Origin of the sequence: Methanofollis sp., from assembly GCF_028702905.1 — an archaeon.
Taxonomy (GTDB): domain Archaea; phylum Halobacteriota; class Methanomicrobia; order Methanomicrobiales; family Methanofollaceae; genus Methanofollis.
The window spans coordinates 1-55,419 of the sequence record NZ_JAQVNX010000002.1 but is presented as its reverse complement, the minus strand read 5'-3'; the positions used below and the strand labels follow the sequence as shown (position 1 = coordinate 55,419).

The window sequence follows — 55,419 nt, the reverse complement described above, 5'->3', positions numbered from 1 at the left end:
ACGACCTCGATCCTCTTGCCGAAGGCGTCGGAGGCCTTCTTGATCGTCGTCCCCTTCTTCCCGATCGCGAGCCCCATGTCGCCAGGATTGATGACGAAGATGATGCGGTCATTCCTCTCGTCGATGATGCAGTCCCGACTTGCCGCGCCGGTCATGTTCTCGAACTTCGAGATCAACTGCATGCAGTCTTCAGTGAGTTTTATTTCCGCCATCTAGGCCCTCTTGATGCTGAGGATGTCTGAGTCGCCCGGTTCGACAACCGCAAGCGCACTGACAACGAACGGCTTGCCGCAGGCCTTTCCGAGTTCGACGCCGGAATCATTGTACACGTAACTTACAACACCCTCTCTGGCCAGCATGGCCTCTTTGAATGCTGCGGGGCAGTTTTTGGCGATGACGACAAGCTGGGCCTTACCGGCCTTGGCACATTCTTCAGTTGCATTCTGTCCAAGGAAGACCTTGCCGGTTTTGATGGCTCTTCTCAAAGACTCGTTAAAGTCCATAATTAATTCTCCTGGTTTAAGGGTTTTGCAATCAATCTGATATCCCCGGTTCCGAGCTGGATCGGCTGACCGACGATGACGTTTTCGGTCACACCGTTGAGAATATCAGATTCTCTTGCGACCGCGGCGTCGAGGAGGTGGTTGACCGTCACTTCAAAGGCGGCACGGGAGAGAACACTCTCCTTCTCGCCTGCGATACCGTGACGGCCGATCTGCTTGACCTCTCCGTCCATGCACATCATGTCCGCGATGAGCATGATATGCCGCACGTCAACCGAGATACCCTGCTCCCCGAGCGTGTTCTTCATTTCGTCGATGATCGCATTTCTTGCGGCCTCGATCCCGAGGATCTGGGAGATCTCGTTGATATTGTTGGTGCGGGTACGGGAGGTTTCAACGCCCTCGACCTCGAACACATCCTTTAGGTTGGAGCCTTCAGTATAAAGTATATACTCTCCTCCTTCCTTCCGGACAACCACCCGCTCGATGTCATCGATCCCCTGCACGATCACGTTCCTGACATGGTCGGCAAGCTGGAAGAGGTTCTGGTAACTCTCGTTCTTCGGGGTGAAGGTGATCACTCCGTCTGCGGCGTTCCCTTCTGACTCGAAGTCACGGTAGTGGCGGCGCTCCCGGATCTTCTGCGGCGCCCTCTCCATGATCTCGGCCAGGGAGATCTTCCTCTTGTCGCAGACCTCCTTTTTGACGTGCATCTCCACCCGCATGTTCGCCATATCGGTGACGATGTCACCGAACTCGTGGAGAGGTGCCGCTTCGATCTGCCAGGAGACTTCACGGGCCTTGTCACGGTCGGCCGAGTAATCGGACTCCAGGTGGATTGTCATCGTCGGGGTCGACGGTTCCTTCCTGGCGTCCATGATCTCGATAAGACGGGGCAGACCGAGGGTAACGTTAATCTCAGCCACACCGGCGTAGTGGAAAGTACGCATCGTCATCTGGGTGCCGGGCTCGCCCAGGGACTGGGCGGCGATGACCCCGCAGGCCTCGCAGGGCTCGATCCTTGTCCGCCTGTACTCGCGCTCCACGCTCACCATGATAGTGTCGAACTGTTCGGCGGTGATCTCCTTCCCATCGAGATCCTTGATCAGTTCTTCCTTTGTCCTTTCCGGGAGATCGGCCGCGTGGATCGCGGCCAGCATCGACTCGTCCATCAGACCTCCTCCTTGAGCACGTTCTCGATCGCGCCTTTCACGTCCACAGGTTCGCCATAACTGCTCTTTGTCGGGTCGGTGCCGTCCTCGCCGTACTTGAACTGGAGGATCCGTCCGCCGGTCGTCCTGACAGACCGGTCGTATTCGACCTTCAGGTCCTGCAGCGCGTTGATCATCCGCCTCTGCAGGTACCCGCTCTGCGACGTTCTGACTGCGGTATCGACGAGACCTTCACGGCCACCGATGGCGTGGAAGAAGAACTCGGTCGGGTTGAGTCCCTTCTTGTACGACGACCTGACAAAACCGTGGGCCGGTGCACCGCGGTCGTCCCGCTTGAAGTGCGGGAGGGTACGCCTGTCGTACCCACGGACAATACGCTCACCACGGACAGACTGCTGTCCGACACATCCTGCCATCTGGGTCAGGTTCAGGATCGAACCACGGGCACCGGAGACTGCCATCACCACGGCCGAGTTGGAGAGGCCGAGGTGACGGGATGCAATCTCACCGGTGCTGTCACGGGCCTTGCCGAGCACCTGCATGATCTGCATTTCCAGGGTCTCTTCCTCGGTACGGCCTGGCATCGGTTCGAGCTGGCCTTCCTCGTAGATCTGGATGCGCCTGCGGACGTCACGCTCGGCGTTGTCGAGCACTTCTTCGATCTGGCCGTAATCGGTCTTGGACAGGTCTTCGTCGTCGATGGCGAAGGAGAAGCCGTCGAACATGATGGCCCGGATCGAGAGGCGGGTCATGTCGTTGATGAACTGTGCCGCCCGCTTCTGTGAGTACTGGCGGATGATCCTGTTCACGATCTCGCCGTCGAATGCACCGATCGCCTTCTTGTCGATGGTGCCGGTGACAAGCTCGCCGTCTTTGATCTTTACGTAGGTATCGCGGTCGCAGAGCTCTTTCTTGCAGGTATCGCAGTGTTGACAGGACGACGCCTTGAAGATCATGTTGATGTCGTCAGGGATGATCACTGAGAAGACCTGCTTGTTGCTCCAGTAGGGCACGCCATTCTCGACCCTGCCGGGCTCGGGCATGTGCTCGACGCCCGTGTGCTTGAGAAGGTAGAGGGCCTCGGACTTGGTGAACCAGCGCACTTCGTGGGTCAGCAGGAAGATCCCTGAGATGTGGTCGTGGATACCGCCGATGATCGGGCCGCCGAAACGGGGCGAGAGAATGTTTTCCTGCACATTGACCAGGATCTCGACCTCGGCCATTGCCTCCTCGGTCTGCGGCACGTGCAGGTTCATTTCGTCGCCATCGAAGTCAGCGTTGTATGGTGGGCAGACGGCCGGATTCAGCCTGAAGGTCTTCCCGTCCATGATCTTGACATGGTGGCCCATGATCGACATCCGGTGCAGGGACGGCTGTCTGTTGAAGAGCACGATATCCCCGTCCCGCATCTGCCTCTCCACCGTCCAGCCCAATTCAAGCTGGTCGGCGACGTCGTCCTTGTTCTCATCGGAGATACGGATACGCCGTTCGTCCGACCGGATCACGTAGTTCGCGCCGGGCGGGTCGGTGAGGGCCTTCCGGCCGGTCCCGTTTCGCACGTACACGCGGGCGACGTCGATGTTCTGCGTGGTCACCCGCACCGGGATGGTCATCTCGTTGGCGATCGCCATGGGAATCCCGACCTCGTTCACGCTGAGGAATGGGCTTGGCGAGATGACGGTACGGGCCGAGAAGTTCACGCGCTTGCCGGAGAGAGAGCCACGGAACCGGCCGTCCTTACCCTTTAGTCTCTGCGAGAGGGTCTTTAACGGTCGGCCCGAGCGGTGGCGAGCCGGCGGGCAGCCTGCCACCTCGTTGTCCATGTAGGTGGTGACATGGTACTGGAGAAGTTCCCAGAGGTCCTCGATGATCAGCTGCGGTGCGCCGGCGTCCTGGTTTTCCTTGAAGCGCTGGTTGATCCTGATGATGTCCACGAGCTTGTGGGTCAGGTCGTCCTCAGAACGCTGGCCGTTTTCCAGGATGATCGACGGGCGCATCGTCACCGGGGGCACGGGGAGCACGGTGAGGATCGTCCACTCGGGCCTCGCGACCTCGGGGTCGATGCCGAGGAGTTTGAGATCCTCGTTCGGGATCCGCTCGAGCCGGGCGCGGATGTCGGCTGGCGTCAGCTTGTGCTCCTCTTTCTTCTCCTTCCCCTGGTCGTCGGGGGTGACGACGACCTCGGAGAAGGTCGTCGGTTTCTCGAAGTTGATCTTCAACTGCTGTTCGCCGCAGTACGGGCAAACCCGTTCCTTCTTGATGTCTTTCTCGGTGACCAGGTCGCCGCTCTCCTCTTCTTCGGTCCCGACGATCTTCGTGATCTCGTCAGGGGAGAGGAGGAGCCTGCCGCAGCTGCTGCAGGTCACACGGAGGAGTTTCCTGATCAGTCGGGTGTAGCCGACATGGATCACCGGCTTTGCGAGTTCGATGTGGCCGAAGTGACCCGGACAGTCGCTCGCCTTCTGTGTACAGGTCTTGCACCGCATCCCCGGGTCGATGACGCCGAGGTGGAGGTCCATTAACCCCTGCGAGTACGGGTAGCCGTCGTCGTCATAGGTGTCGGCCCAGATGATCTTCCTCACACTCATCTGGCGGATCTCCTTGGGCGAGAGGATACCGAACTCGATCCTTCCAATTCTCTTCGGGCTTGTCATATCTGTCCCCCCTTATACCATATCCTCAAGCCGCAGGCGCGGCGCGATGCCCATGCTCTTCATCTCGTCGAGGAGGAGCTTGAACGCGTAACTCATCTCGACCGAGTAGATGTCGGTCTCGCTGCCGCAGTTCAGGCACCGGGTGACGTTTCTCTTCTTGTCGAGCATCGCTACCATGCCGCAGTGGGCGCAGACGTACTGGTTCACCTTGTCGGACTCGTCGAGCAGACGTTCCTTGAGGGCCATCGCAGCGCCGTGGCCGATCATCACATCGCGCTCCATCTCACCGAACCGGAGACCGCCCTCGCGGGCACGCCCTTCGGTCGGCTGACGGGTGAGCACCTGGATCGGGCCGCGGGACCGTGCATGCATCTTCGAGGAGACCATGTGGTAGAGCTTCTGGTAGTAGATCACGCCGACATAGATATCCGCGTGGAATTGCTTGCCTGTGTAACCGTCGTACAGGATCTCGCGGCCTGTGTGTGCGAAGCCGTACTGCTTCAGGGCCTGGCGGAGGTTTTCCTCTGTCTCGCCCTTGAATGCGGTGGAGTCGATCCGCCGCCCATCGAGGGCGCCCACCTTGCCGCCGAGCATCTCAAGCATGTGCCCGATGGTCATACGGCTCGGGACCGCGTGGGGATTGATGACGAGGTCGGGGGCAATGCCCATCTCACCGAAGGGCATGTCCTCCTGCGGGACGATCCAGCCGACGACACCCTTCTGACCGTGCCTGGACGCGAACTTGTCGCCGACCTCTGGCACACGGAGGTCGCGGGTCCTGACTTTCACCAGGCGCGAGGAGTTCTCGCCCTCGGTGATGATCACGGTGTCCACGATGCCGTGCTCGTTGCTCCGCATCGTCACCGAGGTGTCGCGCCTCTTCTCGACGGCGATCAGTTCGCCGCTCGGCTCTTCAAGGAAACGTGGCGGAGAAGTCTTCCCGATAAGGACGTCCTTCTCCTTGACGACTGTCTCGGGGTTGATGACCCCGTCGTCGTCCAGGTTCTGGTAGTACTCCGCGCCATGGGCGCCCGAGACTTCTTCGTCCGGGATCTCGATCCTGTCGACCTGGCCGCCTGGATAGCGCCTTTCTTCGCCTTCGTAGGTCCTGAAGAAGTGGGAGCGCCCGAGGCCGCGGTCAATCGAGGCCTTGTTGAAGATGAGCGCATCTTCGATGTTGTAACCTTCGTACGAAAGGATGCCGACGACGAAGTTCTGGCCGGCCGGCCGGTCATCAGATCCGATCAGGTCGGAGGCCTGTGTATAGACCATCGGCTTCTGGCAGTAGTGGAGCTGGTTGCTCCTCGTGTCGGGCCGCAGTTTTGTGTTGGCTGTGGCAAAACCAAGGGCCTGCTTGACCATGCCTGCGCCCATGGTGACACGCGGTGATGCGTTGTGCTCGGGGAACGGCACATGGGCCGCGCCGATACCCAGGATCAGGGAGGGGTCGATCTCGAGGTGGGTGTGCTCGGGGGTCAGGTCAGCCTCTTTGATCGCAATATAGAGGTTCTCCTCCTCCTCCGCGTCGACGAACTCTATGAGGCCTCTCTTGATGAGGTCTTCGAACGCGATCTCGTTCGCGGCGAGCAGGGCGATCTCGGCGTTCGTGATCACGGGCTTACCGTCCTTGACGACGATCAGGGGCCTTCTGGCCCGGCCGCGGTCGGTGTTGATGACCACGTCGCCGTTGAACTCCGCGAAGGCGATGTTCACCTCGGAGGAGATTGCCCCATGGCGTCGCATGGCCCGCGCCTTTTCTACGACCTCTTGCGGGTTTTCGACGAGTCCGATGAGGGAACCGTCAAGGAATACGCGTGACTTCTTCATTCCTTCTTCCCCCCGATGATCAGCGGCTCCACGCCGAGGTTGTAGAAGATATTCTTGACATCGTCAGTTTTGTCATAACCTTTCGAGATCTCTACCATTTGTGCGAAGTTCTTCACCAGACCACAATTTGGACCTTCTGGGGTCTCTGACGGGCAGATCCGACCCCACTGGGTCGGGTGCAGGTCACGGGCCTCGAAGTGTGGCTGGGACCGGGACAGCGGCGAGATGACGCGCCGCAGGTGCGAGAGCACGCTCATCCGGTCTGTCCGGTCGAGGAGCTGAGAGACACCTGTCCGTCCGCCGACCCAGTTGCCGGTGGCAAGGGGGTGGAGGAGGCGCTCGGTCAGGACATCGGCCCGCACGGCCGTGCTGATCGAGAGGTCGCGGTGGCGCATGCTGGCGCGCTCGAGCTGGTACTTGATATCGCGGGTCAGCCTGTTGAGGGAGATCCTGAAGAGGTCTTCCATCAGGTCGCCTGCAAGCTTCAGCCGCTTGTTCGAGTAGTGGTCCTTATCGTCGATCTTCCGGCGGCCGAGCACGAGGTCGAAGCATGCCTCTGCCATGCGGCCGAGGAAGTGCGCTTTTGCAAGCCGCACGCCGATAGCCGTCTGTTCATAGCCCTCGTCGCCCTCCTTGAGGTTCTCGGGCATGAGATAATTGAGGTGGGGCAACAGGTAGTTGTCGATGACGAACTCGGCCCGTCTCCTCTGGTACTCCCGGGTCTGGTTCGGAGCGAGTTTTTTGCCCACGTACATGACGCCGCTCTCGACAGAGTCGCACTCGCTCTCTTCGAGGTTCTGCATCATGTAGGTGAGGATCTCCTCGTCTGTCGAGACCGCTTCTACGATTTCCCTGTCGCTCCCGAGGCCCAGAGCCCGCATCAGGTCGGAGAATTTCAGGTGGCCGGCGACCGACGGGAAAGAAACCTCAAGCAGGTTTTTCTTGTTCTTCTCGACGACGACGAGCGCACGGTACCCCCGGAACTGGGAGAAGACCTTTGCCACATAGATCCGCTCGTTGTACCTTTCGGTAAACTCGGTCATGATCTTGTTCGAGGCAAGGTCTTCAAGAGTCATGAGGACGCGCTCCGAGCCGTTCACGACAAAATAACCGCCCGGATCCCTGGGGTCCTCGCCGTGGGCGACCCGCTCGTTGTCGGAAAGCCCTGCGAGGTTGCAGGCGACAGAACCGATCATGACGGGCAGTTGCCCGATCTCGGTCGTGATCGGATCGCCCCGCATGTCCCCCTGCACGAGGGCCATGTCGAGTTCGATGGGTGCGGCATAGGTGAGGTTACGCAGGCGCGCCTCTGTCGGGTAGAGAATACTCTTCGAACCGTCGGCCTCGCGGACGATCGGTTTCAGGATCCGGATCGTGCCGAGTTCGACCCAGACCGCTTCGCTGTTTTTGCCCCGGTTTTCGATGTCGGTTTCGATGATCCGCTGTTCGTCCACCACTTTCTGGAGGTTGTGCTCCAGAAAGTGATTGTACGAATCCAGCTGGTGGCGGGCGACGTGCTCTTCTGAGAAGTATGCCCTCGATATAACGCTTCTATCTAACAGATCCATCCGCCCCCGGTTACTTCTTTGGCCTCTTTACTACAGAACGATACGAATCGGCGAGGCCAGCCGTCTGGCTCTTCCGGACAATCTTGATGACATCTCCGATCTTTGCCCCGGTGGCCTTGACGGCCGGGTCATCGCTGTAGATACGCGGAAGCTGGTCGAGTGTGATCTGATAGCGGGAAAGGAGCTCTGCAATCTCGCTATCGGTCATCTTCTGATGATCCGGCACCATTTCATGATCTAAAACATTAAATCTGGTGCTCATCTTCAATCCCCTGGACAAGAAAGAGTTAAATTCAGATGTATCACCACATAAAAACCACAGACTGCGCCATGGCAGCGGGCCTAGAGGGATTTGAACCCCCGACCATCTGGTTAAAAGCCAGACGCTCTACCTAACTGAGCTATGGGCCCCGTACGCAGACGGCATTATTACAATGATGTTAGAGTTAATATAATTTTCGTCCCCTCGGGACCGTCCGGTCGCTGAAGATTGTCCGGGATGCATCCCTATGAGTTATGATAAGATTTAACTGCTCCGATTCAGACGAATGTGTAATGGTCCTTACTCTGGATGAGAATCCGCAGATGCAGTGGGCGATTGCTGCGATCATGCGTGTCAACCATGTGATATACCTCTTTATTGCCATCGTACTCGCCCTCCTTGCGGCGGTCTCGTTCTATGATGTGGCGCTCCTGTTCATGGATAGTCTGAGGATCGGTGTGCCGATGACCGACAGCATCCTCACGGTGCTCCATGCCCTCCTGGTCACCATCATCATCATCGAGATCCTGGAGACGGTGACCGCGTATTTCCGGACCAACCGTTTGCAGGTGCGGCCGATCCTTATTGCGGGCCTCACCGCGATGGTGCGGAAGGTGCTCGTCTACGGCCTGGGACCGACCGACATTGTTGATGTGGCAGGGACGGTGGCGGTCATTGCGGTGCTCACCCTCGCGATAGTCCTGATTGGAAAAGAGGAGTAATGCCCCTGGTGGACCGGGCATCGAAGAAACGGATCTATTTTTTCTGCTGAAGAGTGTCGATCTCTTCCTTGATCTGGGCAAGGCGTTCCTGCTGGAACCGTATACTGTTTTCCATGGTCTTGATCGCAAGGGAGACTTTCTCGCTCGCCTTGCTGTCATTGATATTGTAGGTCGTCTCAAGGATGCGGAGGAGGCGGTTGTTCACGTCGACCCCTTTTGCGAGCCGCGCGTATTCGTCGACAAGGCGCTGGTCGAGTCCGACCTCCTTCGCCCTGTCGACATCGTCCCTGATCATCTCACGGCGCTTGAGCACGCGCTCGATCGCGTCATAGAGTTCCCGATGGGTGATGGGCTTTAAGATGTAGTCTTCGATATATGAGCCGTACCCTTCGGCCTCGTCTGGTGTGAGTTGTTTTGCGGTCAGCATCAATACCGGGATGTCGCGCGTCTTCGGGTTGATCTTGATATTTTCAAGAGTCTCCCAGCCGTCCATCGGCTCCATCATGATGTCCAGAAGGATGAGGTCGGGTGTGACGGTGGTGAGGATCTCAAGGGCCTCCTCGCCGCCGTATGCCGCGATTGACTGGTACCCCCCCCTCTCCAGCATGGTGACGAAGACGTCCACGATGAATGGGCTATCGTCCACCACCAGAACCGTGTACATTATAGTACCTCCGCTATCTCAGCCGCGATCTTGGTGAATAACTTGTAGGCTGCCTCTGTGTCTGCCGTGGGATCGAGGACGACCGCAAGAAGCGTCCGGTCTCCGGCACCCATGACAAGCATCGAGGCGCCGTCTGAGGTGACCAGCACCTTCCCTGGTGGCTGGATATGTGATATGCTCGCCGCGGCCTCGGCCGCCGCCAGCATGGTCGCGCTCATGGCAGCGAAAGAGGGTACGGATACCCCTGCTACGAACGATTTGCCCATCAGGATCCCGTCGCGAGAGGCGAGCACGCAGGCTGAAACGCCCCTGACCTCCATGATCTCCCTGATGAACGAATTTATTCTCTCTTTTAATCCCTGATGTTCTGTCATGCCCACCGTGTATCTTACTTCATCTTATATATCATATTTTGGTTTCTCTTGCGCCTGATATCAGGTAATCTCACCAATATGGGCATGTTATGGGGTTCTTGTCGACGGGTTCCGAACATTTTGATTTTTTTTCTCGTGCATCTGTCCGGGACGAATGTTCTGCTCGGTGCATGTGCGGTCTGTTAAAATTCGTCGAATGTGCCGGTTTTTCAGAATCGGGGGTGACGTCTCCTGCAGGCAAGATCGATATATTTTAATGGCGATCTTGATGCTGTCTTGTGATGTAATATTATCTTTTCTATTTCTCACCATTAACATAGGGTTATAATATTCCTAAACACTACACCATATTAATGGATATTCCGAGAGGTACCTTCTCTACAATCAGACGAGATACCGCCATATCTGCTGTTCTTGCAGAGATCCGGGATACATCATTCAGCGGATATGCGATGGTGAGCCACGGAGGCGGCCTGATCTCACTTGTCTTCTCCGAAGGTGCCTGCATACTCGCAGAGTACCAGGGCCTGCTTGGCGCCGCAGCCTTGCAGGCAGTCCAGTCGATGGGGGAAGAGACGGCAGAGATCGGGCTCTATCTCCTCACACGTCAGCAGCTTCGGCTGGCAGACGAATTCAACAGAAATGCCCGGGTCGCTTCTGGTGAACCCCCTGCACGGAGTGAGGGGGCGCAGGCGGCACGGGGCGCTGTGAAAGCACAGCAGACCGCGCAGGCATCTCCGGGAAAAGAGCGCCTTGTCGTTCCCAGAGGGGAGCTTTGCGAGGTAAAAAAGGATGTGGCGACTGCAGAGATCCTTGAACGCCTGAAGGAGCGCGCATTCACCGGCTATGGTCTCTTTACGCTGGCTTCGGTCGGTTTTACCCTTGTCTTTTCCGGGGGATCCTGTATCCTTGCCGCGTATGGCAGGGAGCGCGGCGCTGCCGCTCTGGAAAAAGCGAAGGCATCGGGTGCGCCGGGTGATGTCGGTCTCTATACTCTCACTCTCCAGCAGATCGCTCTCTCTCTTGAGTTCAATGGCGGGTACCGCGTCGAAGGTCCGCCCCGGACAGAGGTCCGCTCTATGGCTGGCGGCCCGCCCCTCTCTCAGAAAGGAGCGGAAGCACCTGCCATGAAGAGCCGCCCCGCGCTGCCCCCGAGAGGGGGTGCGGCAGGGCCTGCTGTCCCCTCCCAGGCACCGGTACGGGAGGATCCGAAGGGAACCGACCCGGACTCCTCGATGGTGACCGCTGCCGTCATGAGAGACCTCGACGCCCTTGATGCGATCGATCCCGTGCAGATGGCGGCAAACCTGAAGAACGGTTATGTCTCGATACTGGGCCGCCTCCAGCTCGGGCATCTGGTCGATGAAAAGAAGAAAAAGGAAGTGTGATAGTCACATGGATGATGGAACAACGTTCATTGCACTGGGACAGATCATCGTTGTACTCCTTGCATTGATAGGTCTCGGTGTTGCCGGCTGTGTCCTCTATCTGGTGAGAGTCCAGGACCAGCTGGCAGCGATACGAAAGGATTCGCAGGAAAGGCAGCAGTATGCCCAGCTGCGGAACATCATCGGCGGGACAGCACAGGCGCCGGTGGACATGTTCACGCTCTTCAAGCATATCCAGCGGTCCCGTGAGGTCGAATGGGAGAAGCCGCCCCGTGCTCTCAGCCTCTTTGAAGGGCGCCCCGATATTGCGGGGAGCATGCAGGCGATGTGTGAGAAGTACTATCTGGATGCATTCACGATCGCCACCGACGACGGTCTTGTGGTCGCCTCCTCGGAGGACGACGCATCTGCCGATGCGGCAAAGTACAGTTACCTCTTTACCGAGGGGAAACTTCCCGACGATCCGAAGGTGATGCTCTTTGGCATCCAGCATAAGGGCTCGAACCTTGTTGGTATCCTCAGGACTGAGCACAACATCCCTGACGCCTGGGTCAAAGACATGGAAAGCGACGCGGTGTCCGTTCTGAGGAACTGGCTGTGAGGATAGTGTGGAGGTCGGACAGGGAGAGTCGAACCGAAGCATGGTGCGAGGAATGAGATGATACGAGCATACACAATAGCATCTGGTAAGGGTGGAACGGGAAAAACGACCTTCACGGTCAATCTCGGCACTGCACTTGCCCAGCTTGGCAAAGAGACCTATATTCTTGATGCTGACGTCGGGATGGCGAATATCGGGATCCTGCTTGGCCTGGAGAATGTGCCGGTGACTCTCCATGAGGTACTTGCCGGAAAAGCAACTATTGATGAGGCGATCTATGACGGCCCTGCCGGTCTGAAGGTGGTCCCGAGCGGCATCTCCCTCCAGGGGTTTCAGGATGCAAATCCTGACCGTTTGAGGGAAGTCATGCATGACCTTGTCGATCGGTGCGATTACCTGCTGATCGATGCCCCGGCAGGCATCAGCAGGGACGGTGTGGTTCCGCTTGCGGTTGCCGATGAGGTGATCCTGGTGGTCAACCCGGAACTCTCCTCCATTGTCGACGCGCTGAAGACCAAGATCCTCACCGAACTGGTCGGGGGCCATGTCCAGCATGCGGTCATCAACCGGGCTGGCAGGGATAACCTTGATTTCGTCGAGCACAAGATTGAAAAGTCTCTGGGTGTCACCTCACTGGGCGTCATCCCCGAAGACACCTATGTGAGGGAATCGGCGGCGTACAAGATGCCGGTCGTGATCAAGCACCCGACCTCGGGCGCTGCACGGGCGATCAAGAAGATCGCCGCGGAGATCGCCGGCTGCGAGTACCACGACGATGTCACTGTAACGCGTGAAGGATTCATTGATCGTCTGGCAAGAACACTCTTCAGGGGGAATCGGTAAAATGGAACCATTCGACATGGGAGGCATCCTCCTCATCATTCTGGGCTGCGTGATTGTCATCCAGCTCTTCATCATGTATATTATGTACGTCAGAATTCAGCAACTGCTGACAGAAGTCGACGCCATCGGCAGCAAGATGAAGATCACGGACACCGAACTTGAAGCGCTCACCAAGAACGTGGAAAAGTTCAAGCAGCTGCGGATCTGAATTTATTTTACTTTTTTTAATCTCTGATGAATCGCTCATGAAACGAAGTTTCAGGCGGTTCTTTGAAACCATCTCAGGGGTTTTCATGGTAAATCTTTTACCGGTCTTCTCATGCTCCCTTCGGTCGCAGCCCCCGGACCCTCGATGTAAGATAGGAAGGGGAAGACAGAACAGGAAATCCGAGGAAGAGATTGCCATCCACTCCTATCCTAATGTTTGGGGTTTTGGGGTGAAAACCCCGGTGAATTACGCCCGTACACTACCTTCCCCGTACTGCTGCGTTCTCCGGGGGCGGTGACATACTTCTTCTCCTCCAACCCCTCCCGCTCCAGTCCCCTGCTCGCGAGTCATCCCTGTCACCGCCCTCTGGCCCGTATTCGGGTGCTCCTGACGAAGAGTACATATAGCGTGAAGTCCCAACATATAGAGTCGGTTGGGGTCATAGGGTAGCTTGGCCATCCTAGGAGACTGGGGGTCTTCTGACCCGCGTTCAAATCGCGGTGACCCCACCACCTTATTCTTGGTGCTTTTATGAAATTTCAGCCACGGTGTACTGAATGTCTTCTCTCCCGCGTGGGATATGAGGCCGGGCTTGTGCTCGACGATCCCGCAGCGATCGAGGAGGTGCGGCGTGCGGCGGCGGCAGTGCTCGCCGCGGGACAGGATGACCCGGCGGTGCCGGCGCCGGTGCTTGCAGGTGCCGTCCATCGGTGCGCGTATAGTCTGATCGGTGTCGATGACCCGTACCTGGCCCTCAAGAAGCAGAACAACAGGGACGCCCTCCTTGCCGCCGATAGGGTCGCGCCCGCCCTCCTGACTTTCAGGGATTATGTCACTGCCGCGGTGCTCGGCAACACCTTTGACTACGGTGTCCAGTCCCACCAGGTGACCGGCGATTTTCTCTCGTTCTTTGCGACAGAGTTCCCGAAAGGCCTTGCAATCGACGACACCGACAGGATCCTCCCGCTCTGCCGCGACGTAGTCTATTTCACTGACAATTGCGGGGAGATTGTCTTCGACCGCCTCCTTCTCAGGTACCTGAAGGCACAGGGCGCGACGGTGACCGTCGTCGTGCGCGGCGCTCCCATTCTCAATGACGCTACCATGGAAGACGCCCTCACCCTCGGCCTTGACGCCATTGCCGACCACATGACCACGACGACCTGCGGCGAGCGTGAACTCGGGGTGAACCTCTCTCTCATCCCTGACGACCTTGCGAAAGCCCTCGAAGGCTGTAGCCTTGTCATTGCAAAGGGGATGGCAAACTACGAGGCTCTCACCGAATATGACGATTTCCCGCCGACCGCCTTCCTGATGGCCGTCAAGTGCGAGACGATCGCCGGTATGGTGGGCGTCCCGAAGGGGTCGAAGGTGGCGCTGCTCAGGGACTGATCCCGTCCTTCTCCCGGATCATCCCTTCCATGCACCGCCTGATGAGGTCTTCTGTCTTCAGATTGCCCGGACACCGGGCCCCGGCGCGTGTGCAGAAGGCGGCGGCCTCCTCATAATGGCCGAGTGCGATGAGGCGTTCGGCCATCTCATGGAGGAGGTCGACGTTGGTCGGGTCAAGGCGGCACCCGCGGGCCAGAAACTCCAGTGCTTCCCTCTCGTTTCTGGCCGTCTTTGTAAGATAATACATTAACTCTGGCTGGTTCGGCTTTTTTCTCAGGGCCTGCCAGAAGGCCTCTCGGGCCTCTTCTTTCCTGCCGAGGTTGTAGAGCGCCGCCCCGTGGCCGAACCAGGCCTCGCCGTCGTACCTGTTGAGGGTGAGGGCTGCAAGGAAGGCCTCGTCGGCGGGCCCGGGCATGTCGAGTTTGATAAGTGAACTCCCCAGGAGAACAAGGGCCTTCAGGTTCTCGGGCTCACGGGTGGCGGCCGCAAGGAAGTGCTGGTATGCCTCCCTGTACTGGCCTGTCGCCATAAGCACCTCCCCCTTGCCGACCAGGAAGTCGGGGTGGTCGGGCACCACCCTGAGTGCACGCTCGAAGAAAGAGAGAGCTTCCTCGTATTCGTGCATGGAGAGGTGTGTGATGCCCTCGTTGTACCATCCGAGAGCATATCTCTTCTGTCGGGGTATTTCATGCATGGCGATCACGGGCGGTGCGACGAGAGATCAAATCCTCTTTGTCATATTTATTTATTTTCCTGGATCTCGTGGATCGATAATACACAATTCATAATATAATGAAAAATTTGTGTACTATATGAGAAAATAATGGTTATCTGGGAGTAGGTCGGTCCCGCCTTTCTCGCTCCTGAATCCATCGGGCGAGGGCGGCCATAAAAAAGGGTGAGGGGCACGGCATGGAAGAATGTTCGTTGCTGGAAAAAAGGCTTCAAATAGGCATTCGACGTGATCAAAACTCTGTAAGTCTCCAGACAGGTTTATATGCCCGCTCTCCATACTCTTCGCATGGATGCTGTACTGGGCATCTCCCTTGGCTGGGTTCTGATCGTGCTCGGGGCCGTCCTTCTCGTTATCGAGGCCACGAATCCCGGCTTCTTCGTCGCCGTCCCCGGGACTGTGATGATCATCCTGGGTGTCCTCTTTGTGCTGGGCGTCGATGTCTTCGGTTCGACCCTCGGCGTCGTAGTCGGGGTGGTGACTGCCCTTGCGGCGGCCGCGGTCACGGTCTGGCTCTACTCCCGGATCACTCCCCAGGAAAAGCCGACGACAATCAGCCGCGACTCCGTCGTCGGCCAGGAGGGGCATGTTGTCAGGGACGTGGACCCTGACTCCATCGCGGGGAAGGTCAGGATCGGTGGCGTCGAGTGGAGCGCCAGCTCGGCCTCCGCCCCTCTCAGGGTGGGGACGAGGGTTGTCGTCGTCCGTTCTGAGGGCGTGCATGTCGTTGTCGATGAGGTGAAATGAATGGTAGTTGAAGAAATACTCAACAATCTGATCACGATCTTCCTGATCCTCGTGGTCATCTATATCATGTCGCGGGGGGTCGTGATCATCCAGCCCTATGAACAGGGGCTGCAGATCAGGCTTGGAAAGTATATCGGGAGGCTCAACCCGGGTTTCCAGTGGGTCATCCCCCTGATCACGTTCGTCCAGAAGATCGATCTGCGGACCCAGGTGATGGACGTCCCGTCGCAGGAGGTGATCACGAAGGACAACTCGCCGACCAATGTCGACGCCATCGTGTACACCCGCGTGGTCGACCCGGAGAAGGCCTTCTTCGAGGTGGCGAACTACCGGATGGCGACGGTTGCCCTTGCCCAGACAAGCCTTCGCGGCATCATCGGCGACATGGAGCTTGATGAGGTGCTCTACAACCGCGACCTGATCAACACGAAGCTGCGTGACATCCTGGACAGGGAGACCGACCAGTGGGGCGTGAAGGTCGAGCGCGTGGAGATCAAGGAAGTCGACCCTGTCGGTGCGGTGAAGCAGGCGATGACCGAGCAGACTGCTGCGGAGCGTGAGAGGCGTGCGGCAATCCTCCGCGCCGAGGGTGACAAGCGCTCGGCGATCCTCCGTGCCGAGGGCGAGAGGCAGTCCGTGATCCTCCAGGCCGAGGGCGAGCGGCAGAGCAAGGTCCTCCGTGCCGAGGGCGAACGGCTCTCCAGGATCCTCCAGGCGCAGGGCGAGGCCCAGGGGCTCCGCATCCTCTCCCTTGGCTCCCGGCCGCTGGACAAGAAGACGATCACCGTCCTCTCCCTCGACGCCCTGAAACAGATGGCAGACGGGCAGGCGACGAAGATCATCTTCCCCTTCGAGGTGTCGAGCCTCATCAAGCAGAGTGCGCGCTTCCTCGGTGCGACCGACGAGATGCCCGAGGTCGAGGGCGTTACAGAGGCAGGGGAGATCGACGCCTCGATCCTCGGCGAGGTCCCGAAGCCCGAGGAGATTGCAAAACTCCTCGAACGCCTCGAAGAGAAACTGGAAAATGAGGCGGAGTCGATCGAGGAACTGAAGACCGGAAAGAAAGAGTCAATATAATCTTCTTTTTTTGTTCAGGAGAACTCCTGTTCTGGATTTCTGTGCCCCGGGGCATCACTCTCTCATGTCATAACCATTAAGAACGCTCACCCCCATTCATCACTTAAAGGCACTCCCGATCGAACAGAAGGATCGCGCTGACGATTGCGGTGATACGTGACATAAGAGCCTGTGATCAAACCTGCGACATTAAGTCCCTCAACATGGATGTGCTGTCATCAGGTGCTGGCAGGACTGTGCAGGAATTGGCTCTGTTGAAACCACGTTCCAGCGTGTAGGTGGCGGGGGGTATCACCTCCCGAAACCCCCACCGCGATTATGTCCCTGGTTGGCTTTCTGGAGTGCTCATGAAAGGCCGGTTGTGATGTATAATACCATAGATGCGCGTTTACATCATATTTCGGATGATTCAGTTCACGCCAGAATCCACAGAGTTGAACAATTCATACCAGCCCCTTGTCACTAGCGAGGGGATACGGGAAGGGCATAACCCCCTCCCGATAGAGAATTTCAACGGAACTCAGAAATTATACGAGCATGCCCCAGGAACGTGCTTGAATGGTGTGTAATTATGAGAAAGGCCAGAGGAAAAACCAGCCCGGATACTACGATTATCCGGAAGAAAAAATCCCTTCCAAAAAAAGAGACCCGGAATAAACCCCGCAAAGTAAACTTCCCCATCATCGGGATAGGCGCCTCAGCGGGTGGGCTCGAAGCATTTGAACTCTTCTTCAAAACGATGCCAGCCGACTGTGGCATGGCATTTGTGCTCATCCCCCACCTTGACCCTGGCCATGCAAGCATGCTCTCCGAGATCCTCCAGCGCAACACCACGATGCCTGTCCACGAGGCGCAGGACCAGACAATAATCCAGCCCAACCACGTCTATATCATCCCACCCAACAAGGACATGGCGATCTTCCATGGCGCACTCAACCTGAGTGTCCCTGAACAGGCACGGGGACAGCGGTTGCCCATCGACTCCTTCTTCCGCTCACTTGCCGAGGACCAGGGGGAACGTTCGATCTGCGTGATCCTCTCGGGAAGCGGTTCGGACGGCACGCTCGGGCTCCGTGCTATCCACGGAGCCGGGGGGGTCTCCTTTGTGCAGGAACCCTCCACTGCAAAATATGACGGTATGCCAACAAGCGCGATCAAGAGCGGGCTTGCCACCTATGTGCTGCCGGTCGATAAGATCGCCATGCAAATGGTCGTCTATATAAAAATCATCGCCGATACCGGCGTTCCCCCGGTTCCCCCTGTTCCCGCGGCAGTAAGTGCCATGAGAAGGATCATGATACTCCTGCGGTCGAAGACAGGCAACGATTTTTCCCAGTACAAGCAGACCACAATAAAACGCCGGGTTGAACGGCGGATGGCAGCCCATAACCTTGAGAATATCGAAGCATATTCCCGGTATCTCCATGAGAACCCTGCCGAGGTTCAGATCCTGTTTAAGGAACTGCTCATCAACGTGACCAGTTTCTTCCGGGACAAGGAAGTGTTTGAAGCCCTTGCAAAAGAGATCCTGCCCCGGTTGTTTGAGAGAAAACCGGAAGACTATATCTTCAGGATCTGGGTGCCGGGATGCGCCAGCGGAGAGGAGGCATACTCGATTGCCATGCTTTTCCGCGAGTACATGGACGAGATCAAAAAGGAGTACAGGATCCAGATCTATGCGACCGATATCGATGAGGACGCGATCGCCACGGCACGGGCAGGCACCTACCCGGCAAACATCGCTATCGATGTCTCACCTGGCCGGCTGCAGCGGTTCTTTGTAAAAGAGGAGACCGGGTTCCGGATTAAAAAAGAGATCAGGGAGATGGTCGTCTTTGCCATCCAGAACGTGATCAAGGACCCGCCTTTTACGAAGATGGACATGATCAGCTGTCGGAACCTGCTGATCTATCTCGAGCCCGAACTCCAGACCCGGGTCATCCCGGCGTTCCATTACGCCCTCAGGCCGGGCGGTGTGCTCATGCTAAGCCCATCCGAGAGCATCGGGAATTTCACTGATCTCTTTACCCCGCTGGACAAGAAATGGAAGATTTACGGCACAAAACCCTCTCTGGCATCCACACGGGCGCTGGTGGCGCAGCGCTTCCCGTGGGCAGGCGATCTGCCCGTAAAGGAGCCGGAGGAGACTCCGGGCAGGAGGGATAAGGTGAACCTTGCCGAACTCACGAAACGTGCGCTCCTCCGGTCCTTTGCTCCCCCATCCGTCATCACTGATGAGAATGGGGACATCGCCTACGTGCACGGCGATACCGGGAATTATCTCAGGCCTGCTGAAGGCAATGCCCGGATGAACGTCATCGATATGGCACGCGAAGGGTTGCAGCTGGAGATCCGGGCGGCAATTGCCAATGCCGTCGCCCTGCATTCGCCGGCGGTCTGCCGGGACGTGCAGGTCCGGACGAACGGGGGCATCCACACTATTGACCTCACGGTACTGCCGCTTGTCGACCCGGAGACAACCGGGGAACTGCTGCTCGTCAGTTTCCGTGACGTCGAACCGCACCCGCCGGAGAAACGCACACGGGAGAAGCGGGTTTCTGCAAAAGGGGTGTCAAAGCGTGTTGAGGAACTCGAACAGGAACTTGCGTACACCAAAGAGAACCTGAAGGCAACCATCGAGGAGATGCAGGCGGCAAACGAGGAGCTCAAGTCCACCAACGAGGAACTGCAATCAACGAACGAAGAACTCCAGTCCACCAACGAGGAACTCGAGACATCAAAAGAGGAACTTCAGTCGGTCAATGAAGAGATCTTGACCGTGAATGCGGAACTGCAGGCAAAGATCGAGCAGCTCACGGGTATCCAGAACGATATGAAGAACCTGCTGGAGAACGTCAATGTCGGGACGATATTTCTGGATGAGCACCTTGCCATCAAACGGTTCACCCGCGATGCCACACGGGTGTTCCGGCTTGCCGCATCGGATACAGGACGCTCGCTCGCCGACATCAGGTCACTGATCCCGGATGTGGACCTGATCCCCGATGCACAGGAGGTTCTTGATTCTCTCATACCTCAGGAGAAACAGGTGTACACGACCAGTAATGAGTGGTTCCTTGTCCGGATCATGCCATATCGCACTCTGGAGAACGTGATCGAGGGTGTGGTGCTGACGTTCTCCGATATCACCGCACTAAAAGCGGTAGAAACTGAAGCCCATCGTGCCCGCAACTATGCGGAGAACATCGTGGACACGATCCGGGAGCCGCTGGTCGTCCTGAATGGTAATTTCGAGGTGGTTTCGGCCAGCCGGTCGTTCTACAGGACCTTCGGCGTGACACCGGAAACAACACTGGGACGCACGCTCTTTGAGCTGGGTAACGGCCAGTGGGACATTCCCCGGCTGCATGAACTACTGGAGTCCGTGCTGCCGAAAGACACATATTTTGATAATTACGAAGTCGAGCACGACTTCCCGGGCATCGGGCTCAAAAAGATGCTCCTGAACGCTCACCGGATTCCCGATGAAGCGGGCATCACGCAGCTCATTCTCCTTGCTATAGAAGATCAAACGCCTCCCGGCACGCCGGGGGAGACAGGCACAACCGGTGGCAAGAGTCGGAAGAGGGCCTAACATGGAACCCGCGGAAAAGGTGAAACAGAAGAAAGGACCTGAGGAACCCGTGGGCGCTTCAGGGGGCGCCCGTTTGATACGGGCAGAAGCTGAAGAGCGGCTCTCACGCGTTCCCTCGGTTTCCTCGGATCTCAAAGGGCAGACCCCGGAAGAAATCATTCACGAACTCCAGGTGCACCAGATCGAACTCGAGATGCAAAACGATGAACTCCGGAGGATCCAGCACGAACTGGAAATTTCCCGGTATAAATATCTCGATCTCTACGACTTCGCTCCGGTCGGTTATCTTACCCTGACAGATAAGGCCCTGATTTCCGAGGCGAACCTTAATGGCGCGGGACTCCTCGGGGTTGAACGCAGAAAACTGGATGGGGCACGATTCAGGAAATTTATCGCCCAGGGGGATGCTGATGCATGGGACCGGTATTTCGTGAATGTGCTCAAGCACGATGAAAAACTCACCACGTCCCTCACGCTCAAACACAGTGACGGATCGACATTCCCCGCCCGGCTGGAAAGCATCCGGCTCAAAGGGACGGACGGGGCTGCAACAACGGTCAGGGTGGCAATCAGCGATATTACGGATATCAAAGATGCCGAGCAGGCACTCCACGATAGCGAAGAGCGTTATCGGCTTCTTTTACAAAACGCACACGACATGGTCTTTTTCTACGAACTCACACCAGACGGGTCCGGGAAATTTTTAGAAGTGAACGATAAGATCTGCACAACACTCGGATATACCCGCGAGGAACTGCTGGCAATGAATGTCAGCGATATCAATGTCCCCGAACAGAACGAGCGAACTCCCGCAATACTCAAGGACCTCTTCACCCATCATCACGTCACCTTTGAGACCGAATACGTTGCAAAGGACGGGCACAGGGGGACGGTTGAAATTAGTGCCACTCTTTTCAATCTGCGGGGGAGACAAACCGTCCTTGAAATTGTCCGGGACATAACCGAGCACAAACGCCTGGAAGGAGCGCTGCGCGAGACCAATAAAAAACTCAACCTCCTCTCCAACATCACCTCGCACGACATCAATAACCAGCTATTGGTGGTCAATGGTTTCCTCGAATTATTGCACATGAAGGTTCCTGATCCCGAACTTGAGGATTATTTTAAAAAGATTACAAGCGCGAGCGCCCGGATCACCGCCATGATCCAGTTCACCAGAACCTACGAGAATATCGGGGTGAACGTTCCCGTCTGGCAGAATATCCGCTCTGTGATAACGTCTGTGACAACGGAAGTTACCCCCGGATCAGTCGTGGTGGCAAACGATCTCCCTGCCGGAACGGAAATCTTTGCCGATCCCCTGATTTTCAGGGTCTTTTACAACCTGATACAGAACGCAGTGCAGTATGGTGAGACGATCACGTCCATCCGTTTCTCTGGAGAGGAACGGAATGGAGATTATCTCATTGTCGGTGAAGATGACGGTATCGGCGTCCCTGCCGGGGAGAAAGAAAAGATCTTCAAGCGGGGCTTTGGAAAAAATACCGGCCTTGGGCTCTTCCTTTCCCGTGAGATCCTATCGATCACCGGCATCACGATCACCGAGACAGGAGAACCGGGGAAGGGTGCCCGGTTCGAGATCATCGTGCCGAAGGGAGCGTACCGGTTCACGGGCAAAACCTGAAAAAATCCGACTGAATAAAAGAACGAGTGTGAGGTCTCCCCGCTCAACACTCATACCCCCCATACCCGTAATAATACTGACCACCTTCTGAGCGGTCACCGGGTTCACACCCGGGCCAGCACCAGACCGGCCAATCACAATGAACAGGTTCAGGAATGTTTTTTTTATAGAGGACGCATCCAAGAAGGGCGACGCCGCGACTGCTTCGCACCCCGGGGGACAAGCGCTCGGCGATCCTCCGTGCCGAGGGCGAGCTGCTCTCCAGGATCCTCCAGGCGCAGGGCGAGGCCCGGGGGCTCCGCATCCTTTCCCTTGGCTCCCGGCCGCTGGACAAGAAGACGATCACCGTCCTCTCCCTCGACGCCCTGAAACAGATGGCAGACGGGCAGGCGACGAAGATCATCTTCCCCTTCGAGGTCCCGAAGCCCGAGGAGATTGCAAAACTCCTCGAACGCCTCGAAGAAAAACTGGAAAATGAGGCGGAGTCGATCGAGGAACTGAAGGTAGGAAAGAAAGAGTCAATCTAATTTTCTTTTTTTCGTGAGAATTTATGTTCTGGAGTGCCTGTGCCGGGGCTCTATCGAAGATCTGTTGGTTTTTTTATAATGCAGGGAAATTCCTGCGATCTATCTATATTTCTCCTCTCGCAGCATCGCCGTCAGCACGATCATTCCGATAATAAAGAATATCCCGACCAGAAACGCGTGGTCGAACGCGATCTCCAGTTCGGCGATCGAGTGGAAGAGGTGGATTGCTCCGGTCACGCCTTCAGGTTCGTCGCCCCTGATCCGGCGGTCGAGTGCCGTCTCGAAGACCACGATGCCGATCGCCGAGGCAAGGTAGCGGGAAAAATACCACAACGCCGATGCGGACCCCTTCTGATCCGCCGGCGTCGAGGTGAGGATGAGCCTGAAGTTCGGCGGCGAAAAGAGCCCCATGGAGATGCCGCGCAGGGCGAGGGCGAGGATGATGAGGATCAGAACGATCGTATGGTCGAAGAGTACGAAAATAAGCACCGCAAAAAAGAGGAATGCCCCCGCGAGCGTGCAGAGCCAGCGCGAACCGATGCGGTCGGAGAGTGTGCCGGAGACCGGGGCGGCGATCATGATGAGGAGAGACGGGACAAGGAGCAAGAGCCCGGTAAAACCTGGAGAATATCCTTTCATAAGTTCAAGATAATTCGGGATCAGGTATGCCGTCCCTGACAGCACGAGCCTGTTGAGCATCGCGGCACCGATGCCGAGAGAGATCCCCGGGCTCTTCAAAAGTCTTAACTGAAGCAGAGGTACCGGTGTCCGCAGTTCCAGGATGACGAAGATTGTAGAAAATATGACCGAGAGGGCGAATGTGAAGAGGATCCTGAGAGATGTCCAGCCCAGTTCCTCCCCGAACGAGAGCGCGTAGATAAACAGCCCCGCGGCGAGGAGGACGAGCAGCGCTCCCGGAAGATCAAATGTCCCCTGCGTTTTTTGCTGCCCTGCATCATGAGGGATGAAGAAATAGGCGATGATGACCGCGCATAGTCCCACCGGGACATTGATGAAGAAGATCCATTGCCACGAGAGAAGACTGATGATGAGACCCCCGAGGCCGAAACCAGCGGCAAGCCCGAGAGCGCTTGAAGCGGAGAGGTAGCCGAGCGCCCGGCCCCGGACGCACTCAGGGAGCGAAACCGAGAGAAGCGCCGGGCCCGTTGCCGTGATCATCGCTCCGCCAATCCCCTGCAGGGCACGGAAGAGGATCAATTCGGGAAGACTTGTCGCAGCCCCGCAAAAGAACGAACTTGCGGTGAAGAGGGCGAATCCTGCGATGAAGATCTTTTTCCTCCCTTTCACGTCGCCGAGGCGTCCGAACGGGATCAAAAAACCGGTTATGGCGAGCAGGTACGCTATCATAACCCAGGACACCTCGCTGGTGCTCGCGTTGAAATAACGGGAGATGGTGGTGAGGGAGATGATGACGATGCTGGAGTCGGTGGCTCCCATAAATGAGCCGAGCACGACGGTGGCAATAATGAGATGTCGTACGGTCGTTTCGTTGAATCTGCTCACGCGTTATCAATACATTTCTCTTGCAATCGTTTTTCTGAGTATTGGATTGATCCGAACATCCCGAGGTAACGAAGGAGTAAAAGAAATAGTATCATCCCAGGAATTATCTGCCTGCACGTTTCTTGTGGCGATTGCAGGTCTGGTAGCACAGACAGACCGGGAAGGGTGACAGGTGGGCAGTCCTATGGTCTGGAGATCGCCGGTTCCTGCCCGGCATCCCTACTCCGGGCGACCGGCGAGGTCCTGAGGCCCGAGGAGGTCGAGCGTCTTCTAGACAAGCAACTCGAAAAAAAGGTGGAGAGCGGCGAGACGATCGAGGAACTGAAGGCCGGGTCTGTCCCCGGGGCCCGGTAATTTTTTTCGGCACGGAAAATATCTTTTTTCTGGTTCTGGAAAATTTTCTGCCTCTTACCGGATCTTTCTGAAGTGATACCACTCTTTGATGTGTTCGTTGAAGTATGTCCCATGGGAGGAGGCCGCCATCAATTCCCGATAGACCGACGCAGGGACGTCCGAAAACTGATAGAGAGAACCGTGTGTGAACTCAATTTCCAGGGTACCGGACAGAGAACTGTATCCGACCGACTGTATAGTGGTGGAAGTGACCGTTTGCCGCAACATGGATCTGCCATGGTGCGTGTCTATTGATATACCGTTCTATTCGGGGTGTCGAGCCTCGTCAAGCAGAGCGCACGCTTCCTCATGGCGACCGACGAGACGATCGAGGGCGAGGGCGCCTCGAAGAAAAACTGGAGGAAGAGGAGTCGATCGAGGAGTTGAAGAGCGGGAAGAAAGAGTCGATATTATCTTCTTTTTTTGGTTCGGGAAAATTTCTGTTTTTGGTGTTGGTCGGGCTTCCTTCGTCATCATGCCCCTCTCCATCCAGGAGCCCGATACACACGTGTCGCAAGACCGACATTCAATGCCATCACGCAGGCATAGATCACGCCGTTGGAGAGAGGGGTGTGCCAGTAGATGGCCGGCACCATCGAGAGGCCGGAAGAGACGAGGAGAAACGGGAAGAAGATCCCGACAGCCGAGACCAGAATGTCGCAGAAGAGAATGCGTTTGAAGCCGGGCATCTCACCGGACCGACCGGAGACGACGAAGGGCGGGACGAGCACCGCCACGGGTACCCCGAATGCCAGTGCCCCGATAAGAAGCGTTGGGGCGTCGGTCTGCATGAGCAGGGCAAAACCGAGCACGGCGAGGAGGATGAGTATCCCGAGGTGGTGAAGGCGATCGCCTGTCTTCGCGAGAATTGTATAGAAACAACCGAGCAGCACGAGCCCTATGAGGCAGGCGGCGACCTCGAAGAGTATCACGAGGAAAAGAAAGCCTTCGACGACATCCATTCAGGATCCTCGTGCAGATGATTGGTGGGCTCCCCCTTGTATCTTTGTATTCGCCCTTCCCTCTCAAGGGGTGGGCTTCGTGCCTGTTTTTCAAAAAAAAGGGATCCTCAGATATGGAGGAGATAGGGCAACGCGATCAGCCCGAGCATCATCGAGAGGAGGACCCAGGAGACGAAGGTGACGATCGCCTGCCCGTACCGGCCCCATCCCCGCGGTTCGAGGACGCGGTCGACCCCCTCCTTGAGGATGTAGCCGCCGTCGAGGGGTACCATCGGGATGGCATTGAAGATCCCGACATTGATGTTGATCCATGCCGACCAGAAGAGGAAGTGGACGACTCCCCAGAAGAAGGGGAAGGGCTCCTCATAGTAGGTGGCAGCCGGGGTCTCGAAGGCGAGCACCTTCAACTGCTGGCCGCCCACAGACATGTCGAAGGGGATGGTGACGAAGCGCAGCCAGCCGATCGGGGAGAACATCTGCCCGACCACGCCCTGCACGCTTGCGGCGTCGTAGTAGTAGATCCCCATGTAGCCCGAACTTCTCGGCCCCACCTGTGCGGTGATCGTCTCGGGCCATGCTGTCAGGTTGAGGGTACGGTCTGTCAGGACGCCGTCCTTCTCGACGGTGAGGGAGAGGCGGTCGCCGGGATTCGTAGTGTCGAGGACTGCCGTCACCTCGTCCCGCGTCGCGACCGGGACGCCGTTGACCTCTGTTATGACGCTCGGCGTCGGCACGCCCGCGTCATATGCCGGACCCCCTTCGTAGACCCCGTAGACTGCCGGGGAACTGAGGGGCGTCGCCATCCCCACGACCAGGATGAAGAGCACGAAACATATGCCGCCGATGACGATGTTGTTCGTGATCCCTGCGCCAAGCATCCTCGCCTTCGGCCAGCCGCGGACCCTCTCCGCGTCCTCTTCGTCGGGCTCGACAAAGGCACCGATCGGGATGACCGCATAGAGCAGGCCGGCGCTCTTCACCCTGATGCCCTCGATCCTGCAGAGGATTCCGTGGCCTGCCTCGTGGATCACGAGGGTGAGGAAGAACGCGAACCAGACGGCGAGGGTCGAGGGGACGTACTCGTTGATGCCGGGGAGGAGGAGGATATTCTGGGGCTTGTAGATCCCTGTCGGCTCGGGCTGGGTGACGAGGGTGACGTTGAAAGCGAAGACGAGCATCAGGGTCATCAGCACGGCCGAGATGATCACCATGACGACCCCGACAGTCCCGTAGGCGCGGAGCACCCGTGAGTACGGCCTGAACCAGTCGAAGATCCCGACGTTTTCCGTCTTGATCATCATGATCGGGCCGTAGAACCCGATATGATCGGCAAACTTCCCGGTCGCCTTCACGTATGCGGCCGCCAGGATGTAGATGCCGAGAAGAAGTATGAGGATCGTTACCCAGTCCATCTGAGAATAGTGGTGGTTGCCGCACCCAGATAAGGGTTCTCGCCCGGGGAGGCGGCACCGTCGCTCTCCGCGGTTTTATTCGGATCTTGTGCGGTAATCCCGGTCATCAGAGTATAATAAAGGTATAATATAAAAATCGACGGAATGGCAGATACTGTCCAGCCCAAAATGTATTATATCAACGCTTTTTTCGGCAGGATCAGAAATCGCCGAGCGTCGCCTGGCGCCGTCTGTCCATCAACCGCGTCACCGTCTCCCAGCTCTGCCTGGCACAGGCGGGCGGCATGCCGTGGCCGGCGATGTAGTCCTTCAGGTACGTGATGGTGGTCTGGTCGGAGGGATAACCGCTCCCGATATCCCCCGCTTCGGCGTGCAGCGCCTCGATCGCGCGGTCACGCGTCACCTTGGCGACGATGGAGGCGGCCGAGACGACAGGGAAGAGGGCGTCGCCGTGGTTGCGGGAGACGACCGTGCAGGCCCCGCCGAGGAGAGCGGCGACCGTCGAGCCGTACCTCTCCTCGTTCACGTCGCAGGCGTCGACATAGGCTGTCAGCGGGGTCGGTATGAGGGTCCGGACCGCGTCGGCGTGCCCCCTGGCGACAAGAGTGTTCATCGTCATCTCCTGCCGCAGGCGGTCGATCTCGGCCGCCGGTATCTTGACCACTCCCCAGGGGAAGGAGCCCGTGATCTCGGCATAGAGCCTCTCCCGCTTCCGCGGGGTGAGGACCTTTGAGTCCCGCACGCCGGCCGGCAGGTCTGTCTCTCTCTCGCATCCCACCGCCCCTATCACCATCGGGCCGAGGACTGCGCCTTTCCCGGCCTCGTCGACGCCGCATATCATGGGAAGAGGGTACGATGCACAAGATATTTCAAGGCAGGGGCGGCAAACTGGTGTAGATGTACCTCATCATCGTGGGCCTCGGGGGAATTGGGCGAAACCTGACGGCGATATCCGCAGAACACGGCGATTCTGTCGTCGTCATCGACCAGGACGAGTCGAAGTGCAACGATATCCTCGACCACTATGATGTGCTTGCGATCACCGGCGACTCCACAGACAGTTCTGTCTTGGACGACGCCGGGATCGACCGGGCGCAGAGCCTTGTCGCCACCACGAGCGACGATGCCGTCAACCTGATGACCTGCTGGCTGGCAAAACGCTACAATGTCCCCAACGTCGTCTCCATCGTGAACCAGAAGGCGCACTCTGCCCTCTTCAAGGAGGTCGGCGTGAAGATCAGCGAGAACCCGGACGAACTCGTGGCGAACCGCCTGTATTACTGGGCCGAGAACCCGAACATGCAGCAGCTTGCCTCCATCCCGGGAGGGACCATCTTCGAGATCGTCGCCGAGGACGGTGCGCCGATCATCGATCACGAGATCAAGGAACTCGAAGTGAAGAACTTCGTCTTCATCGCCATCCGCCGTGCAGGCGGCGAACTGATCATCCCGAGCGGGCAGGTGAAGATCCGGCCGGGCGACAATATCACCGTCTTTACCAAGAAGGAAGCCGAGTCAGAGTGCCTCGCCATCCTCAACAGGCAGCTGAAAAAGGCCGGGGAATAAAAAAAAGTATGCGGCAGGCCTGTCAGGACCGGGCCTCATTTTAACTTTTATTCAGACGAGGGCGTGCGTCAGCCCCTTGAGCTCGAGGAGCATCTTCGGGTTTCTCTTGATGATCTCGGTGAGGAGGGCCATTACCGTGATCTCGCTGAAGTTGATGCCTTCGATGGATTGGGCAAGGGTGTTCATCTTCTCGTCGGAGAGGGTGATGAAGTACTCCTTCACCTTATAGTTCCGCTCAAGGTTTTTCCCCATCTTTGAACTGCGCCATTCCTCTTCATAGGGCATCAGGGCCGCCTTCGAGGTGTCGCCCTGTGCGATTGCCCGGGCAGCCACCTCAGCGGCAAGCCTGCCGGTGTACATCGCGTTGCCGATACCGCCGCCGGTGATGGGGTCGACGACACGTGCGGCGTCGCCCACGATCATCAGGCCGTCTGCAACCGTGCAGGGGAGGGGCCTGGAGACGGGGTCACCGCCGACGACGCACTCGATGATCTTGCCGTTCGGGAAGTTCTCACGCATGAACCTGTCAAGATAGTCCCGTGCCCGCATGTCGGGCTTGTTCTTCGACGCCGGGATGCCGACACCGACATTGGCGCTCCTCTCGCCCTTGGCAAAGACCCACAGGTAGCCCTGCGGGGCGACGTCGTTGCCGAGGTAGAAGTCGTTCGAGTTCGGGTCGATATCGATATCGGTGACGAGGTACTGGACGCAACTCATCATCTCGGTCAGCGGGATGGTGGTGTCGATGCCGCACCAGCGTGCGAATTTCGACTCCACGCCGTCGGCGGCGATGGTGACCTTCGCTCTCACGTCCTGCCTCTTTCCGCAGCACTCGACGACGGCACCGCGGACGTGGCGCCCTTCCATGATCGGGGCAACGGCGCGGGTCTTCACAAAGACGTCAGACCCTGCCTTGGACGCCTGCCAGACGAGTTCGCGGTCGAAGAACTTCCTGTCGAGGACATAGCCGACCTCTGCGCCGGCCTTGTTCTCGTCGAGGGCGATGGTCGTGCCGTCGGGGGCGACGATCCGCGCCCTCTTGATATCGGCGGAGACCCAGCGGGGGTCGGGCTCGATGAAACTCTTCAGGAGTTCTTTGCCGATCCCTTCGGCACACCGGACCGGTGCTCCGATCGCCGGCCGCTTCTCGATCAGGCAGACCGAGAGGCCCAATCTGGCAGCGGTCCATGCTGCAATGGCCCCTCCGGGTCCGCCGCCGACGACAAGAATGTCGTACTCACTCTTCATCGGTCACCTCCAGAGCACCGAGCGGGCAGGCCTTCGTGCAGATGCCGCAACAGCGGCAGGTGTCGCTCTCGACTGTCAGGTACGCATCGACGAGTTCGAGAGCCCCTTCAGGGCAGACCGAAACACATGCGCCGCAGTAGCCACATATTTCCCGGTGAATTTGAAGCATTGTACTCACTATTATACCGCCTTTCCATTAATCTTATCTTCCCTTTTCTGCCGTCGGTCTTTCCGGAAATATGGGTGATTGCAGGGATTATCTCGGGGATATGGATATTCGGCCGGTTTTTTCCCTGTGGTGCCGGCATCCGTATCCCTCCGATGGGTTGGTCTGGCGACGACCCGCGGGGGCCTGATATCATGGGAAATGCCGCCGCGAAACCGGTGTTCTTTGTCCTTCTCTCAGACCTGCCTGACTGCGATCTCCCTGCCGCTCGTCCGGGCGTACTTGTCTATCCTCTCGACAGTATGGACGACCATACCGCCTGAGGTCAGGATCAGGGAGTCTTCGCCGTTCACGGCGCGTAACAGGCACTTGTCGATGACGCCGTAGGTGAAGTCGAGGTCTATCCCCTCCTCCTGCGCCACCTTCTTTGCCTTCGTCCCCATGGCGCCGACCCACACCGGTGCGCTCCCCGCGAGGAGGTGGGCGAGTGCGGCGGTGCCGTCAGGGCTGGCGACGTCCCTGAGATAGATGGTGCCGTGGCCGTCGCGGCTCACGCCGCCGCGGAGACGGCACTCGATAAGGTCGGTGAACGCTAGTGCGCTCTTCGGCGGTGCGGTGTCGGCCAGCACGCGCCGGTCCCTCAGCTCCTGAAAGAGGTCCAGCACGGTCGGGGGTTTGAGGCGCGCCCGGGCGAGGTGGGTGCTGTCGGCAAAGATCTCTTCTGGTGCGCCCATCCTGAGCACCGACCCGGCCTCCATGAGCACGACCTCGTCGGCCCAGCGATAGGCGAGTTCGACGTCGTGCGTCGAGAGGAGGATCGTTCGGCCCCCGTGGTTCATCTCATCGAGAAGGTCCATCACCTCCTCGGAGGTCGCGGGGTCGAGGGAACTTGTCGGTTCGTCGAAGACGAGCACCTCGGGGTCCATCGCGAGCACCCCCGCGATGGCGACCCTCTTCTTCTCCCCGCCGGAGAGGTGGTGGGGCGGGCGTTTCTCGTAGCCGGAGAGGCCGACATAGTGGAGGGCGTCGGCGACAACTTTTTTCACGACATCTGCCGGCATGCCGAGGTTCGCCGGCCCGAAGGCGACGTCCTGCCAGACTGTCGGGGCGAAGATCTGGGCGTCGGAGTTCTGGAAGACAAGCCCGACCAACCTCCTCACCTCGTGGAGGGAGCGGGCGTCGTACGCCACAGGTCTGCCGCCGACGAGGACTCTTCCTTTCGTCGGCCGCAGCATCCCGTTGCACATCAAGAGGAGGGTCGTCTTGCCTGCGCCGTTCGGGCCGACGAGGGCGACCTTGCTCCCTCTGCTGACGGTGATGTCGATCCCTTTCAGGGACTCGGGGCGGTCTGGATAGGCGAAGTGCACGTCCTGGAATTCGATTGCTGCTGTCATGGTCGTTCTCAGAAGATCTGTGTCCCGCCGGTCAGGAGGGCGAGCGCACCGCACAGGATGAGGTAGGCGGCGACGGCCGCGGCACCCCTGCGGGAGAGCGTCGTCTCTCCGCCGCAGGCCGGGAATATGCCGTCATAGCACCGGGCGTCCATGGCCAGGATGAGTTCCTCGCCCTTCTCCCATGCCCGCACGAAGAGCGTCCCCGCGAGCATCGAGAAGGACCGCACCGAGTTCCCGAAGCCGGCATAGCCCTGCCTGATCTCCTGCGCATTCCGGGTGGCTACCGCCTCGCCGATGAGGACGAAGATGAAGTGGTAGATGAGCATGGCAAGGTCGACGAACTCGGGCGGCAGCCTGAGGGAGCGCATCACCGTGAAGATCTCGACCATTGGGGTGGTGAGGGCGATGAAGAAGAGGGCGCACATCCCGGCGAAGGTCCGGGCGAGGACGAGAGCGGCCTGGTTGGCGCTCCCTGTCGTGACGGCGAGGTTGATCCCGCCGACAGGCATGCTCCAGACGGTCTCCCCGCCGCCTGAGAGGAAGAGGATCACGCCCGCCGAGAGGACGGCGAAGGAGAGGGGGATGGTGAGGAGTGCGGCGTAGAACCGCGCCGGGATGCGGGCGATCCCGACGGTGATCGCCGCCATGGATGCGGCGATGAAGGCCGGGGCGAGGGGGCCTGCGGAGATGAGGGCGGCGGCGATCGCCCCGCCGCCGAGGAGGAGTTTTGCCCGCGTGTCGGTCTCCCGCAACGCGTTCTGCTGGGCATAATCGTCCAGTATATTCTCCATCATCCTCTTCAGCCCTCAACTGCACCCGGAAAAACCGGGTGTTTCAGGTAGTGATCTGTCGTCCGCGGTAATAATACCCGAAGAAAAACCCGATGACGAGAGCCCCGATCGCCGCCTGAAGGGAGAAGAAGAGGGACTCGATCTCGCCGCTCGGCGGTTCGTAGACAGGTGTCGTCCAGGGTTCGTACTCCGAGCCCGTCATCTCCTTGATGACGTCTTCAGCCTGGTCGTCGGCCCCGGCCCATTCGTGGTCGCCGGTGGAGAGGACGACGAGGATGGACGCGGCAAAGACGAGGACGATCGCAAGGACGGCGATCTCCATGGCGTACTTCATGCCCCTGCCCCCCTGAGGCGGCTGACTGTCGCGTCGGTGAGCACGCCGAGCCTCACCAGGATCTCGGCGCGGACGTCGATGATGTACTTGAAGGTCAGGGCGATGACTGCGCCCTCGATGATGGAGAGGGGCAACTGCGTGACCGTGAAGACGGCGGCAAAGGCGGCGAAAGAGGTGGCGAAACCGCCGACTTCGGCCGGGAAGGCGAGGGCAAGCTGGACCGAGGTCACCACGTAGGTGAAGAGGTCGGCGATGGCGGCGGCGAAAAAGACGGTCAGGTAAGTGTTGAGCCCTGTCTTCTGGCCTCCCTTATAGATCGCCCAGGCAAGGACGGGCCCTGCGATCCCCATGGAGAAGACGTTCGCGCCGAGGGTGGAGAGGCCGCCGTGGGCGAGGAAGATCGCCTGGTACAGGAGGACGATCAGTCCGAGGATGGAGGTGATACAGGGGCCGAAGAGGATCGCCCCGAGGCCCGTGCCTGTGGGGTGGGAGCAGCTCCCGCTCACCGAGGGGAGTTTGAGGGAGGAGAGGACGAAGACGAACGCCCCCGCAACGGCAAGGAGGGGGAGGGTCTCTCTCTTCTCTCGCATCAGTATTCGCAACTGGTACATCCCGTAGATGATGAACGGTGCCGAGACCAGGAACCAGAAGAGGCACCAGGCCGGTGGGAGGAATCCTTCCATGATGTGCATGTCATATCACCATATCAAATTTATTTGTATTAATGTAATAATAATTTGGTTTGTGCCGACCGTATTTATCTCTGTCTTTTTCAGGGTGCGGCCAGTGCCTCCCTGTCGAGGAGGAGCCTGAGGGATCTGGAGTCTTTCCGGCGAAAAAAAAGAGTGAGGAACATCTCTCCACGACCGCCCGGGATAAAACTCAGACCGCGGCGAGAGAGAGTGACGGCGCATCAGGGGAGGGTGAAGGTGCCGTACTTCCCGCCGCCGCCCGGGACCAGGTGCACCTTCCCCTCCCTGAAGGCCTCGACCGCCGCGCCGACCGCCGGGTCGGCCTCCCTGATCTCGGCGACCGGCACCTCGGCGAGGACGGCGATCTCTGTCCCGAATATTTCTATCAGGCGGTAATATCTCGCTTCCACCTTCTTTGTCGTGGCCGAGGAGACGCCGAGCACGACCCTGATGATCTCGCCGAGGGGGATGACATGGTAATACGGCGGCCTCTCCGAGGGGTCGCCGCCGCCCAGTTCCCGCGCCCGGTCAAAGACTCCTTTCTTGATCTTGCCGCCGTCTTCAGGACAGGTCCAGCCGAGATGCACGGCCTCCTCCAGGGAGTACGGGGTATAGCACCGGGTGCAGGCGGTCCTGTTGTACTTTCCCTCCTCCGGGAAAAATCCGGTATTGAGAGTGATCTTCCCGCGGCGCACCGCGTCGAAGGCGGCCTCCGGCGTCACGCGGTCGAGGTCGAGACCGTTGAACTCACGCCCGAGTTTTGCGGGGTGGGTGGAGTGGGCGTCTGAGTTCGAGAGGAAGGGGACGCCGTCGAGTTCCCGTATCCCGGCGCCGTATGAGGTGTCGGCCGAGAGGCCGAGTTCCAGGAAGTCGATCTTCTCCCCGCCATAGCACGACGTCACCGAGTCGTGCGCCGCATACAGCGATGTCCAGGGGGTGAAGGCATGGGCCGGCCCGACGAGGCCGCCGAGATCGTGGACGGCCGCGGCGATCGCCTCACCGGTGAGGTGGACGTGCGGCCGTCCCCCTGTGGCGATGTCCTTGCTGTGGGGGGCGAAGACCGTGGCCAGGTCCTCGAAGGCGGAGAAGTCCTCCATGAGGATGAGGTGGTGGACCCTCCCCTTCCCCTCCACCTCGGCCGTCGGCAGGACGGCGATGCCGGTGCCGTTCTCGTGCTCTTCCCATGCCTTCCGCCATGCTGGGTGGAGGGCGTCCCCGCTCCCGAGGATGCCAATCCCTTTCGTGGCCGCGCCGGCAAGGAGACTCTCCGGCGTCATCGAGGGTGAGGTCGCCATGGAATACGGTGAATGAATGTGAAAATCGGCGTAGACTGACATGGTTCTGACAGATTATTCTGCCGTCTATCGGGATTAGTTTATGCCGGAGGGTCGGGGTGGTCAATTAACCGAAGGTTTCGCTGTCCGGGAGCAACGAGCGATAGCGAGTTCGAGAAAATCTTTCATTTTTTGCGTCTGTCCCCCGTAGACTGTATGGGGAAAGGCAGTGGATCTGCGTCCTCCTCAGGGGGGCAAAGCCCCCCGGTCCCCCCACCATTAGGATAGGGGGTGGATGGCAGTCTTCTTCGATATGCAGGGTTTATCCTTCCCCGTCCTATCCTGTTTTCGGGGGACGACCGGAGGAAGTCGAGAAAATCTTTGATATTCGAGGTCCGGGGGCGTAAGTCCCCCGCTCAGAGTGTGAGGAAGGCAGTAGATCAGCGGCTCGTCCCGTGGGAATACACTCCGGGGCAGCGAAGACCTATCGGTCTTCTTGAGCTCACTTCGTTTGCACAGCGAATATCTGTGGTTCTTGATTTCAGATCGAAGAAACGTGAAACCCAACGACTCGCTCGAAAAAAAAGAAAAAAATTATCCGATATAGGTCAGGTTCTCTTCTTCTCGCCCCTTTTCCATCTCTTCGTACTTCGCCAGGATCTTCTCCACCTCGGCGGCATGCTCGGCAAGCCGGGTGGCGTCGACCGTGATCCCGAGGAGACGGCAGAGGACGGCAAGGACGGCGGTGGCGCTCTTCGGGTCGACGACATACCCTGGCGTCTCGCCCATCAGGCAGATCCCCTCGATCTCCCGCATGGCGGCAAGGCCGAGGAGCAGACCCGAGGCACCGACGATCCCGCCGGGCTCCTCGCCGGTCATGACGCCCCCGGCGACGACGATCCCTGCGGCAAGACTCTCGTCGTTGGCCGCCCCGAGGACTCTCGACTCCTCGGTGAGGTGGCCGACACCGTAACCGCCGAGGGTGTAGATCCTCTTCACCCCGAGTTCCTCGGCGATGTCAAGGTAGGCCTCGCAGAGGAGGTAGTGCCCCTCGTTCGAGGTGCTCTGGAAGTCACCGATCAGGAAAGCGATCGAACGACCCTCGTCGTTCTTCCAGAGGTACACCTCGTTGTTCGGGAGGCGGACCCGACCGCCGGGTTCGATGAGCACCTGCGGCGGGAGGAAGATGGAGGTGATGTCGACGATCTTCTCTGCCCCGAGTTCCTGGATCATGTGCTCGACGACGAGTTTGCCGACCTGGCCGATGCCCGGCAGTCCTTCGATGAGGACGTCTGCCTTGACCTCGTCTTCTGTTAAAAAGTCGATATTTATGTCATCCATCGTTTTGCCTCCCTCCGGTAATCACCGTACCGATCCTGTGGTGAATACCGTGCGGGATGGGCCGACCGTGTCGGCGCCCCGCAGATCGGGCAGGTTAAAAATAGGGTATAGCGGCGGTCATGCTCGCAATACCTGATCCGCCCGCTCATGCACTCTTTGCCTTTTGTTTTCTGACGAACTTGCCGGTGTCGCCCGCCCGCTCCATGACGCCGATCGCGGACCTGGAAGCCTTCTCGATGGCTTTCTCGGCCCGCTTATAGTCCGGGGCGGTGACCTTGACCCGGTAATTCGGCGCACCGAAATAGGTGAGTTCGATATCGACATCATCGATCTTCGGCTGTGCGCTCCTGAGAGCCCGCCTGATGATGTTCACGCCGTCAGGTTTCGTCGATGAGAGGACAAGGGTGCCGGTGATCGTCACCTTCGGGATCTTCACGTTCTCGTTGGCGACGGCCATCAGAGCGTCGTTGACCTGCTTCGAGAAACCGAACTTTGTGAGGGTTGCTTCGCCGTTTATGACGATATCCTCGAAAGCAGGGTAGAGCAGGCCGTAGGAGGAGTAGAAGGCCTCTGTGATCGTATGGAGGTCGGCGCCGGTGTCATTGGCGGCGAAACCGATCCACTTCTCGGCCTTCTGCTCGTTCTTCCACTCCTGGATCTTCTCCCGCCTCTGGTGGTCGTTGACGTCCTTGAGGGAGAGATCGATGTGCCCGCGGTCGGTGTCGACATTGAGCACCTTGCAGACGATCTTCTGCCCTTCACGGACAAAGTCGCGGATATGCTTGATCCAGCCGGTGGCGACCTCGGAGATGTGGATGAGCCCTTTCTTGTTCTCGTATTCGTCCAGACGCACAAATGCCACGAAGTCCTTAACGTCCTCTACCGTACAAACGACGAGTTCGCTTTCTTCCGGCCATTCATTCAGTTCATGCATCGGACGGTCTCACTGGAGTTCGGCCTTGATCTCTGCGTTGATCTTTGCCTTCCCGCCGGTCGGCTCGGCGAGCACATGCCCGCAGACTGCACAGTCCACGACCGTGCTGGCCTTTTCGAAGATCACCTGTTCGTTCTCGCAGTCCGGGCACTTGACCCTGAGGAATTTGCTTCTGTTTTCACGGTGCTGACGTACCATATCTCTCACTCCACAATCTCGAATTTGCCTGCTCTCCAGCCTGCACGGAGGTGTGCCTTCCCGCACTTCGTGCAGCGGTACCTGACATTGACCTTCTTGGTCGGCTTGTCGCCGCCGGGCACCTTGGAGTACTTGCCCATGTTACCTACTTTACCTCTGCGCGCCTTCTGCCGGTCGATCCAGTGCAGGCCGCTGGTGCGTCCCTTTTTCACCTTTTCAACTTCATGCGTCTCGTGCGATCTGCAGAACGGACAGTAGGCCTTGAATTTTGCTGGCATCTTCATGATATAAGCCCCTCGTGATCTCTTTCGGCCCGTTTACGGGCCATTTCGGCAGTGCCGGAATACGCTTTTCCCCGCGGGAAATCCCGATCCGGCAAAGATCCGGAAGATTTTTCCCGCGGCCATATTCCGAAACTATTCTCTCGAATACCTGTATTATTTGATAAGCCTTATATTTAAGGCTATGTTGCGTTCGCAGAGGACCTCCGCGTTCCCCTTCGGAAGGGTGACGATGTCCTCCTCCTCGAGGGCGTACGTCCGGCCGTCGAGCCCCATGAAGCCCGGCACATCCTGCGTCATGAGTACGACGGCGGTTCTGTCTGCGGCTTTCTCTTCGTCTGCCGCCTGCGCCGCCGGGGCTTCGTCCTCAAAGAAGGCCTCTTCCCCGAAATCGAAGGGTGTGCCGCCCTCTGCCGGGTGCTCTTCCTTGAGGGTTTCTTTCACGGCGGCCGCCTCTCCTCCGGGCTCTCCCATGAGGGTGTCGCGGCAAACGCCGATCTCCCGGCAGACCGCGTCGAACATGGCCCGCTCGGGGGGGAGCATCAACTTCACCTCATCCTTGTCGTAGTACCGCTCCTCGATCTGGGCTTCGGCAAGTTTGAGGATCTTCTTGAGGCGGAGTTTGATGATCGTGTTGAGCGTTTCCCTGGTGCTGTGGTACTGGTCGAGGAGTTCTGCCGCCTCCTCGGAGAGCGGGTTGGAAAACTCCCTGATGCGTGCCTGGATCTCTTCAAGGCTCTTCTTTCCGTTCCTGAAGAGGTCGCCGGGGATCTCGGAGAGTTTTCCGCTCTCCTTCTCGTTCCAGACGATCAAACGGATGTCATTGAGGAAGTCGCTCATGCCCTGCCTCCGATCTCGGCGATCCCGCGGCAGCAGAGGAAGACCGCGAGGGCTTCGGGGACGACGTTCGTACCTTTTCTCAGTTTCCAGGTGTTCCCGAGAATCGGCATAGCGAGCGGGAAGGCAAGGTCGATCTTCACCTCACGCTCCCCGAAGACGACGGCGTCGACAAGGGGGTCGAACCCGGCGAGGTCGCCGGGCGGGATCTCGACGACCCGGAGGCCGCTCCCGCCGTGGAGGGAGGTCGGCATCCTGATCAGCCGTTTGATGTCGGTCGTCACCGGTTCATCGACGAGGGCCGCCTGAATTTTGAGGAGGGGGAGCAGTTCGCCCCCTTCCGCGGAGAGAAGCGTCTGCATCACCGGTGAGGTGAGGAGGGCGTCTGTGGGGCGCTCCTCCTCGCCGCCGAAGTTCTGCAGGGCCACGAGGAACCGGCCGGCATAGGTCTCGCCGACCCCTTTCATTCCCTTGAGGTGTTTCAGGGCGGCCTTCTCACCGCCGGCGAGAAGCCGGTCGGCATAGGCCTTCATGGCGACAGAAAAACGCTGCTGCCACCCGGAAGAACCGTTCCCAGCGGCGAAGAGCATCTGTGGCTCGATCCCGGTCCCGCAGAGGTAGTCCACGACCTCGCGCCGTTCGCGGCTCTCCCAGCCCCTCACTCTCGGGTCGCGTACATGGACGTGATAGCCCCGTCCGCCCGAGAAGACAAGGGAGAGGGTGCGCGCCGAAAAGCCGAGTTCACCGGTGAGCATGTCGAGGAGTTTCTCCGTCTCCTCCTTTACCCGGGCGAGCATGGCATCATAGGGCACGCCGCGGATGAGGTGGTCGGCGTCGATGTCGAAGATCAGGTCGGCCCCTGTCCAGCCCTTCTCCCCCATCGTCCCCGCGGCCGGGTTCGTGTAGTACGCCGTCGAATAATAGGCATGGGCCGGGACCATCGACCTGATATACTCCAGGCATTCGTCCTGCGACCCGAAACCAAGATGCCGCCGCATCCTCACCTCGGGCTTTGCGTCGAAGAAAATGAACCCCCATTCCCGGTGTTCGAGCGCCGGCGGGACACTGAGGTGGCCCTGCTGGTAATACGACATGAAGCGTTGCCGGACGAATTCGAGGGTTGCGGGTTTCATCAAAGCCTCTTTACCATATATGGACCTTCACGTTCATAGTCCTGACTCCGGTAGTACGGGCGGACCCCGATACCGCTGTTGATGGCAAGACTCCCGTATCCTTCCTCCTCTGCCATCGCCTCGGCCCTGGCAAGAAGTTCTTTGCCGAAACTCCGGTGCTGGAACTCTCCCTCCTCGCCGTCCTCCCCGATCGGGACCATCGTCCCGTACACATGGAGTTCGCGCAGGAGGGCAGCCCCCTCCAGTTCCGGCCTGAAGACCTCGCCCGGGTACCTGAGGCGCGCAAATCCGATCAGGGCGTCCCCTGATTCGGCCTGGACGAAGTGCTCCTCGCCGCCGCAGCACCGGTATGCGAGGTCGCGGAAGGACGGTTCAGCACCGGCAGGGTGCCGGCCGGCCTCCCGGCACCTGATGCACCGGCATGTCCCCCCCTCTGCCCTGAGCCGTTCCTGCGCGAGTTGCCTGAAGTTCGAGTGGTGCGACCCGGCCACGATCAGTCGTGCCGGGATGTCGCGCTGGACACGCTGGAGGCGGACGTACTCAGGGAGGATGGCCTTGGCATGGGCGATGAGCCCGACCAGCTCGTCCTCCGGGTACGGCGCATACTCGCCGCGTTGCCAGAGCGCCTCGATCTCCGACCCCGGCGTGACGAGCGTCGGGTAGATCTTCAGGAAGTCCGGCCTGAACCTTTCGTCGTCGAAGAGGGTCCGGAACATCTCCCTGTCCAGTTCGAGGTCGCTTCCTGGCAGGTTCGGCATGATATGGAAACCGACCTTGATCCCGGCATCGCGGAGCATCGTGTTCGCCTCCACGGCGTCCTCGACAGTGCAGCCGCGCCTGTTGAAGGCGAGGATACGGTCCTCTGTGTGCTGGACCCCGAGTTCCACCTTGGTCACCCCGAGGTCGAGCATCCCGTTGATGTGCTCCCTCCGGCACCAGTCGGGCCGCGTCTCGAAGGTGGCGGCGATGCACCGCACCCCCGCGCGCTCGTTCCCGGCGAAGACCTCGTCCCGCGGGGGGAGGGGCCGGTGCGCCCCGGTGCCGTACTCGTTCATTGCATGGATACAGGATGCGACAAACTCTTCCTGGTACTCCCGTGGCCGTGCCGTGATCGTCCCGCCCATCACTATCAGTTCGGCCTTGTCCACATAGTGGCCGAGGGCCTCAAGCTGGGAGAGACGCGCCTGCACCTGTTCGTAGGGGTCGTACCCGTTCTGGGCGCCCCGCAGGGCCGCAGGTTCCTGCCCCGTATAACTCTGGGGCGATTGGAAGGGGTGGTCCGGCCCGCCCGGGCAGGGGAGACATTTCCCATGTGGGCAGGGTGCGGGCGAGGTCATCACGGCCACCGGGGCGACGCCCGAGATCGTCCGCGTCGGCTTGACCCGGAGGAGGCGACGGAGCCGCTTTGCCTCTTGTGGGGTGGCGGCGGCAAGAATGGCAGAGTTTTTCGGGACCACCGCACAACTGTGCTCCCGGCAGACCTCGATCTTGATCCGCTGGAGGTCTGCGGGGCCGCAGGGGGAAGAAGAGATCCGGGAGATTATCTCCCGGTAGATTTCGACATCATCCATACCGGTTAATGTTCTTGCATTACGACCTCATTAGTGGTCGCTTCGTGCATGTTCTCCAGCTGGTGGAGGTGTGGGGTTGTCCGCAGCTGGTGAACGAGGTCTTCACCAAGGGCGAGGATCGCTTTTTTATGAGTGATCTTGTTCTTGTGGATATGGGCAGGGGATACATGAAGCACATCATAGTCGGGGGTGTAGACCTCCTCTCCTGTGGTGGTCTCGTAATACTTCTTGATGTGCATCAGCAACATGTGTAAATGGAGCAACTCTTCCTTCTGCACGCAATCACCTAACTTCAAAAAATACATTTTTTCGGAGGTTGATATAACTTATTGGTGATGTTTATATTCCCCTACCAGAATGCAGCAGGCACGCTCCTTGGGCTGGCAGTGGGGGACGCGTTGGGTGCGCCCCTCGAAGGCCTCCCGCCGCCGGAAAAAACCGTGACAAATATGGTCGGCGGAGGGATCCACGGCATGACACGGGGCGAATATACCGACGACACCCTGCAGGCCGTGGGGCTGGCCCAGTCCCTCGTCTTTTGCAGGGGTTTTTTGTCTGAAGACTTTGTAGGGCGCCTCATTACGGGTTTTGATCGCGCACCGGAGTACTACGGCCCCACCTCGCGGATGGTCTTCTCCCTCATCAAGGAGGGTTTCAGCCCTGAAGACGCTGCCCGGATCGCTCATATCCATAACAGGGGGAGCAGGACAAACGGGAGCGTGATGCGTGGACCACCGCTCGGAATCTATTATGCGCCGGTCCGTGTGCGAGAGGTGAGCCTTGCCTGCTCGGCCCTCACCCATCATGACCCGGTCGCCGGTGAATGCTCGGCCTTCGTGAACCTGATGATCTCGGAGATGTGCCGGGGGACGCCGAAGGTCAGCGCCTTCTGTCATGCCCTCGACCGCTGCGAGAACCCGGAGGTGCTGGAGAGGGTCGGGAACTTCCATGCCTGGCCCCTCGAACCCTCTCTCGACGCCGTCCAGACCACGCACTGCGCCGTCGCCGTCTTCATGAGTGCGGACGGTTTTGAAAAAACGGTGTTGCGGGCCGTCAACCTGGGGGGCGATGCGGACACGGTCGGGGCGATCGCCGGGGCCCTTGCCGGCGCCTGTTACGGTTTTTCCACCATACCCCACCGCTGGCTCGTGGGCTTCAGGCACACCGGCCAGCTCCTTGCCCTGGCACAGCGGCTCTGGGCCGCCGCGGAGCACGCCTGATCAGACGGGCCTGAGTTCGACGAGTTTCAGGTTCTTTCCCTTCTCGCAGACGTCAGGGGCATTGCCGAGCACCTTTGCGACAAGGTACTTCTCCCCTTCGATGATGCCGTCGGGGTGGCAGAGAGGGTAACTCCGGCAGTCGGTCTTTGTGCAGACCGGTTCATACCTGACAGTCGAGTTGAGGATCGCCCGGTCTGCCGGGATGAGGGTGACGATCGGCGCCTCGATCACCTCGACGGCGCAGATGCCGTCGCGGTGGATAGGGCAGTCCTGATCGGTGTTCTTCCGTATCTCGACGATCTGGTATTTTTTTCCCGGCTGGAGGTTGTGGCACACCTTCAGGAGTTTGCAGGTCTGGCACACGGCCAGCTGCCCCTCGTACACGAATTCGAGTCCTTTCTCTGCCAGGCATTTCCCAATCAGGGTCACTTTCGGTTTTGTTTCTGCCATACCATATCACTCCTCGTACAGCATCCTGATGATCCGTTCGGCACTCTCTTTCGAGAGGCCCATGTCCAGGATGGTGAAACGTTCGGGCCTGATGGTGCGTGCCGCAAGGACCGCCTCGACCGCGGTTGCGTCGTCGATCCCGAGTTCAGCAGGCGTTGTCGGCGCCCCGATCCTCTTCAGCGAGTCCCGTATCCACCGCCAGTCCCCGCCGTGGAGGTACATCGTGATGATCGCCCCGACGCCGCACTGTTCCCCGTGGAGCGCCTTCCCCGGCGCGATCCGGTCGAGGGCGTGGGAGAACTTGTGCTCGCCGCCGCTCGCAGGCCTGGACGATCCCGCGATGCTCATGGCAACGCCCGAGGAGACGAGGGCCTTCATGACGATCCAGGCGCTTTCCTCGGTCAGGCCGCTGATCACGTCGGCGTTTTTCACGATGATCTCGGCGGTCATCTTCGAGAGGGCCATCGCGTACTCGGAGATGGGTTCTCCCCGCAGGCGGTGGGCGAGTTCCCAGTCCAGGATCGCGGTGTAGTTCGAGATGATGTCGGCGCACCCTGCGGCAAGGAGGCGGGGGGGTGCGGCGGCGATGATCCCGGTGTCGGCCACGACCGCGATGGGAGGGTGGGCGCTCAGGGAGACGCTCCCCTCAGGGGTCGGGATGCTTGCCCGCGACGAGGCGATGCCATCGTGGGCAGCGGCCGTCGGGACCGAGATGAACTGGCGGTCCAGGTTGTACGAGACGATCTTTGCCGTGTCGATCACCCGCCCGCCGCCGACCCCGATGATGAAGTCGGCGCCGGCACCTTCCCTCTCGATCCGTGCGATGTCGGCCGGGGTGTTCGAACCGACGATGCAGGTCTTCACATCGCAGGTGTCTGCGAGGAGGGAGACGATCTCGTCTCCGGCAACGGCCATCGTATGTTCTCCGGCGATAAGGAGGGCATTGGAGCCGAAACAGAGGTCCTTGCAAACCGAGGGTATCTCCCTGAGGACGTTATGCCCGATGAGGATGTCTCTGGGGAGCTGCATCCATCTGGACTTGTCAAAGACCTTCTCCCTGAGTACTTTAATATCCTCTCCGTCCATTGAGATCACAGATGATTAGGGAGTTCCTCTACAAATACTACATCGATCCGATCAGGTACGGCCAGCCGTACACGATCGTCGATACGCTCACCTACGCCCTCATCCTCATCTTTTCGGTCTGGCTCGTCTATCGCGGCCTCCGCCGTTTCGGGATCGAGGTCGACCGGCGTTTCGTCCTCTCGACGATCCCCTTCGTCGTGCTCGGCGGGCTTCTACGGGTCGTCGAGGACACCGGGATGATCATGTCGGACGCCCGTATCCTCCTGATCACGCCCATCATCTTCTTCGTGGTCTTTTTCATCACCGTTATCGCCCTCTTCCTCTCCCGTATTCTGGAGGTGAAGGGCCTTGTCGCCGACTCGATACGGGTCTACGGGTGGATCGGCATCGCTCTTTCGGCTGCGACCGCCCTTCTCCTCCTTGGGTGGGGTGCGGTCAACACCAGGATCGACCTCGTCGTCCTCATTGCGATCCCGGCGATGGCCGCGGTCTCGACCGCGGCGGTGTGGGGCTTCCTCAGGTACGTCCTCCACTGGGAGTATGTCGCTGACCCCCTGTACACTCTCCTCATCGCCGGCCACATGCTCGACGCGAGCGCCACGAGTTTCGGGATCGACCTCCACCCCATGGCTTATGTGGAGCAGCATGTCGTCGGCTCCCACCTGATCGAGTGGACAGGGACGGCCTTTTCGATGTTCCCCTTGAAACTCGCCGTGATCATCCCCGCGATATATGTCCTTGAAATGTACCGGAAGGAGGGGAACCCCGCCTTCTGGCACCTGGTGATCCTTGCGATGATCGTCGTCGGTATGGCGCCCGGTATCAGGGACATGATGAGGATGGTGATCTATGTCTAGGCGGGAGTTCCTCCCCTATCTTGCCGCGACGGTCGTCATCTTCTCTGTCGGCATCGCCGCGGGCTACGGCCTCGCCGCCTCGGGAGACCCGGCGGCAGACCAGATCCTGAAGACGATCATGGAGGGTGTCTTCTCCCAGATCCTCGGCGACAGTCCTGTCATGCTCGCCGTGAAGATTTTCCTGAACAACCTGCAGGCCTGCGTCCTCCTCTTCCTTGGCGGCGCCACTTTCGGCCTCCTGACCTTCTTCATCCTCTTCTCGAACGGCCTCGTGATCGGCCTCTTTGCCGACCAGATCGCGGAGAAGGTCGGACCTCTCGGCCTCCTTGCAGGGCTCGCCCCTCACGGGATCTTCGAAATCCCGGCCATCTTCATCGCCGCGGCCTTCGGCCTCGCACTTGCCCGTTCCGTCTTTGCCGACGCCAGGGGGCAGGGGGACGCGGCGGCCGATGCCGCCCGGTTGGGTGGCCTCTTTCTCCGCATTGTCGTGCCCCTTCTTGCCGTGGCGGCTATTATAGAGGCCTTTATAACGCCCGCACTCCTACATTTAGTAGTTTGAGGTTACTTTCATGGAAGAAGAGAGCGGTTCACTTCCCCTAAAATCCGACTTTTCCGCCTGGTATAATGACGTGCTCTGGCGTGCCGAGATCATGGACGTCAGGTACCCGGTCAAGGGCCTGTACGTCTGGTACCCATTTGGCTTCGGCCTGCGGCGCCACACCTATGCAATCCTCCGCGACCTCCTGGACAGGTCTGGCCATGAAGAGACTCTCTTCCCTCTCCTCATCCCCAAAACCGAGTTCATGAAGGAGGCCGAGCACATCAAGGGCTTCGAGGACGAGGTCTACTGGGTCACCCACGGCGGCCTGTCAGAACTCGACATCCCGCTTGCCCTCAGGCCGACGAGCGAGACAGCGATCTACCCGATGTTCTCCCTCTGGGTCAGGTCGCATGCCGACCTGCCCCTCAAGGTGTACCAGATCGTCAATACCTTCAGGTACGAAACGAAGCACACGAGGCCCCTGATCCGCCTCCGCGAGATCACCTCCTTCAAGGAGGCGCACACGGCCCATGCAACCTGGGAGGAGGCCGCGGCCCAGGTCGAGATCGCCCTCTCCCTGTACACGCGTTTCTACGACGACCTCGGCATCCCGGTGATCATCTCGAAGCGGCCTGACTGGGACAAGTTCCCGGGCGCCGACTACACGATGGCCGTGGACGCCCTGATGCCTGACGGCCGGACCCTCCAGGTCGGGACCGCCCACCACCTCGGCGATCACTTCTCGAAGACCTACGATATCACCTACGAGGACGCGAACGGCGAGAGGCAGTTCGTCTCCCAGACCTGCTACGGTATCTCGGAACGGTGCATCGCGGCGACGATCGGTGTCCACGGCGACGACAAGGGCCTGATCCTTCCGCCGAAGGTGGCGCCCGTGCAGGCGGTGATCATCCCGATCATCATGAAGAAGCGGGCCGATGAGGTCGTAGCCGCGGCCGCGGCCCTGAAAGACGAACTTGAGGCCTCGGGCATCAGGGTGAAGGTGGACGACCGCGATATGCGGCCTGGTGCGAAATATTACCACTGGGAGATGCGGGGCGTACCCCTGCGCATCGAGGTCGGCCCCCGCGACCTGGATGCCGGCACGGTCGTCGTCGCCACGCGGGACGGCGAGAAGATGGCGGTGAAGCGCGACGAGATCGTCGTGCGCATCCCCGAGATCTGTGCGGCGTTCTCCCTGCGCCTGCGGGAGAAGGCCGAGGCCTTCCTCACCTCCCATATCGTCCCCGCGGAGAGTGTCGACGAGGCGATTCAGGCAGTCCAGACAGGCATCGCCGTCGTGCACTGGTGCGGCGACGAGGCGTGTGCGGAAAGAATCGAAAAAGAGACGAATGCGAGTGTCCTCGGCACTGAGGTCAGGAGCCCGCATGTCACGAAGACGGAGGGGCGCTGCATTGTCTGCGGCCGCCCCGGCACGTCGACGGTAATTGCCCGGACTTACTGAGAGCAGTGGGGGCAGTGGTAGGCGACGGTGAAACCCGGCCTGCCGGCATCCCCTGCAATCACTTTTTTCCCGCCCTTGACGAAGAGTTTGCCGCAGGAAGTGCAGCGTCTGGGTATGATACGTTCCAGGCGGCGGAACGGGACTTCAACCTCGAAAGAGGTAGTCGCCGTGGCGTCCTCCCCGAAGATGTCCTCCTCGTCGAACTTCTGGATCACCTGCATGATCTGGAGGGGGTTTGCGCCGAGTTCGTCCAGTTTCTTAAAGAGGAAGTAGTGGCAGATGAGCCACGAGAGGTCGGAGCGCTCGATGCCGTCCTCATCGACCTCGATGTCGTCCTCCGGGTCTTCGAGGGTGCCGCCGCAGAGGGGGCACTTCCCTCCGATCAACTCCTCGAGATAGACCTCTTCGTTGCAATACGGACAGATGGTGTGGTGGGCGCGTGTACGTGACGTCATATATTACTCCATGAGGAAGACTGCGGCCGCAAGGACGGTCGTCCATCTGCCGTCCTCGTCCACGATTGCACTTTCAGTGATATTTAAAGTTTTTTCCGGGGTTTTGTCGGTGATGCTCTCGTACATCTTGTACGCGAGGTGCTCGGCGTACTGCCCGGCCTTTTCCTTGTCGTCACCGAATGCATGGTGTTCGGCGAAGTAACCCCATTCATCTTCCATGTTCTGGGGGATTGCGACCCCGATCGATGCGGAGATCCTGCGGTGGGGTTCGTTGGAGGCGATCCTGGACATCACCGTGAAGACGACGCTCCCGGGTTCGAGGTCGAGAAGACCTTCCTCACGCGGGATGATCCGGCACTTTGGCGGGAGGATCGAACTGACTGTCACGAGATTGTAACACTCGATCTTCGCCGCCCTGAGAGCCATCTCAAAGGACCCGAGGTACTCGGAGTCCCGCCCCACGCCGCAGGTAAAAAACACCCTTTTTGGCACAAATGTTCTGGTCAACCCCTATATCACCCATGGAATGAATTGCTTCTCTATTTGTGTTCCCCTCTACTTAAAAGTATATTTCTTTGCAGAATATTTTCGAGATTTCGTGATATTATCCGATTATATCTGTTTAATCGAATCTTTGAGAGGATTATATTCTCGTCAGCGTATCAATCGTCCGGGAGGAGGTGTTTGGTGATGACGTCTTCCGGGTGTGTGCCTGAAGGCCGAAGGGTACTTTTGAACGTGCCGGTTGTCCGTATGATTCTCATACCTCGACCTCCCTCGCAGATTTATCAGTTGCTGAGGAGACGGTTGTGAGTATGGGATGGTGTGGAGAGTGATATCCGTCCATGACCCCATTTCCGGACTGTCTTTTTGCAATAAAATGATAGATAGACGATTATGCCATAACAAGTATATATGCCGTCGACATATCCTCTGCCAGGGACACAGAAAAGGTGTTCCGGCGGGATCCCACCTCCGACGTCCAACCGCAGATGGGATTCCACCTTAGCCCGGAGGCAGACGGATTCTTTGCTGTATTGGTATTTATCGATTCTGTTGTTGCTTCCGGGACAGATTCACGGAGGTAACAGACGAATGAAAAAAATGAAGAGCCTGGCGATGTGTTCCCTGCTCATCACGATGCTTCTGATGGGTGCGGTATGTGTGTCGCCGGTAAGCGCAGAAGAAAATGGGGAAAGTGTTGATCTCAGTACATATACTCTTCCTTGTTTGAAGGAGAACGAGTCGATTGAGACTATTACCATTTCCGGCACATTAAGTCCTCAATCTGAAGTAAATCTTCAATCTGAAACGAAAAACAGAGATGATGAAAAATATGGGATCCCCTTTGGTTCGGTGATTGTTCACTCAAATGATGGAATCACACGAGTCTTTGATAATAATGGTATTCACCTGCTGTCCGTCAGCGATGATCGATCAAAAAGTGTTCCGACACCTGCCGGTATTGAAAAATCATGTACACGAGTTCACGAGGTTCCGAATGATTCAAGGGTCTATCATCGTGGTGATAGAATCTATGTCCTCTCCCCTGAGGATGAACTGATTCTTCTGATCATAGACGAGTGTTCATCTGCGAATCAGGGCACAGACAATGCTGTCAGGGGTTGGGTTGGCAATGACTGGCTGGAATGTGCGCAAGATAAATCTGCGGAATATATCTCTGAGTATACCGCGTACTGGGACGTTCCTACCGCGCCGCCTTCCCTTGATGGATATAACGAGAGAATTTATCTTTTTAATGGCATTGAACCCGTGGACACGAAGTTCTTACTTCAACCTGTTATCGAGTATAATTACCGGTGGCAGGGCGCAGCGTGGGCATGTGACACGACAGATCTTCAAAATGGTGATACGATAATAGGACCATATATCAATACAAATACAGGGGATCAAATAAAAGGTCGTATTTACTGGAGTGAGTCCAGTCGCATGTGGTCTATTGTGCTTCAGGACTACACATCTGGCGAGTATAGTTCGATAACGACGGATTGCGTCAACGGGCCACAACGTCGAAATACAGCAGCCTGTGTTCTGGAAGGATGGAACGTTGACGATATTAATGATTTACCCGGCAATATACTCTTCCATGATATGTCCTATAAGGCTTCAGGACAGCAAATGAGTATCGATTTAGAAGCATCTTATTCGAGGTTCGCGCCACGAGAGATTATCAATAGTTGTTATGTGGATATTCAGCAAAATCCATCGCGCGTACGGCTTCGTACCGATTATTGTTGATCCTCTGGAGGGCATGTGCATGAAGAGACTTCTTTCCCCATTTTTTCTGGTCCTGCTTCTCGTCGTCTGCTCGGGCTGCACCTCGACCCCTCCACCGACCGCGGTTCCAGTGAACGAGACGCCGACGCTTCCTGTACTCCACCACAACGACGTTGCGGTCGACCTCACCGGGATCGAGGTCAGAGACCCTGAACTCTTCACGGCAAACCTGACCTCGACGATCTTGACTGTCCTCTCAGACTCCCGCGCCGGTCTCCTCCTCGATCACGGCTGGAACATCACCTCAGTCAGGCAGGAATTCGACGAAGAAGTCCTCGACCGACCCTATGTCAGGGTTGAGTTCATGAAAAACAATCTCTCTTTCTATTTCCTTGTCGATGAGGAAAAAGATCAGATCATCAGAGGATATTGCGGTGCAAAAGTCTGGGTTGCAGGCCCTATCTCGGGTCCCCTCCCGAAAGATTACTCGCAGTCTTTTGATAAGCACACGAGGCGGTTGTATGTCTATGACTATCGGAATGGAACGTGGAGTGATAATGACGAGGTGACAGTCTACACAAAAAATGGTATATCAGTTTTTGTCGAGGATAAAGAAGTCATGATTTATGATAAAAATGATATCTACTATCTTGATCCTGATTTTTGACGAGCAGAGGGATATCGATGGCACATCAAATCACACCTTGTTTCCTGGCCTCCCTGATTCTCATCGTACTCCTTGTTTGCTCGGGGTGCACCTCGACCCCTCCACCGACTGAGGTACCGGTGAACGAGACGCCGACGCTTCCTGTACTCTACCACAACAACGTTGCGATCGACCTCGCCGGGATCGAGATCAACGACCCCGAACTCTTCACGGCAAACCTGACCTCGACGATCACGACCGTCCTCCCCGACTCCCGCGCCGGTCTCCTCCTCGATCACGGGTGGAGTATCACCTCGGTCAGGCAGGAATTCGACGAAGAAGTCCTTGAACGACCGTATGTACTGGTCGAGTTCATGAAGAACGGACTCTCTTTCTATATCATGGTGGACGAGGAAGAGGGACGAGTGATTGGAGGATATTGCGGGGCAGAGGTCTGGGTTGCAGGCCCTATCTCGGGTCCCCTCCCGAAAGATTACTCCCAGGCACTGGATAAGAGTACAAGGCGTATGTATGTCTTCGATCACCGAAATGGTGGGTGGGACGGCGATGTCATGATCTACGATCAAAACGGGATCTACTATCTCAATCCCGACTTTTAGTTATTCAGAGGATAGCAATGACAGATCAAGTTAAGATCCAGTTTCTGACTTTTCTGGCCCTCATCACGCTCATCGCCTGCTCGGGCTGCACCTCGACCCCTCCACCGACCGCGGTTCCAGTGAACGAGACGCCGACGCTTCCTGTACTCCACCACAACGACGTTGCAGTCGACCTCTCCGCAATCGAGATCAACGACCCCGAACTCTTCACGGCGAACCTGACCTCGACGGTCTCGACGGTCCTCCCCGACTCCCGCGCCGGTCTCCTCCTCGATCACGGCTGGAACATCACCTCGGTCAGGCAGGAATTCAACGACGAAGTCCTCGACCGACCCTATGTCAGGGTTGAGTTCATGAAAAACAATCTCTCTTTCTATTTCCTTGTCGATGAGGAAAAAGATCAGATCATCAGAGGATATTGCGGTGCAAAAGTCTGGGTTGCAGGCCCTATCTCGGGTCCCCTCCCGAAAGATTACTCTCAGGCCTTCGATAAGCATACAAGGCAGTGGTGGGTCTTCGATCACCGGGATGAGTCTGTAGGGATGGTCATGGCCTATGATAAGAACGGGATCTACAGATTCAATCCTGATTTCTGAGAATAGGATTTTATCTCGACTCTGTTGTAATCCTCGTGTTCGGGTAATGAACCCTCCGCTCTCCCCTCAATCAAAACAGTAGTCTCCATCGAAAGGAAATGAATAAAAGTCCGGGGCTGTCCTCGTAATCATGCGGATAGAGGAGGAGAGGCCCTCCTCTCCTCCTCAACCTTCCAGGTACTTCTCTGGCTCTGCCTCGAACGCCTTCTTGCACCCCGGTGCACAGAAGTAATACTTCTTCCCCTTGTAATCGCTCGTGTGCCGGGCGGTCGTCGGGTCGACCTTCATCTTGCAGACCGGATCGATCTCCATGCCTCTTTCCTCCGTCTCCCCTCTTTTCGCCTCCGGCATATATCCTTTGAGGAGGAGGGAGAGGGTCACGACGGTGACAGAACTCGCGGCCATGGCGAGGCCGGCGAGTTCGGGCCTGAAGGTGATGCCGAAGGCGGGGTACAGGACGCCGGCCGCCACCGGGATGAGGGCAGCATTGTAGGCGAAGGCCCAGAAGAGGTTCATCTTCACCCGGCCGATCGTCTTCCGGGAGAGCTGGATCGCCGCGGGCACGTCTGTCAGGTCGTCTTTGACGAGCACCACGTCCCCGCTCTCGATGGCGACGTCGGTCCCGCTGCCGATGGCGATGCCGAGGTCGGCCTGGGCGAGGGCCGGGGCGTCGTTGATGCCGTCGCCGACGAAGGCGACCCTGTCGCCCCGGTCCTGGAGGGCCCTCACCTCGGCGGCCTTCTCGTCCGGGAGGACCTCGGCGAGGACGCGGTCGATCCCGATCATGCCGGCGATGGCATGGGCCGTCCTCTCGTTGTCCCCGGTGACCATCACGATGGAGAGGCCCATCTTTTTCAGGTCGGCGACCGCCTGCATGGCCGTGGGCTTCAGGGTGTCGGCGACGGCGAGGACGCCGAGCACCCTGCCGTCGGCCGCGAGGAAGGAGACGGTCTTCCCCTCCTCTTCAAGGCGTTCCGCCGCTTCCACCGCATCGACGGAAGGCGTGATCATCCTCTCCGCGAGGAGGGCCCTGTTGCCGAGGGCGACCTGCCTGCCCTCGACGACGGCGATGACGCCCTTCCCCCGGACGGTGTCGAAGGCCGTGCTCTCCGGGATTGTGATGTCCTGCTCGCCGGCGGACCTGACGATGGCCGTGGCGACCGGGTGCTGCGAGTTCCTCTCCACGCCCGCGGCAAGGGCGAGCACCTCGTCCCTCTCCGCGGCCAGGCCGACGACGTCGGTGACCTCCGGTTTCCCCTTCGTCAGGGTGCCGGTCTTGTCGAAGGCGACGGTGGTGAGGTTCTCGGCCGACTCCAGAGCCTCGCCGCTCTTGATCAGGATGCCGAGTTCGGCACCCCGGCCGACGCCGACGGTGATCGCGGTCGGGGTCGCAAGGCCGAGGGCGCAGGGGCAGGCGACGACGAGGACCGAGATGAGAGTGGTGAGGGCAAAGAGGAGGGTTGAGTCGAAGACAAAGTACCAGGTGAGGAAGGCGGCCGCGGCGATGACGAGGACCGCCGGGATGAAGTAGGTGACGGCGGTGTCCGCGATCCTCTGGACAGGGGGCCTGGTACCCTGCGCCTCCTCGACGAGCCTGATGATCCGGGCGAGGACGGTGTCCCTGCCCACCCGCGTGGCCTCGACCTCGAGAACGCCGTCCTGGTTGATGGTGCCGCCGACGACTTTTCCCCCGGGCTCTTTCCCGACAGGGAGGGGCTCGCCGCTGATCATCGACTCGTCCACATAACTCTCGCCTTTCCTGACCGTGCCGTCGACAGGCACCTGCCCGCCCGGCCTGACGAGGACGATGTCACCGGGCCTGACCTCTTCGATCGGTTTCTCTTCCTCCTTCCCGTCCGCGAGGACGGTGGCGGTCTTCGGCCGCAGGCGGACGAGGGCGGCGATCGCCTCGCCCGTCCGCCCCTTCGCCCGCGCCTCCAGGTACCGGCCGAGGGTGAGGAAGGTGGCGAGCATCACGGCGGTCTCGTAGAAGAGGAAGTCGGTGGTGAGGACGATCCCGAAGGTGCCGAGGACCGAGGCCGCGAAGGCGACGCCGATGCCCATCGCGTACATGACGTCCATGTTCAGGGTCCGGTTCTTCAGGGCCCGCCAGGCGCCGAGAAAGATCGGCCAGGAGAGGTAGATGAAGGGCGGGGTGGCGATGACGAGGAGGAGGTAGGGCATCGCCACGGGCAGGGGGGGCATCGCGAACATCAGCCCCATCAAGACCGCGGAGGCGACGGCGCCGACGATGATGCGACGGCGCTTGTCCCGAAGGTCGGCCTCGCGGGCCTTCTTCTCGATCTCGCCCGTCTCCTCTCCCTCCATGCCGAGGTACTGGTAGCCGGCGTCCTCGATCGCCGCCTTCATCTCAGGGATGCCGACGGTGTCGGGGTTGTAGACAACATAGGCCCTCTCCGCCCCGAGGTTGACGGTGGCCGAGACGACGCCGGGCAGGGCCTGCAGGGCCGTCTCGATCGTCTTCACGCAGGTGGCGCACATCATGCCGCCGACCTTGAGGGTGGCCCTGCCGGTGACGACGGCGTAGCCCGCGTCCGCGACGGCCCTCTCGATCTCGGTGGCGCTCACCTTCGCCGGGTCGTACTCCACGGAGGCCTGTTCTGTGCCGATGTTCACCGAGGCCTCCTTCACCCCCTCCACATTCTGCAGGGCTTTCTCGATGGTGAGGGCGCAGGTGGCGCAGTGCATGCCGGAGACCCTGATGGTCTCTTTTCGGGTATGGCCCTCCTGTTTCTCCTCTTCCGTCTCCATACGCCCTTGTTGGCATCTTCGGATATGAATCTTCCTTCAGCGGCATGCCACCGTCTCCCGGGCGAGGGCGGCGAGGCGGTGGGCGGCCCGCAGGGGTTCGGGTGTGCGGAAGCGGGGTGCGGTCCGGAGGACTATCCTGACGGCCCCGGCGATGTCGATGAGGTGGCCGGGGGAGACATAGACCGGCCTGACGCAGGGGCTGGTCCGCACCGCACACCCGATCGTCTCGCCCTTCTCCGTCACCGGCGCCGTCGCCCCCCGAGGTGCGCCCGGTTCTCCGGCCTCGCCGCAGAGGAGGGTGTCCGCGACGCCGATCGAGGGGATGCCGGTGACGACGCCGATATGTGAGGCGATCCCGCACCGCCGCGGGTGGGCGGTGCCGTGGCCGTGGACCATCAGGAGGTCGGGGCTGGAGGATAACCGGTCGAGGGCGGCGAGGAGGGCGGGCCCCTCCCTGAAGGCGAAGAGGCCGGGGATGTAGGGGAACGTCACCGGCACTGCGGCGGTCGCCCCTTCGATGAACCTGAGAGAGGGGCAGGCGAGGGCCGCGGCCGCCCCGAAGACCGTCCTGCCGTCGGCCGAGTACGCCGCGTCGAGGCCGGCGATACGGATCGGTTCAGGCGACCCCGCGGGAACCACCTGGCTGCGCAGTTCCTTCTGGAGGGCGAGGGCGTCGGCAGGGCTGGTCGGCCAGGGGACGGGGTCGTGGCGGGGTGTCACGGGGAGGGATGGGGGCGGGGGTACTTAAGGGGGGTGGTCGTGCCGGGGGAAGGCGTTGTACTGGTGATCTCCACCGGGGGGCGGAGAGCAATCTCCCCCCAACTTCCCTGTTCTGTCTTTCCCGTCCTATCCTAACTTGGGGGTCCGGGGAATGCGACCAAAGGGAGCTTGAGAAAATCTTTGATTTTCGATGAAACCCCCGGCGGGCAGTATGGGGAAGGCAGTGGATCCACGCTTCTAACAAGAGGTCTGAGACTTTCGGATCCCCCACTTTCTGACGCGAGACGGGATTGCGGGATCCCACGACTCCCCCTCCCTCCAAACCCTTATCCCCCTCCCCCTCCACCGGAGGGCATGGCCGGAGAGAAACACTATGAACGCGCCTACTTTGCGGCCGGGTGCTTCTGGGGCGTGGAGGCGGCGTTCAGGAAGGTGAAGGGCGTGGTGGAGACCGCGGTCGGGTTCATGGGGGGCAGAACGGAAGACCCGACCTATGAGGAGGTCTGCACAGGGAGGACAGGGCATGCCGAGACCGTGGAGGTGGTCTTTGACCCGGAAGAGGTAGGGTATGCCGACCTTCTCGACGTCTTCTGGACGATCCACGACCCGACGACGAAGGACAGGCAGGGGCCTGACATGGGCACCCAGTACCGCTCCGCGATCTTTTTTGTGACACCTGATCAGGAGCGGGAAGCACTGGCATCGCGGGAGAGGCTGGAACATTCAGGAAAAATTCCCCGGCCCGTCGTCACCGGGATCGTGCCGAGAGGGCCGTTCTTCCGCGCCGAAGAGTACCACCAGCGGTACTACGAGAAGAAGGGGGTGGGGGGCTGCCGGATCAGATGAGGAGGTGGTCGGCAAGCACCCGCAGGCCGATCAGGATGAGGATGACCCCGCCGACGATCTCGGCACGCTCCCGGTTCTCAGCCCCGAAGACCGTCCCGAACCAGAAACCGCCGAGGGAGAGGAGGGCGGTGACGACCCCGATGATGACGGAGGGCAGGAGGATCGGCGACCCCAGGGCGGCAAAGGAGAGGCCGACGGCAAGGGAGTCGATGGAGGTCGCGACGGCGAGCATGAGGAGGACGGCGGCGCTGCCGAAGGCGATCTCCTTCCCGTCCTCGCCTTTGAGGCCTTCAATGACCATCCTCCCGCCGATGAAGGCGAGGAGGGAAAAGGCGATCCAGTGGTCGATGCCCG

59 protein-coding genes, 2 tRNA genes and 1 pseudogene (1 of these 62 only partly in view) are annotated in these 55,419 nt (G+C 59.1%); 23 read left to right on the top strand and 39 right to left on the bottom strand.

The window, feature by feature from the left end:
- From PHP59_RS00750 to PHP59_RS00715, 8 genes are all read right to left on the bottom strand, one after another.
- Positions 1–212: the beginning of a NusA-like transcription termination signal-binding factor gene (locus tag PHP59_RS00750; protein ID WP_300162092.1), read on the bottom strand. The gene continues 241 nt to the left of window position 1, outside the view; only the first 212 of its 453 coding nucleotides appear in the window; the start codon lies at positions 210–212; its stop codon lies off the left edge, out of view.
- Positions 213–503 carry a 50S ribosomal protein L30e gene (locus tag PHP59_RS00745; RefSeq protein ID WP_300162088.1) on the bottom strand — a complete coding sequence of 97 codons (291 nt, stop codon included), beginning with the start codon at positions 501–503 and terminating at the stop codon, positions 213–215.
- A 2-nt stretch (positions 504–505) separates the two neighbouring features.
- On the bottom strand, positions 506–1,675 hold the full coding sequence (gene rpoA2 / locus PHP59_RS00740) for a DNA-directed RNA polymerase subunit A'' (RefSeq protein WP_300162085.1): 1,170 nt from the start codon (positions 1,673–1,675) through the stop codon (positions 506–508).
- On the bottom strand, positions 1,675–4,329 hold the full coding sequence (locus tag PHP59_RS00735; protein ID WP_300162082.1) for a DNA-directed RNA polymerase subunit A': 2,655 nt from the start codon (positions 4,327–4,329) through the stop codon (positions 1,675–1,677). Before PHP59_RS00735 ends, rpoA2 begins: the two co-directional genes overlap by 1 nt.
- 12 nt (positions 4,330–4,341) lie before the next feature.
- Entirely contained in the window at positions 4,342–6,156 is a 1,815-nt protein-coding gene (rpoB, locus tag PHP59_RS00730) for a DNA-directed RNA polymerase subunit B (RefSeq protein WP_300162080.1), read from the bottom strand.
- The gene (locus tag PHP59_RS00725) at positions 6,153–7,724 is read right to left on the bottom strand and encodes a DNA-directed RNA polymerase subunit B'' (protein WP_300162077.1); all 1,572 of its coding nucleotides are present in this window, start codon (positions 7,722–7,724) and stop codon (positions 6,153–6,155) included. The genes rpoB and PHP59_RS00725 overlap by 4 nt, the downstream gene beginning before the upstream one ends.
- A 10-nt stretch (positions 7,725–7,734) precedes the next feature.
- The gene (locus PHP59_RS00720) at positions 7,735–7,986 is read right to left on the bottom strand and encodes a DNA-directed RNA polymerase subunit H (RefSeq protein WP_300162074.1); all 252 of its coding nucleotides are present in this window, start codon (positions 7,984–7,986) and stop codon (positions 7,735–7,737) included.
- 75 nt (positions 7,987–8,061) lie between these two features.
- A tRNA-Lys gene (locus tag PHP59_RS00715) sits at positions 8,062–8,135 on the bottom strand.
- Between the two features lie 174 nt (positions 8,136–8,309).
- Between PHP59_RS00715 and PHP59_RS00710 the strand changes: the two genes are divergently transcribed.
- Positions 8,310–8,708 (top strand): phosphate-starvation-inducible PsiE family protein, encoded by a 399-nt coding sequence (locus PHP59_RS00710; protein WP_300162071.1) that lies wholly within the window; start codon positions 8,310–8,312, stop codon positions 8,706–8,708.
- 34 nt (positions 8,709–8,742) lie between these two features.
- Here the strand turns inward: PHP59_RS00710 and PHP59_RS00705 are convergent, their stop codons facing one another.
- Positions 8,743–9,372 carry a response regulator gene (locus tag PHP59_RS00705; RefSeq protein ID WP_300162068.1) on the bottom strand — a complete coding sequence of 210 codons (630 nt, stop codon included), beginning with the start codon at positions 9,370–9,372 and terminating at the stop codon, positions 8,743–8,745.
- Positions 9,372–9,746, bottom strand: coding sequence for a roadblock/LC7 domain-containing protein (locus tag PHP59_RS00700; RefSeq protein WP_300162065.1), 375 nt, complete (start codon positions 9,744–9,746; stop codon positions 9,372–9,374). The genes PHP59_RS00705 and PHP59_RS00700 overlap by 1 nt, the downstream gene beginning before the upstream one ends.
- 452 nt (positions 9,747–10,198) lie before the next feature.
- Between PHP59_RS00700 and PHP59_RS00695 the strand changes: the two genes are divergently transcribed.
- The 6 genes from PHP59_RS00695 (at position 10,199) to PHP59_RS00670 (ending at position 14,178) form a co-directional block, all read left to right on the top strand.
- Positions 10,199–11,134: a hypothetical protein gene (locus PHP59_RS00695; protein ID WP_300162063.1), complete on the top strand. Its 936-nt coding sequence runs from the start codon at positions 10,199–10,201 to the stop codon at positions 11,132–11,134.
- Positions 11,135–11,141: 7 nt separating this feature from the next.
- Positions 11,142–11,735: a hypothetical protein gene (locus PHP59_RS00690; RefSeq protein ID WP_300162060.1), complete on the top strand. Its 594-nt coding sequence runs from the start codon at positions 11,142–11,144 to the stop codon at positions 11,733–11,735.
- Between the two features lie 57 nt (positions 11,736–11,792).
- Entirely contained in the window at positions 11,793–12,578 is a 786-nt protein-coding gene (minD, locus tag PHP59_RS00685) for a cell division ATPase MinD (RefSeq protein WP_300162057.1), read from the top strand.
- Position 12,579: 1 nt separating this feature from the next.
- The gene (locus tag PHP59_RS00680) at positions 12,580–12,786 is read left to right on the top strand and encodes a hypothetical protein (RefSeq protein WP_067049131.1); all 207 of its coding nucleotides are present in this window, start codon (positions 12,580–12,582) and stop codon (positions 12,784–12,786) included.
- 435 nt (positions 12,787–13,221) lie between these two features.
- Positions 13,222–13,298: transfer RNA gene (locus PHP59_RS00675), tRNA-Pro, on the top strand.
- A 19-nt stretch (positions 13,299–13,317) separates the two neighbouring features.
- Positions 13,318–14,178, top strand: a complete 861-nt coding sequence (locus PHP59_RS00670) for an ARMT1-like domain-containing protein (RefSeq protein ID WP_300162051.1) — start codon at positions 13,318–13,320, stop codon at positions 14,176–14,178.
- Here PHP59_RS00670 and PHP59_RS00665 read toward each other — a convergent pair.
- Positions 14,168–14,872: a tetratricopeptide repeat protein gene (locus PHP59_RS00665; protein ID WP_300162048.1), complete on the bottom strand. Its 705-nt coding sequence runs from the start codon at positions 14,870–14,872 to the stop codon at positions 14,168–14,170. The genes PHP59_RS00670 and PHP59_RS00665 overlap by 11 nt on opposite strands.
- A gap of 327 nt (positions 14,873–15,199) precedes the next feature.
- On the opposite strand from PHP59_RS00665, the gene PHP59_RS00660 reads away from it, so the two are divergent.
- From PHP59_RS00660 to PHP59_RS00640, 5 genes and pseudogenes are all read left to right on the top strand, one after another.
- On the top strand, positions 15,200–15,658 hold the full coding sequence (locus PHP59_RS00660; RefSeq protein ID WP_300162045.1) for an NfeD family protein: 459 nt from the start codon (positions 15,200–15,202) through the stop codon (positions 15,656–15,658).
- Complete coding sequence (locus PHP59_RS00655) at positions 15,659–16,735, top strand: SPFH domain-containing protein (protein WP_300162042.1); 1,077 nt, start codon at positions 15,659–15,661, stop codon at positions 16,733–16,735.
- 613 nt (positions 16,736–17,348) lie between these two features.
- A complete protein-coding gene (locus PHP59_RS00650; protein WP_300162158.1) occupies positions 17,349–20,330 on the top strand; it encodes a chemotaxis protein CheB in 2,982 nt (993 codons plus the stop codon).
- Between the two features lies 1 nt (position 20,331).
- Positions 20,332–21,975, top strand: a complete 1,644-nt coding sequence (locus PHP59_RS00645; RefSeq protein WP_300162039.1) for a PAS domain-containing sensor histidine kinase — start codon at positions 20,332–20,334, stop codon at positions 21,973–21,975.
- Between the two features lie 215 nt (positions 21,976–22,190).
- Positions 22,191–22,502 (top strand): annotated as a pseudogene (locus tag PHP59_RS00640) (SPFH/Band 7/PHB domain protein); the annotation flags it as partial.
- Positions 22,503–22,601: 99 nt separating this feature from the next.
- Here the strand turns inward: PHP59_RS00640 and PHP59_RS00635 are convergent.
- Positions 22,602–23,975: an MFS transporter gene (locus PHP59_RS00635; RefSeq protein ID WP_300162155.1), complete on the bottom strand. Its 1,374-nt coding sequence runs from the start codon at positions 23,973–23,975 to the stop codon at positions 22,602–22,604.
- A 216-nt stretch (positions 23,976–24,191) separates the two neighbouring features.
- Here PHP59_RS00635 and PHP59_RS00630 point away from each other — a divergent pair, with 216 nt between their 5' ends.
- A complete protein-coding gene (locus PHP59_RS00630) occupies positions 24,192–24,380 on the top strand; it encodes a hypothetical protein (RefSeq protein ID WP_300162036.1) in 189 nt (62 codons plus the stop codon).
- 54 nt (positions 24,381–24,434) lie between these two features.
- Here PHP59_RS00630 and PHP59_RS00625 read toward each other — a convergent pair whose 3' ends face one another.
- The 4 genes from PHP59_RS00625 to rnhB form a co-directional block, all read right to left on the bottom strand.
- On the bottom strand, positions 24,435–24,647 hold the full coding sequence (locus PHP59_RS00625) for a KTSC domain-containing protein (RefSeq protein ID WP_300162032.1): 213 nt from the start codon (positions 24,645–24,647) through the stop codon (positions 24,435–24,437).
- Between the two features lie 245 nt (positions 24,648–24,892).
- Positions 24,893–25,381 (bottom strand): hypothetical protein, encoded by a 489-nt coding sequence (locus PHP59_RS00620; protein WP_300162029.1) that lies wholly within the window; start codon positions 25,379–25,381, stop codon positions 24,893–24,895.
- Positions 25,382–25,488: 107 nt separating this feature from the next.
- Positions 25,489–26,793 carry a site-2 protease family protein gene (locus PHP59_RS00615; protein ID WP_300162026.1) on the bottom strand — a complete coding sequence of 435 codons (1,305 nt, stop codon included), beginning with the start codon at positions 26,791–26,793 and terminating at the stop codon, positions 25,489–25,491.
- A 199-nt stretch (positions 26,794–26,992) separates the two neighbouring features.
- Entirely contained in the window at positions 26,993–27,634 is a 642-nt protein-coding gene (gene rnhB / locus PHP59_RS00610) for a ribonuclease HII (RefSeq protein WP_300162023.1), read from the bottom strand.
- 56 nt (positions 27,635–27,690) lie between these two features.
- On the opposite strand from rnhB, the gene PHP59_RS00605 reads away from it, so the two are divergent.
- Positions 27,691–28,359 (top strand): TrkA family potassium uptake protein, encoded by a 669-nt coding sequence (locus PHP59_RS00605; RefSeq protein ID WP_300162020.1) that lies wholly within the window; start codon positions 27,691–27,693, stop codon positions 28,357–28,359.
- 51 nt (positions 28,360–28,410) lie between these two features.
- Here the strand turns inward: PHP59_RS00605 and PHP59_RS00600 are convergent, their stop codons facing one another.
- The 16 genes from PHP59_RS00600 to PHP59_RS00525 form a co-directional block, all read right to left on the bottom strand.
- Positions 28,411–29,607, bottom strand: a complete 1,197-nt coding sequence (locus tag PHP59_RS00600; protein WP_300162017.1) for an NAD(P)/FAD-dependent oxidoreductase — start codon at positions 29,605–29,607, stop codon at positions 28,411–28,413.
- Entirely contained in the window at positions 29,597–29,776 is a 180-nt protein-coding gene (locus PHP59_RS00595) for a 4Fe-4S binding protein (RefSeq protein WP_300162014.1), read from the bottom strand. The genes PHP59_RS00600 and PHP59_RS00595 overlap by 11 nt, the downstream gene beginning before the upstream one ends.
- Before the next feature lie 233 nt (positions 29,777–30,009).
- Complete coding sequence (locus PHP59_RS00590; protein WP_300162011.1) at positions 30,010–31,167, bottom strand: ATP-binding cassette domain-containing protein; 1,158 nt, start codon at positions 31,165–31,167, stop codon at positions 30,010–30,012.
- 8 nt (positions 31,168–31,175) lie between these two features.
- On the bottom strand, positions 31,176–31,961 hold the full coding sequence (gene cbiQ, locus PHP59_RS00585) for a cobalt ECF transporter T component CbiQ (protein ID WP_300162009.1): 786 nt from the start codon (positions 31,959–31,961) through the stop codon (positions 31,176–31,178).
- 40 nt (positions 31,962–32,001) lie between these two features.
- Complete coding sequence (locus PHP59_RS00580; protein WP_300162007.1) at positions 32,002–32,292, bottom strand: energy-coupling factor ABC transporter substrate-binding protein; 291 nt, start codon at positions 32,290–32,292, stop codon at positions 32,002–32,004.
- Positions 32,289–32,984, bottom strand: a complete 696-nt coding sequence (locus PHP59_RS00575; RefSeq protein WP_300162005.1) for an energy-coupling factor ABC transporter permease — start codon at positions 32,982–32,984, stop codon at positions 32,289–32,291. The genes PHP59_RS00580 and PHP59_RS00575 overlap by 4 nt, the downstream gene beginning before the upstream one ends.
- A gap of 221 nt (positions 32,985–33,205) precedes the next feature.
- On the bottom strand, positions 33,206–34,279 hold the full coding sequence (locus PHP59_RS00570) for an endonuclease Q family protein (RefSeq protein WP_366943693.1): 1,074 nt from the start codon (positions 34,277–34,279) through the stop codon (positions 33,206–33,208).
- A gap of 573 nt (positions 34,280–34,852) precedes the next feature.
- The gene (locus PHP59_RS00565) at positions 34,853–35,599 is read right to left on the bottom strand and encodes a proteasome assembly chaperone family protein (RefSeq protein WP_300161999.1); all 747 of its coding nucleotides are present in this window, start codon (positions 35,597–35,599) and stop codon (positions 34,853–34,855) included.
- A complete protein-coding gene (locus PHP59_RS00560) occupies positions 35,587–35,748 on the bottom strand; it encodes an RNA-protein complex protein Nop10 (RefSeq protein ID WP_300161996.1) in 162 nt (53 codons plus the stop codon). Before PHP59_RS00560 ends, PHP59_RS00565 begins: the two co-directional genes overlap by 13 nt.
- Positions 35,745–36,533 (bottom strand): translation initiation factor IF-2 subunit alpha, encoded by a 789-nt coding sequence (locus PHP59_RS00555; protein WP_300161993.1) that lies wholly within the window; start codon positions 36,531–36,533, stop codon positions 35,745–35,747. The genes PHP59_RS00560 and PHP59_RS00555 overlap by 4 nt, the downstream gene beginning before the upstream one ends.
- Before the next feature lie 9 nt (positions 36,534–36,542).
- Positions 36,543–36,731: a 30S ribosomal protein S27e gene (locus PHP59_RS00550; protein ID WP_067049209.1), complete on the bottom strand. Its 189-nt coding sequence runs from the start codon at positions 36,729–36,731 to the stop codon at positions 36,543–36,545.
- A 5-nt stretch (positions 36,732–36,736) separates the two neighbouring features.
- Entirely contained in the window at positions 36,737–37,015 is a 279-nt protein-coding gene (locus tag PHP59_RS00545; RefSeq protein WP_067049215.1) for a 50S ribosomal protein L44e, read from the bottom strand.
- Between the two features lie 153 nt (positions 37,016–37,168).
- Entirely contained in the window at positions 37,169–37,852 is a 684-nt protein-coding gene (locus PHP59_RS00540) for a hypothetical protein (RefSeq protein ID WP_300161988.1), read from the bottom strand.
- On the bottom strand, positions 37,849–38,982 hold the full coding sequence (gene priS / locus PHP59_RS00535; RefSeq protein WP_300161985.1) for a DNA primase catalytic subunit PriS: 1,134 nt from the start codon (positions 38,980–38,982) through the stop codon (positions 37,849–37,851). Before priS ends, PHP59_RS00540 begins: the two co-directional genes overlap by 4 nt.
- Positions 38,982–40,553: a tRNA uridine(34) 5-carboxymethylaminomethyl modification radical SAM/GNAT enzyme Elp3 gene (locus PHP59_RS00530; RefSeq protein WP_300161982.1), complete on the bottom strand. Its 1,572-nt coding sequence runs from the start codon at positions 40,551–40,553 to the stop codon at positions 38,982–38,984. The genes priS and PHP59_RS00530 overlap by 1 nt, the downstream gene beginning before the upstream one ends.
- Positions 40,554–40,558: 5 nt before the next feature.
- On the bottom strand, positions 40,559–40,858 hold the full coding sequence (locus PHP59_RS00525) for a UPF0058 family protein (protein ID WP_300161979.1): 300 nt from the start codon (positions 40,856–40,858) through the stop codon (positions 40,559–40,561).
- Between the two features lie 30 nt (positions 40,859–40,888).
- On the opposite strand from PHP59_RS00525, the gene PHP59_RS00520 reads away from it, so the two are divergent.
- Complete coding sequence (locus PHP59_RS00520) at positions 40,889–41,773, top strand: ADP-ribosylglycohydrolase family protein (protein WP_300162152.1); 885 nt, start codon at positions 40,889–40,891, stop codon at positions 41,771–41,773.
- Here the strand turns inward: PHP59_RS00520 and PHP59_RS00515 are convergent, their stop codons facing one another.
- On the bottom strand, positions 41,774–42,223 hold the full coding sequence (locus PHP59_RS00515) for a UPF0179 family protein (RefSeq protein WP_300161976.1): 450 nt from the start codon (positions 42,221–42,223) through the stop codon (positions 41,774–41,776).
- Positions 42,224–42,229: 6 nt separating this feature from the next.
- Positions 42,230–43,309, bottom strand: coding sequence for an NAD(P)-dependent glycerol-1-phosphate dehydrogenase (locus PHP59_RS00510; protein ID WP_300161973.1), 1,080 nt, complete (start codon positions 43,307–43,309; stop codon positions 42,230–42,232).
- Between the two features lie 11 nt (positions 43,310–43,320).
- Here PHP59_RS00510 and PHP59_RS00505 point away from each other — a divergent pair, with 11 nt between their 5' ends.
- The 3 genes from PHP59_RS00505 to proS are packed head-to-tail and all read left to right on the top strand — an operon-like array spanning position 43,321 to position 46,172.
- On the top strand, positions 43,321–44,166 hold the full coding sequence (locus PHP59_RS00505; RefSeq protein WP_300161970.1) for a DUF63 family protein: 846 nt from the start codon (positions 43,321–43,323) through the stop codon (positions 44,164–44,166).
- Positions 44,159–44,725, top strand: a complete 567-nt coding sequence (locus tag PHP59_RS00500) for a stage II sporulation protein M (RefSeq protein WP_300161967.1) — start codon at positions 44,159–44,161, stop codon at positions 44,723–44,725. Before PHP59_RS00505 ends, PHP59_RS00500 begins: the two co-directional genes overlap by 8 nt.
- Before the next feature lie 10 nt (positions 44,726–44,735).
- Complete coding sequence (proS, locus tag PHP59_RS00495; protein ID WP_300161964.1) at positions 44,736–46,172, top strand: proline--tRNA ligase; 1,437 nt, start codon at positions 44,736–44,738, stop codon at positions 46,170–46,172.
- Here proS and PHP59_RS00490 read toward each other — a convergent pair.
- A complete protein-coding gene (locus PHP59_RS00490; protein ID WP_300161961.1) occupies positions 46,166–46,627 on the bottom strand; it encodes a hypothetical protein in 462 nt (153 codons plus the stop codon). The genes proS and PHP59_RS00490 overlap by 7 nt on opposite strands.
- 3 nt (positions 46,628–46,630) lie before the next feature.
- Positions 46,631–47,119, bottom strand: coding sequence for an arginine decarboxylase, pyruvoyl-dependent (locus tag PHP59_RS00485; protein WP_366943692.1), 489 nt, complete (start codon positions 47,117–47,119; stop codon positions 46,631–46,633).
- A 603-nt stretch (positions 47,120–47,722) separates the two neighbouring features.
- Here PHP59_RS00485 and PHP59_RS00480 point away from each other — a divergent pair.
- The 4 genes from PHP59_RS00480 to PHP59_RS00465 are packed head-to-tail and all read left to right on the top strand — an operon-like array spanning position 47,723 to position 50,727.
- Complete coding sequence (locus tag PHP59_RS00480) at positions 47,723–48,886, top strand: hypothetical protein (protein WP_300161955.1); 1,164 nt, start codon at positions 47,723–47,725, stop codon at positions 48,884–48,886.
- A gap of 19 nt (positions 48,887–48,905) precedes the next feature.
- Positions 48,906–49,532 carry a hypothetical protein gene (locus PHP59_RS00475; RefSeq protein ID WP_300161952.1) on the top strand — a complete coding sequence of 209 codons (627 nt, stop codon included), beginning with the start codon at positions 48,906–48,908 and terminating at the stop codon, positions 49,530–49,532.
- 17 nt (positions 49,533–49,549) lie between these two features.
- Positions 49,550–50,131, top strand: a complete 582-nt coding sequence (locus PHP59_RS00470) for a hypothetical protein (protein ID WP_300161949.1) — start codon at positions 49,550–49,552, stop codon at positions 50,129–50,131.
- Between the two features lie 17 nt (positions 50,132–50,148).
- Positions 50,149–50,727 (top strand): hypothetical protein, encoded by a 579-nt coding sequence (locus PHP59_RS00465; RefSeq protein ID WP_300161946.1) that lies wholly within the window; start codon positions 50,149–50,151, stop codon positions 50,725–50,727.
- A 165-nt stretch (positions 50,728–50,892) separates the two neighbouring features.
- On the opposite strand, the gene PHP59_RS00460 is transcribed toward PHP59_RS00465, so the two are convergent.
- Positions 50,893–53,499 carry a heavy metal translocating P-type ATPase gene (locus PHP59_RS00460; RefSeq protein ID WP_300161943.1) on the bottom strand — a complete coding sequence of 869 codons (2,607 nt, stop codon included), beginning with the start codon at positions 53,497–53,499 and terminating at the stop codon, positions 50,893–50,895.
- Between the two features lie 36 nt (positions 53,500–53,535).
- Complete coding sequence (locus PHP59_RS00455) at positions 53,536–54,219, bottom strand: endonuclease V (protein WP_300161940.1); 684 nt, start codon at positions 54,217–54,219, stop codon at positions 53,536–53,538.
- 354 nt (positions 54,220–54,573) lie between these two features.
- Here PHP59_RS00455 and msrA point away from each other — a divergent pair, with 354 nt between their 5' ends.
- Positions 54,574–55,065: a peptide-methionine (S)-S-oxide reductase MsrA gene (gene msrA / locus PHP59_RS00450; RefSeq protein WP_300161936.1), complete on the top strand. Its 492-nt coding sequence runs from the start codon at positions 54,574–54,576 to the stop codon at positions 55,063–55,065.
- Here the strand turns inward: msrA and PHP59_RS00445 are convergent.
- The coding region (locus tag PHP59_RS00445; protein WP_300161933.1) for a manganese efflux pump at positions 55,058–55,419 on the bottom strand (362 nt) is incomplete at its 5' end. The two genes, msrA and PHP59_RS00445, sit on opposite strands and share 8 nt — an antisense overlap.

Coding starts and splice junctions, on each gene's coding strand:
- rnhB (WP_300162023.1), bottom strand. CDS start 27,634: ATGATATGCGGCGTCGACGAGGCCGGGAAAGGCGCAGTCCTCGGCCCG.
- PHP59_RS00625 (WP_300162032.1), bottom strand. CDS start 24,647: ATGTTGCGGCAAACGGTCACTTCCACCACTATACAGTCGGTCGGATAC.
- PHP59_RS00700 (WP_300162065.1), bottom strand. CDS start 9,746: ATGACAGAACATCAGGGATTAAAAGAGAGAATAAATTCGTTCATCAGG.
- PHP59_RS00735 (WP_300162082.1), bottom strand. CDS start 4,329: ATGACAAGCCCGAAGAGAATTGGAAGGATCGAGTTCGGTATCCTCTCG.
- PHP59_RS00690 (WP_300162060.1), top strand. CDS start 11,142: ATGGATGATGGAACAACGTTCATTGCACTGGGACAGATCATCGTTGTA.
- PHP59_RS00575 (WP_300162005.1), bottom strand. CDS start 32,984: ATGCACATCATGGAAGGATTCCTCCCACCGGCCTGGTGCCTCTTCTGG.
- PHP59_RS00620 (WP_300162029.1), bottom strand. CDS start 25,381: ATGGATGTCGTCGAAGGCTTTCTTTTCCTCGTGATACTCTTCGAGGTC.
- PHP59_RS00605 (WP_300162020.1), top strand. CDS start 27,691: ATGTACCTCATCATCGTGGGCCTCGGGGGAATTGGGCGAAACCTGACG.
- PHP59_RS00480 (WP_300161955.1), top strand. CDS start 47,723: ATGAAAAAAATGAAGAGCCTGGCGATGTGTTCCCTGCTCATCACGATG.
- msrA (WP_300161936.1), top strand. CDS start 54,574: ATGGCCGGAGAGAAACACTATGAACGCGCCTACTTTGCGGCCGGGTGC.
- PHP59_RS00550 (WP_067049209.1), bottom strand. CDS start 36,731: ATGGTACGTCAGCACCGTGAAAACAGAAGCAAATTCCTCAGGGTCAAG.
- PHP59_RS00645 (WP_300162039.1), top strand. CDS start 20,332: ATGGAACCCGCGGAAAAGGTGAAACAGAAGAAAGGACCTGAGGAACCC.
- PHP59_RS00705 (WP_300162068.1), bottom strand. CDS start 9,372: ATGTACACGGTTCTGGTGGTGGACGATAGCCCATTCATCGTGGACGTC.
- PHP59_RS00710 (WP_300162071.1), top strand. CDS start 8,310: ATGCAGTGGGCGATTGCTGCGATCATGCGTGTCAACCATGTGATATAC.
- PHP59_RS00745 (WP_300162088.1), bottom strand. CDS start 503: ATGGACTTTAACGAGTCTTTGAGAAGAGCCATCAAAACCGGCAAGGTC.
- PHP59_RS00555 (WP_300161993.1), bottom strand. CDS start 36,533: ATGCATGAACTGAATGAATGGCCGGAAGAAAGCGAACTCGTCGTTTGT.
- PHP59_RS00725 (WP_300162077.1), bottom strand. CDS start 7,724: ATGGATCTGTTAGATAGAAGCGTTATATCGAGGGCATACTTCTCAGAA.
- PHP59_RS00565 (WP_300161999.1), bottom strand. CDS start 35,599: ATGGATGACATAAATATCGACTTTTTAACAGAAGACGAGGTCAAGGCA.
- PHP59_RS00530 (WP_300161982.1), bottom strand. CDS start 40,553: ATGGATGATGTCGAAATCTACCGGGAGATAATCTCCCGGATCTCTTCT.
- PHP59_RS00475 (WP_300161952.1), top strand. CDS start 48,906: ATGAAGAGACTTCTTTCCCCATTTTTTCTGGTCCTGCTTCTCGTCGTC.
- PHP59_RS00460 (WP_300161943.1), bottom strand. CDS start 53,499: ATGGAGACGGAAGAGGAGAAACAGGAGGGCCATACCCGAAAAGAGACC.
- PHP59_RS00570 (WP_366943693.1), bottom strand. CDS start 34,279: ATGGCGACCTCACCCTCGATGACGCCGGAGAGTCTCCTTGCCGGCGCG.
- PHP59_RS00595 (WP_300162014.1), bottom strand. CDS start 29,776: ATGCTTCAAATTCACCGGGAAATATGTGGCTACTGCGGCGCATGTGTT.
- PHP59_RS00490 (WP_300161961.1), bottom strand. CDS start 46,627: ATGACGTCACGTACACGCGCCCACCACACCATCTGTCCGTATTGCAAC.
- PHP59_RS00545 (WP_067049215.1), bottom strand. CDS start 37,015: ATGAAGATGCCAGCAAAATTCAAGGCCTACTGTCCGTTCTGCAGATCG.
- PHP59_RS00510 (WP_300161973.1), bottom strand. CDS start 43,309: ATGGACGGAGAGGATATTAAAGTACTCAGGGAGAAGGTCTTTGACAAG.
- PHP59_RS00670 (WP_300162051.1), top strand. CDS start 13,318: ATGAAATTTCAGCCACGGTGTACTGAATGTCTTCTCTCCCGCGTGGGA.
- proS (WP_300161964.1), top strand. CDS start 44,736: ATGGAAGAAGAGAGCGGTTCACTTCCCCTAAAATCCGACTTTTCCGCC.
- PHP59_RS00560 (WP_300161996.1), bottom strand. CDS start 35,748: ATGAGCGGGCGGATCAGGTATTGCGAGCATGACCGCCGCTATACCCTA.
- PHP59_RS00580 (WP_300162007.1), bottom strand. CDS start 32,292: ATGAAGTACGCCATGGAGATCGCCGTCCTTGCGATCGTCCTCGTCTTT.
- PHP59_RS00515 (WP_300161976.1), bottom strand. CDS start 42,223: ATGGCAGAAACAAAACCGAAAGTGACCCTGATTGGGAAATGCCTGGCA.
- PHP59_RS00655 (WP_300162042.1), top strand. CDS start 15,659: ATGGTAGTTGAAGAAATACTCAACAATCTGATCACGATCTTCCTGATC.
- PHP59_RS00680 (WP_067049131.1), top strand. CDS start 12,580: ATGGAACCATTCGACATGGGAGGCATCCTCCTCATCATTCTGGGCTGC.
- PHP59_RS00520 (WP_300162152.1), top strand. CDS start 40,889: ATGTTTATATTCCCCTACCAGAATGCAGCAGGCACGCTCCTTGGGCTG.
- minD (WP_300162057.1), top strand. CDS start 11,793: ATGATACGAGCATACACAATAGCATCTGGTAAGGGTGGAACGGGAAAA.
- PHP59_RS00470 (WP_300161949.1), top strand. CDS start 49,550: ATGGCACATCAAATCACACCTTGTTTCCTGGCCTCCCTGATTCTCATC.
- PHP59_RS00665 (WP_300162048.1), bottom strand. CDS start 14,872: ATGCATGAAATACCCCGACAGAAGAGATATGCTCTCGGATGGTACAAC.
- PHP59_RS00600 (WP_300162017.1), bottom strand. CDS start 29,607: ATGAAGAGTGAGTACGACATTCTTGTCGTCGGCGGCGGACCCGGAGGG.
- PHP59_RS00525 (WP_300161979.1), bottom strand. CDS start 40,858: ATGTATTTTTTGAAGTTAGGTGATTGCGTGCAGAAGGAAGAGTTGCTC.
- priS (WP_300161985.1), bottom strand. CDS start 38,982: ATGAAACCCGCAACCCTCGAATTCGTCCGGCAACGCTTCATGTCGTAT.
- rpoB (WP_300162080.1), bottom strand. CDS start 6,156: ATGAAGAAGTCACGCGTATTCCTTGACGGTTCCCTCATCGGACTCGTC.
- PHP59_RS00695 (WP_300162063.1), top strand. CDS start 10,199: ATGGTGAGCCACGGAGGCGGCCTGATCTCACTTGTCTTCTCCGAAGGT.
- PHP59_RS00465 (WP_300161946.1), top strand. CDS start 50,149: ATGACAGATCAAGTTAAGATCCAGTTTCTGACTTTTCTGGCCCTCATC.
- cbiQ (WP_300162009.1), bottom strand. CDS start 31,961: ATGATGGAGAATATACTGGACGATTATGCCCAGCAGAACGCGTTGCGG.
- PHP59_RS00660 (WP_300162045.1), top strand. CDS start 15,200: ATGGATGCTGTACTGGGCATCTCCCTTGGCTGGGTTCTGATCGTGCTC.
- rpoA2 (WP_300162085.1), bottom strand. CDS start 1,675: ATGGACGAGTCGATGCTGGCCGCGATCCACGCGGCCGATCTCCCGGAA.
- PHP59_RS00720 (WP_300162074.1), bottom strand. CDS start 7,986: ATGAGCACCAGATTTAATGTTTTAGATCATGAAATGGTGCCGGATCAT.
- PHP59_RS00540 (WP_300161988.1), bottom strand. CDS start 37,852: ATGAGCGACTTCCTCAATGACATCCGTTTGATCGTCTGGAACGAGAAG.
- PHP59_RS00500 (WP_300161967.1), top strand. CDS start 44,159: ATGTCTAGGCGGGAGTTCCTCCCCTATCTTGCCGCGACGGTCGTCATC.
- PHP59_RS00615 (WP_300162026.1), bottom strand. CDS start 26,793: ATGGACTGGGTAACGATCCTCATACTTCTTCTCGGCATCTACATCCTG.
- PHP59_RS00505 (WP_300161970.1), top strand. CDS start 43,321: ATGATTAGGGAGTTCCTCTACAAATACTACATCGATCCGATCAGGTAC.
- PHP59_RS00590 (WP_300162011.1), bottom strand. CDS start 31,167: ATGACAGCAGCAATCGAATTCCAGGACGTGCACTTCGCCTATCCAGAC.